Annotated in this window: 49 protein-coding genes and 2 tRNA genes (2 of these 51 only partly in view); 19 read left to right on the top strand and 32 right to left on the bottom strand. The window is 43.9% G+C overall.

Annotated features, from left to right (window positions below; translation table 11 throughout):
- Positions 1 to 346: the 3' end of a sodium/proline symporter PutP gene (putP, locus tag LP107_RS11910; RefSeq protein ID WP_078274069.1), read on the top strand. It extends 1,163 nt beyond the left edge of the window; 346 of the gene's 1,509 nt are visible here — the last part of the coding sequence; the start codon falls outside the window, past its left edge; the stop codon is at positions 344 to 346.
- 254 nt (positions 347 to 600) lie between these two features.
- Positions 601 to 1,311, top strand: coding sequence for an SPOR domain-containing protein (locus LP107_RS11905; protein ID WP_078274070.1), 711 nt, complete (start codon positions 601 to 603; stop codon positions 1,309 to 1,311).
- A gap of 61 nt (positions 1,312 to 1,372) precedes the next feature.
- On the opposite strand, the gene LP107_RS11900 is transcribed toward LP107_RS11905, so the two are convergent.
- From LP107_RS11900 to LP107_RS11890, 3 genes are all read right to left on the bottom strand, one after another.
- Entirely contained in the window at positions 1,373 to 1,753 is a 381-nt protein-coding gene (locus LP107_RS11900) for a hypothetical protein (RefSeq protein WP_078274071.1), read from the bottom strand.
- Positions 1,754 to 1,857: 104 nt separating this feature from the next.
- Positions 1,858 to 3,159 carry a homoserine dehydrogenase gene (locus LP107_RS11895; protein WP_078274072.1) on the bottom strand — a complete coding sequence of 434 codons (1,302 nt, stop codon included), beginning with the start codon at positions 3,157 to 3,159 and terminating at the stop codon, positions 1,858 to 1,860.
- 235 nt (positions 3,160 to 3,394) lie between these two features.
- On the bottom strand, positions 3,395 to 4,249 hold the full coding sequence (locus LP107_RS11890) for a DsbC family protein (protein WP_078274073.1): 855 nt from the start codon (positions 4,247 to 4,249) through the stop codon (positions 3,395 to 3,397).
- Between the two features lie 197 nt (positions 4,250 to 4,446).
- On the opposite strand from LP107_RS11890, the gene LP107_RS11885 reads away from it, so the two are divergent.
- The 9 genes from LP107_RS11885 to trpE all read left to right on the top strand — a co-directional run bounded on the left by LP107_RS11885 (position 4,447) and on the right by trpE (position 23,289).
- Positions 4,447 to 5,361 carry a DUF808 domain-containing protein gene (locus LP107_RS11885; protein ID WP_078274074.1) on the top strand — a complete coding sequence of 305 codons (915 nt, stop codon included), beginning with the start codon at positions 4,447 to 4,449 and terminating at the stop codon, positions 5,359 to 5,361.
- A gap of 502 nt (positions 5,362 to 5,863) precedes the next feature.
- Positions 5,864 to 6,808 carry an OmpA family protein gene (locus LP107_RS11880; protein WP_078274075.1) on the top strand — a complete coding sequence of 315 codons (945 nt, stop codon included), beginning with the start codon at positions 5,864 to 5,866 and terminating at the stop codon, positions 6,806 to 6,808.
- 77 nt (positions 6,809 to 6,885) lie between these two features.
- Positions 6,886 to 15,123: a Calx-beta domain-containing protein gene (locus tag LP107_RS11875; RefSeq protein ID WP_264676087.1), complete on the top strand. Its 8,238-nt coding sequence runs from the start codon at positions 6,886 to 6,888 to the stop codon at positions 15,121 to 15,123.
- Between the two features lie 217 nt (positions 15,124 to 15,340).
- Positions 15,341 to 15,556 carry a 30S ribosomal protein S21 gene (rpsU, locus tag LP107_RS11870; RefSeq protein WP_029104045.1) on the top strand — a complete coding sequence of 72 codons (216 nt, stop codon included), beginning with the start codon at positions 15,341 to 15,343 and terminating at the stop codon, positions 15,554 to 15,556.
- A gap of 235 nt (positions 15,557 to 15,791) precedes the next feature.
- Positions 15,792 to 16,094, top strand: coding sequence for a hypothetical protein (locus LP107_RS11865; protein ID WP_078274076.1), 303 nt, complete (start codon positions 15,792 to 15,794; stop codon positions 16,092 to 16,094).
- 111 nt (positions 16,095 to 16,205) lie between these two features.
- Positions 16,206 to 19,100 (top strand): DNA polymerase I, encoded by a 2,895-nt coding sequence (gene polA / locus LP107_RS11860; protein ID WP_078274077.1) that lies wholly within the window; start codon positions 16,206 to 16,208, stop codon positions 19,098 to 19,100.
- A gap of 6 nt (positions 19,101 to 19,106) precedes the next feature.
- A complete protein-coding gene (locus tag LP107_RS11855) occupies positions 19,107 to 20,828 on the top strand; it encodes a SulP family inorganic anion transporter (RefSeq protein ID WP_078274078.1) in 1,722 nt (573 codons plus the stop codon).
- A gap of 530 nt (positions 20,829 to 21,358) precedes the next feature.
- A complete protein-coding gene (locus tag LP107_RS11850) occupies positions 21,359 to 21,685 on the top strand; it encodes a protein tyrosine phosphatase family protein (protein WP_029104049.1) in 327 nt (108 codons plus the stop codon).
- A gap of 92 nt (positions 21,686 to 21,777) precedes the next feature.
- Positions 21,778 to 23,289 carry an anthranilate synthase component I gene (gene trpE / locus LP107_RS11845; RefSeq protein WP_078274079.1) on the top strand — a complete coding sequence of 504 codons (1,512 nt, stop codon included), beginning with the start codon at positions 21,778 to 21,780 and terminating at the stop codon, positions 23,287 to 23,289.
- Here the strand turns inward: trpE and LP107_RS11840 are convergent.
- The 5 genes from LP107_RS11840 to LP107_RS11820 all read right to left on the bottom strand — a co-directional run bounded on the left by LP107_RS11840 (position 23,284) and on the right by LP107_RS11820 (position 27,216).
- The gene (locus LP107_RS11840; protein WP_078274080.1) at positions 23,284 to 23,541 is read right to left on the bottom strand and encodes a YkgJ family cysteine cluster protein; all 258 of its coding nucleotides are present in this window, start codon (positions 23,539 to 23,541) and stop codon (positions 23,284 to 23,286) included. The two genes, trpE and LP107_RS11840, sit on opposite strands and share 6 nt — an antisense overlap.
- Positions 23,534 to 24,172 (bottom strand): hypothetical protein, encoded by a 639-nt coding sequence (locus LP107_RS11835; protein ID WP_208624050.1) that lies wholly within the window; start codon positions 24,170 to 24,172, stop codon positions 23,534 to 23,536. Before LP107_RS11835 ends, LP107_RS11840 begins: the two co-directional genes overlap by 8 nt.
- Positions 24,173 to 24,261: 89 nt before the next feature.
- Positions 24,262 to 25,170: a hypothetical protein gene (locus LP107_RS11830; protein ID WP_208624049.1), complete on the bottom strand. Its 909-nt coding sequence runs from the start codon at positions 25,168 to 25,170 to the stop codon at positions 24,262 to 24,264.
- Between the two features lie 61 nt (positions 25,171 to 25,231).
- Positions 25,232 to 26,290 (bottom strand): chemotaxis protein, encoded by a 1,059-nt coding sequence (locus LP107_RS11825; RefSeq protein ID WP_078274082.1) that lies wholly within the window; start codon positions 26,288 to 26,290, stop codon positions 25,232 to 25,234.
- Between the two features lie 50 nt (positions 26,291 to 26,340).
- Positions 26,341 to 27,216, bottom strand: coding sequence for a helix-turn-helix transcriptional regulator (locus LP107_RS11820; RefSeq protein WP_078274083.1), 876 nt, complete (start codon positions 27,214 to 27,216; stop codon positions 26,341 to 26,343).
- A 138-nt stretch (positions 27,217 to 27,354) separates the two neighbouring features.
- Between LP107_RS11820 and LP107_RS11815 the strand changes: the two genes are divergently transcribed.
- The gene (locus LP107_RS11815) at positions 27,355 to 27,594 is read left to right on the top strand and encodes a helix-turn-helix domain-containing protein (protein ID WP_078274084.1); all 240 of its coding nucleotides are present in this window, start codon (positions 27,355 to 27,357) and stop codon (positions 27,592 to 27,594) included.
- A gap of 291 nt (positions 27,595 to 27,885) precedes the next feature.
- Here the strand turns inward: LP107_RS11815 and LP107_RS11810 are convergent, their stop codons facing one another.
- The 8 genes from LP107_RS11810 to LP107_RS11775 form a co-directional block, all read right to left on the bottom strand.
- Positions 27,886 to 29,052, bottom strand: coding sequence for an AI-2E family transporter (locus tag LP107_RS11810; protein WP_078274085.1), 1,167 nt, complete (start codon positions 29,050 to 29,052; stop codon positions 27,886 to 27,888).
- A gap of 171 nt (positions 29,053 to 29,223) precedes the next feature.
- Complete coding sequence (locus tag LP107_RS11805; RefSeq protein ID WP_208624048.1) at positions 29,224 to 29,553, bottom strand: HNH endonuclease; 330 nt, start codon at positions 29,551 to 29,553, stop codon at positions 29,224 to 29,226.
- Positions 29,526 to 30,257 (bottom strand): hypothetical protein, encoded by a 732-nt coding sequence (locus LP107_RS11800; RefSeq protein ID WP_112742614.1) that lies wholly within the window; start codon positions 30,255 to 30,257, stop codon positions 29,526 to 29,528. Before LP107_RS11800 ends, LP107_RS11805 begins: the two co-directional genes overlap by 28 nt.
- 51 nt (positions 30,258 to 30,308) lie before the next feature.
- A complete protein-coding gene (locus tag LP107_RS11795) occupies positions 30,309 to 30,770 on the bottom strand; it encodes a YaiI/YqxD family protein (protein ID WP_078274087.1) in 462 nt (153 codons plus the stop codon).
- Positions 30,767 to 31,495, bottom strand: a complete 729-nt coding sequence (locus tag LP107_RS11790) for a Fic family protein (protein ID WP_078274088.1) — start codon at positions 31,493 to 31,495, stop codon at positions 30,767 to 30,769. The genes LP107_RS11795 and LP107_RS11790 overlap by 4 nt, the downstream gene beginning before the upstream one ends.
- Before the next feature lie 259 nt (positions 31,496 to 31,754).
- Positions 31,755 to 32,915: a 5-(carboxyamino)imidazole ribonucleotide synthase gene (locus tag LP107_RS11785; protein WP_078274090.1), complete on the bottom strand. Its 1,161-nt coding sequence runs from the start codon at positions 32,913 to 32,915 to the stop codon at positions 31,755 to 31,757.
- Between the two features lie 136 nt (positions 32,916 to 33,051).
- Positions 33,052 to 33,594 (bottom strand): 5-(carboxyamino)imidazole ribonucleotide mutase, encoded by a 543-nt coding sequence (gene purE, locus LP107_RS11780; RefSeq protein WP_078274091.1) that lies wholly within the window; start codon positions 33,592 to 33,594, stop codon positions 33,052 to 33,054.
- A gap of 234 nt (positions 33,595 to 33,828) precedes the next feature.
- Complete coding sequence (locus tag LP107_RS11775) at positions 33,829 to 34,752, bottom strand: metallophosphoesterase (protein WP_264676089.1); 924 nt, start codon at positions 34,750 to 34,752, stop codon at positions 33,829 to 33,831.
- A gap of 137 nt (positions 34,753 to 34,889) precedes the next feature.
- On the opposite strand from LP107_RS11775, the gene LP107_RS11770 reads away from it, so the two are divergent.
- Positions 34,890 to 35,348 carry a YcgN family cysteine cluster protein gene (locus LP107_RS11770; RefSeq protein WP_264676090.1) on the top strand — a complete coding sequence of 153 codons (459 nt, stop codon included), beginning with the start codon at positions 34,890 to 34,892 and terminating at the stop codon, positions 35,346 to 35,348.
- Here the strand turns inward: LP107_RS11770 and LP107_RS11765 are convergent.
- Complete coding sequence (locus LP107_RS11765; protein WP_264676091.1) at positions 35,345 to 36,415, bottom strand: hypothetical protein; 1,071 nt, start codon at positions 36,413 to 36,415, stop codon at positions 35,345 to 35,347. The genes LP107_RS11770 and LP107_RS11765 overlap by 4 nt on opposite strands.
- A gap of 152 nt (positions 36,416 to 36,567) precedes the next feature.
- Between LP107_RS11765 and LP107_RS11760 the strand changes: the two genes are divergently transcribed.
- Positions 36,568 to 37,431, top strand: coding sequence for a transporter associated domain-containing protein (locus LP107_RS11760; protein WP_029104063.1), 864 nt, complete (start codon positions 36,568 to 36,570; stop codon positions 37,429 to 37,431).
- A 129-nt stretch (positions 37,432 to 37,560) separates the two neighbouring features.
- On the opposite strand, the gene murJ is transcribed toward LP107_RS11760, so the two are convergent.
- From murJ to ampD, 4 genes are all read right to left on the bottom strand, one after another.
- On the bottom strand, positions 37,561 to 39,111 hold the full coding sequence (gene murJ / locus LP107_RS11755; protein ID WP_264676092.1) for a murein biosynthesis integral membrane protein MurJ: 1,551 nt from the start codon (positions 39,109 to 39,111) through the stop codon (positions 37,561 to 37,563).
- A gap of 444 nt (positions 39,112 to 39,555) precedes the next feature.
- Positions 39,556 to 39,900 (bottom strand): EamA family transporter, encoded by a 345-nt coding sequence (locus LP107_RS11750; RefSeq protein ID WP_181879525.1) that lies wholly within the window; start codon positions 39,898 to 39,900, stop codon positions 39,556 to 39,558.
- 169 nt (positions 39,901 to 40,069) lie between these two features.
- Positions 40,070 to 40,228, bottom strand: a complete 159-nt coding sequence (locus tag LP107_RS11745) for a hypothetical protein (RefSeq protein ID WP_264676093.1) — start codon at positions 40,226 to 40,228, stop codon at positions 40,070 to 40,072.
- Between the two features lie 93 nt (positions 40,229 to 40,321).
- Positions 40,322 to 40,909 (bottom strand): 1,6-anhydro-N-acetylmuramyl-L-alanine amidase AmpD, encoded by a 588-nt coding sequence (gene ampD / locus LP107_RS11740; RefSeq protein WP_264676094.1) that lies wholly within the window; start codon positions 40,907 to 40,909, stop codon positions 40,322 to 40,324.
- Between the two features lie 72 nt (positions 40,910 to 40,981).
- Here ampD and LP107_RS11735 point away from each other — a divergent pair, with 72 nt between their 5' ends.
- Complete coding sequence (locus tag LP107_RS11735; protein WP_264676095.1) at positions 40,982 to 42,805, top strand: Lnb N-terminal periplasmic domain-containing protein; 1,824 nt, start codon at positions 40,982 to 40,984, stop codon at positions 42,803 to 42,805.
- Positions 42,806 to 42,820: 15 nt separating this feature from the next.
- Here the strand turns inward: LP107_RS11735 and LP107_RS11730 are convergent, their stop codons facing one another.
- From LP107_RS11730 to LP107_RS11680, 11 genes are all read right to left on the bottom strand, one after another.
- Positions 42,821 to 43,609, bottom strand: a complete 789-nt coding sequence (locus LP107_RS11730; protein ID WP_078274100.1) for a TrmH family RNA methyltransferase — start codon at positions 43,607 to 43,609, stop codon at positions 42,821 to 42,823.
- Between the two features lie 20 nt (positions 43,610 to 43,629).
- Positions 43,630 to 44,058, bottom strand: coding sequence for a hypothetical protein (locus tag LP107_RS11725; RefSeq protein ID WP_143821681.1), 429 nt, complete (start codon positions 44,056 to 44,058; stop codon positions 43,630 to 43,632).
- Between the two features lie 68 nt (positions 44,059 to 44,126).
- Positions 44,127 to 45,140, bottom strand: a complete 1,014-nt coding sequence (locus tag LP107_RS11720) for a class 1 fructose-bisphosphatase (protein ID WP_078274102.1) — start codon at positions 45,138 to 45,140, stop codon at positions 44,127 to 44,129.
- Between the two features lie 1,041 nt (positions 45,141 to 46,181).
- Positions 46,182 to 47,129 carry a ribose-phosphate pyrophosphokinase gene (locus LP107_RS11715; protein WP_078274103.1) on the bottom strand — a complete coding sequence of 316 codons (948 nt, stop codon included), beginning with the start codon at positions 47,127 to 47,129 and terminating at the stop codon, positions 46,182 to 46,184.
- 160 nt (positions 47,130 to 47,289) lie between these two features.
- Positions 47,290 to 47,365: transfer RNA gene (locus LP107_RS11710), tRNA-Gln, on the bottom strand.
- 37 nt (positions 47,366 to 47,402) lie between these two features.
- A tRNA-Gln gene (locus LP107_RS11705) sits at positions 47,403 to 47,478 on the bottom strand.
- A 108-nt stretch (positions 47,479 to 47,586) separates the two neighbouring features.
- The gene (gene ispE, locus LP107_RS11700) at positions 47,587 to 48,456 is read right to left on the bottom strand and encodes a 4-(cytidine 5'-diphospho)-2-C-methyl-D-erythritol kinase (RefSeq protein WP_078274104.1); all 870 of its coding nucleotides are present in this window, start codon (positions 48,454 to 48,456) and stop codon (positions 47,587 to 47,589) included.
- Positions 48,457 to 48,460: 4 nt separating this feature from the next.
- Positions 48,461 to 49,036 (bottom strand): lipoprotein insertase outer membrane protein LolB, encoded by a 576-nt coding sequence (gene lolB, locus LP107_RS11695; RefSeq protein ID WP_029104075.1) that lies wholly within the window; start codon positions 49,034 to 49,036, stop codon positions 48,461 to 48,463.
- Positions 49,037 to 49,775: 739 nt separating this feature from the next.
- The gene (locus tag LP107_RS11690; RefSeq protein ID WP_112742599.1) at positions 49,776 to 51,803 is read right to left on the bottom strand and encodes a tetratricopeptide repeat protein; all 2,028 of its coding nucleotides are present in this window, start codon (positions 51,801 to 51,803) and stop codon (positions 49,776 to 49,778) included.
- 971 nt (positions 51,804 to 52,774) lie between these two features.
- Positions 52,775 to 54,070 carry a CapA family protein gene (locus tag LP107_RS11685; RefSeq protein ID WP_112742597.1) on the bottom strand — a complete coding sequence of 432 codons (1,296 nt, stop codon included), beginning with the start codon at positions 54,068 to 54,070 and terminating at the stop codon, positions 52,775 to 52,777.
- Positions 54,071 to 54,233: 163 nt separating this feature from the next.
- Complete coding sequence (locus tag LP107_RS11680) at positions 54,234 to 55,394, bottom strand: anhydro-N-acetylmuramic acid kinase (protein ID WP_228157855.1); 1,161 nt, start codon at positions 55,392 to 55,394, stop codon at positions 54,234 to 54,236.
- A 140-nt stretch (positions 55,395 to 55,534) separates the two neighbouring features.
- Between LP107_RS11680 and tyrS the strand changes: the two genes are divergently transcribed.
- The 4 genes in view from tyrS to LP107_RS11660 are tightly spaced (at most 14 nt apart) and all read left to right on the top strand, a layout consistent with a single transcriptional unit that may run on beyond the window.
- On the top strand, positions 55,535 to 56,740 hold the full coding sequence (gene tyrS, locus LP107_RS11675) for a tyrosine--tRNA ligase (protein WP_078274108.1): 1,206 nt from the start codon (positions 55,535 to 55,537) through the stop codon (positions 56,738 to 56,740).
- A gap of 14 nt (positions 56,741 to 56,754) precedes the next feature.
- On the top strand, positions 56,755 to 57,159 hold the full coding sequence (locus tag LP107_RS11670; RefSeq protein WP_143821683.1) for a hypothetical protein: 405 nt from the start codon (positions 56,755 to 56,757) through the stop codon (positions 57,157 to 57,159).
- Positions 57,160 to 57,164: 5 nt separating this feature from the next.
- On the top strand, positions 57,165 to 57,650 hold the full coding sequence (locus LP107_RS11665) for a PDDEXK family nuclease (RefSeq protein ID WP_078274110.1): 486 nt from the start codon (positions 57,165 to 57,167) through the stop codon (positions 57,648 to 57,650).
- Positions 57,643 to 57,671 carry the 5' end (the start) of a DUF1653 domain-containing protein gene (locus LP107_RS11660; RefSeq protein ID WP_078274111.1) on the top strand. It continues 199 nt past the right edge of the window, so the window shows 29 of its 228 coding nt (coding positions 1-29); it begins with the start codon at positions 57,643 to 57,645; its stop codon lies beyond the right edge, outside the window. The genes LP107_RS11665 and LP107_RS11660 overlap by 8 nt, the downstream gene beginning before the upstream one ends.

Below are 57,671 nucleotides of genomic sequence, written 5' to 3'. Positions count from 1 at the left end.
TATGCTGGCAGGGGACAAAGACAGCTCGGTGTTAAAGATGGTCTCGCACGCGTGGGCAGGTTTTGGGGCGGCGTTTGGTCCGTTGGTGCTACTCTCGCTTATGTGGAAACGCATGAACTACCAAGGGGCTTTGGCAGGCATGATTGTCGGGGCATTGACCGTCATCGTCTGGGTGTATGGGGGTATTACGATTGGCGGACAGCCTGCCAATGACGCCATTTATTCCATCATGCCTGGCTTTGTGCTGAGTACCATTGCGACCGTGGTTGTCTCACTTTTGACCCCACCGCCCAGTGCCAAGATTATGGGCGAATTTGATGAGATGGAACGCCAGTTAAAGGCTTAAAATAAAAATACCCTAATATTCTGTTGGGCATCTTGTGGTGTGATTTACCCAAAACCCAAAAAGTTTATCAGCTTTTGGGGTTTTGGGTATTTTTTGGCAAAATGGCAGGCGAGCTTAACAAGTTTTGTCCTTAGATGACATGCGTTAAAAAATGTTACAATATTTTTATAAAAATTTTTTAAAAAAATGATTATACTAAAAGTATTTACCAAAAAATAAATAGCCAACCACAAACAACCATAAAAAGGTATTCTATGCCCCAAAGACCTTATAACAAACCAATCAGTCGTGAACAAAAAGTTCGTACGTCATCAGGGCTTATCAGCCTGCTTTGGATGTTTGTGGGGGCGGTGATTGCGGTGATGATAGGATTTTTCTTATACTTATCGCCTTTGTTTGATAGTTTTAAGACAGAGGTAGAAGTCAATCCGCCTACCAAAGTTGAGCCATTGCCACAAAAAGAGCAAGCAAATAACTATGAGTTTTATGAAGTGCTACCAACACGGGAATTTCATACAGGGGAGAATGTGGCAGGGGGTGAGCCAGTGACAGATGAGGCGACCATAACTGAGCAACCTGAGGTTAAGCCTGATGCGGTGGTCATTTCTGACAGCCATCAAGAGAATGACAATGTAAGTGGTACTAACGAGACGGAAATAGCCATCACCGAAGAAGATGCTACCTATGAAGGTGAGTCAACTTCTGGCAACATTGAGATAACGGCTCATAAGAATACTTATATCTTACAAATTCGCAGTTATGACAACCCCGATGAAGCTGACCGCATGCGTGCTGAGGTCATGATGTCGGGTATAGATGCTCGGGTCATCAAGCGTGTGGATGACGGCATGGAGCTGTATCAAGTCATCTCCAATACCATGAACTCTAAGGAAGAAGCACTGTCTGCCAGCAGAAGATTGAGTAATAACGGCATTGATTCGCTTGTGGTGGAGCAAAGACGTTAAGTTTATAAGAGAATGCCATAAAGAAAATACCGCCTGCTTGTGACAGGCGGTATTTTTATGATTATTGTTTGGTTTCGGTGTCGGCAGGAGCGGTTTCTTTTGCTGTTGCTGTTTCAGCGGGGGCAGGAGCTTCGGCAACAGCCATGGTCTCTGCCATCTTTGTGCTTGCTGGCTTCGCCGTTTCTGTCGTCTCAGGAGTGGCTGTGGTGGTTTCTGCTACATCAGTAGCGGGGGCGACCGATGCATCTGACGCTCCACCAACACCACCCATTGTGGGCTGTCCGTGGTCGTCAAATTTCACTTCTTCGGCTTTTGGGGCGTTGGCTTTGGCATTTGCCTCGGCTTCTTCTAGTTTGTCCACGGCTTTTGGGTTGTTATGACCCCCGCAGGCACTAAGTAGTAGGCTTGTGCTGATGATGGCGGTAAATAATTTGGCTTTCATGAGAACTCCTAACGGATGACTATTCAAATAATGCTATTATGCCACAAATGGTAGGGAATTGACAATTTGCAATCTTGCACTCTGCCATTTGTGGTTTGGCTTTATTATTCTAAACTTTCTAGGCGGATACGCACCACAGGCTCGGTGACCGCCCCAAGGGTTTCTATCTCTTTGATGGCTTTGTTCATCTGTGATTCAAGTACGGGCAAGGTCAAGATGATGACAGGTACAAGCCCTGATTTGTGAGCGTCACGTTGCATGATGGCATCAATATTAATGCCGTTTTCACTCAGAATGCGAGTGGTGTCAGCCAGTACGCCCAGCTCATCTTTGACCGTCAAGCGCAGATAGTAGCCACAGGTCATCTCATCGCTAGATAGGATGCGAGTGTCGGACAGCTCTTCGGGGACGAACGCCAAATGTGGTACGTCGCTTGGGGTGTTGGCATTGATGACATAAATCAAATCCATGACATCCGCCATGACTGCCGATGCCGTCGCCCCCGCTCCTGCACCATCGCCATAATACAACGACTGCCCCAGCGGGTGAGCGTCTACCATGACGGCATTTTTTACGCCATTGACATTGGCAAGTAGGGTGCTGTTGGGGATGAGCGTGGGATGGACACGTAGCTCAAAGCCGTGTTCACGACGAAACGCAAAGCCGAGATGCTTGATGGTGTAGCCAAGCTCTTTGGCGTAGACCACGTCTTGCAAGTTAATTTTGGTGATGCCTTCACAGTACACTTTGTTAAACTGCAAAGGAATGCCAAAGGCAATCGATGCCAACAAGGACAGCTTATGAGCGGCGTCAATACCTTCAACGTCAAAGGTGGGGTCAGCTTCGGCATAGCCTAGGGCTTGGGCTTCTTTTAGTACGTCGCCAAAACGACGGTTTTTTTGTTGCATTTCAGTTAGGATAAAGTTGCCCGTGCCATTGATGATGCCTGCCACCCAGTCCACTTTGTTGGCGGCTAGGGCTTCACGGATGATTTTGATAATCGGAATGCCACCTGCCACCGCCGCTTCATAACGCACCTGTACGCCATGCTCTTCGGCAAGCCCAAAAATCTCATTGCCATGTTCGGCAAGTAAGGCTTTGTTGGCGGTGACGACGTGTTTTTTGTGTTCGATGGCGTGGATGATGACGTCTTTGGCGACGCTCTTACCGCCAATCACTTCGATGACGATGTCCACATCATCATCGGCGGCGATTGACATCAAATCATCGCTTTGTTTGATGGTAGGGTCAATGTCATCTCGCCGCCTCCTTGTGCCGACGTGAGTGATACAGATGTCATGACCGCTACGGCGAGACAGCTCAACGGCGTTGTCTTTTAGTAGGTTGACCACGCCTGTACCAACTGTTCCCAGACCCAAAACCGCAATGTTAATTTTATCTTTCATGAATGCCCCAACTGGTTATCTATAACAAAAATTGACGGTAAAACCGAATTGCTTAACTTATCATAAGTTCATGGCTTATGCTAGGGGTTTGTAAAAATTTTTATGGGTTTTGTCAAAATTTTTTGTAAAAATTGTAACAGGTGATGGGATTTGATGAGTGTGGTGATTTGTTTTTAAAATCTTATAAAAAAGGGCTAAAACCGAGCCCTTTTGTTTGTTATTTATAAATTAACCATCAACGGTTGGCAATAGCCTCTTTGGCAAGCTCAGCCGATGGCAGATAGCCCCCAAGCTGTTTTCCATTTTCGGCAAAGATGGCAGGCGTGCCTGACACGCCCAGCTTATGACCGAGTACCATGTGTTTTCGCACGGGGTTGTCACAGCTTGGAGCGGTGACGTCTTTGCCTTGTTTGGCATTGCTTAGGGCGGTTTGGCGGTCACTGCTACACCACACGCTCTCGGTCAGACCTATCATAGACTCGCCACGAGGCCATGCCAGATAGCGAACTTCGATACCAGCGGCATTGGTTTGGTCAATCTCTTTGTGTAGAAGTTGGCAATAATGACAAGTGGGGTCTGAGAAAACATAGATGGACGCTTTGGTCTCGCCTTTGGCAGGGAAGATAATCATTTCAGATTTGTCCACGGCTTGTAGCTCGGAGACGACCGCTTTTGACATCATGGCACCACTGATGTCCACAGGTCTGCCATCGCCCAGCTTCATGACCGCACCTTGAATGACGTACGTGCCAGTTTTATCAACAAAAAATGGCGAAACGCCATCCAAAGTCGCCCAGTACATCTCGGGCATGTCGGTTGGGACGACGGACTGAACCTGAGCGTTCAGACCTGATTTGTTTAGGTTGTTTTGTAGAGCAAGGGCGACATCGGGCTGATGGTTGGGGTCGTCATTTTGGGCAGGGGTGTTGTCCACTGGCTCGGTGCTTGTTTCTTGGGTTTGGTCAGTGGCAGTTGCCGTGCTGTCCGTTTTCTTGTTGTTCGTTTTGTTGTCTTGGTTGCACCCGACCAGCAGTAGGGCGGTCATGGCGACGGTTAAAGCGGTGTGTGATAGGGTGGGTTTGATGGTCATGATGATAAATGATAAAAGAAAAAAGGGTTATTATACCAAACTTTATCAATTTGCCTAATGATTTTATTGATTAAAAAAATCAAAATCAGTATTTTGTTTTGCCAGTCAAAAATGCCGCAAAACTACAAAATCACTAAGGAAAGTTTGGTGGCTTATGCTAAACTACGCTCTTTATTAAGACAGGCAATAGGGTAACTATGGCAGGCAGTTTGCTGATACTACTAGATGACATTGCAACCTTGCTAGATGACGTGTCAATATTAACAAAGGTCGCCGCCAAAAAGACGGCAGGTGTGTTGGGCGATGATTTGGCATTAAACGCCCAGCAAGTAACAGGCGTGCGTGCCGACCGTGAGCTTGCGGTGGTGTGGGCGGTGGCAAAGGGGTCATTTATCAATAAATGTATCCTTGTGCCAGCAGCTCTTGCCATCAGTGCGGTGGCGGCGTGGCTCATCACACCTTTACTTATGATTGGTGGGCTGTTTTTGTGCTATGAAGGCTCAGAGAAAGTCATTCATAAATTCGCCCCCAAGCTCTTACCCCATGACTTAGACGATGAAGACGCTCATCAGGCACGCCTAGAAGCCAACGCCAACGATGAAGATTTGGTGGCGTTGGAGCAGGACAAAATCAAAGGAGCGATTCGCACCGACTTTATTTTGTCGGCAGAGATTGTGGTTATCTCGCTTGGGGTAATGACAGCGACGACCTTTATGATCAAAGCCTTGGCACTATCTGCCATTGCCATTTTGATGACAGTGGGGGTGTACGGACTGGTGGCGATGATTGTCAAAATGGACGATGTGGGTATGCATTGGGCGGCACAACCTGACCCTGCCAAACAAAAAATGGGTAACCTGCTCCTTGCCTTTGCCCCCAAACTCATGAAATTCCTATCTATCGCAGGTACGCTTGCCATGTTCTTGGTTGGTGGCGGTATTTTGGTGCATGGCGTGGATATACTACATCATCAAGCCGAGCATTTGTCGCACTTTTCGGGCATGTTTGACGGTCTGACCGAGACCATCTATAATGGCGTGGTGGGCTTTATCGCAGGCTGTCTGGTTGTGGCGTTGGTGGTGATGCTTAAAAAAGTCAAAGGTGGGCATTGAACCGTTGGTTTGTTATTTTGTTTTGTGATGTAAGTAGTGTGTCTGTCTGATGGTGTCCTAAAGATATGATGAAAAGGTCAGATGTATCCTTTGCTATCATCATTACAAACACCAAAGTCAGGCATGCTTAGATGGTTGTTGATTTCATGAAGTCATTGCAGGCTAGTCGGTAATGACTTTTGTGTTTGCAATAATAGAAGTAGTTTTATTGCGAACTGGTAACATTTTCTTAATATTATATCTGTAGAATGTTACATAGATTGGCATGAATCTTGCGGTACTAATAAATACAATCGTTTTTTGACAGACAATTGTTTTATTTTGTTATTTTATATCAAAATAAAACACAAAAAATTACGATGACTGTACTTTTTTATGGTGTCAACATTAAGCCTGATTTGGTGGTTTGTGCTAAACTATAGGCAAGGTTTGTGTTATATCATCTTCAATCTTTTTATGACACCAGAAACAAGAATTGTTATTAATTCTCACAGGAGAGATTATGAAATTTACTAAAATTACCTTGTGTCTAGCCATGCTCGGTGCGATGTGTGGCACAACCACGGCTCATGCTGTTCGTATTATTGATAAGGAAAATACAAAAGCTGTCGGTCATGTTAAATGGCATAAAGAAGCGAGTGTGGATGCAGACAGTGTTATTAATGCCAATGTCCCAGACAATGCCACTAACTTGGTTTTTATTCGTCAAGCTGACCTTGATCCGCTACAAACCAGTACCAATATTGCTGTTAACGACCGTTTTCAGGTAAGTCTGCAACCAGGTAATCACAGTCAAGTTTACTCCTGTGCTGGCATTAACGTACTAAGCTCAGACATCACTGGTGTTAAACACAATGACTTATATATTAATAACCAGACGCACAACCTAGCCGGTGGTGCAACATACTATTTCTATCTAGAAGTGGATGAGCAGGGCAAATCTACTCTAAAACAGGTTGATAATGACAGTGCTAAAGCACTTCTAGAAAACACCAACCGTCAAGCACACCAAATCAGCCGTGTGGTACCAAACTGCCCAGCACCTGCCACGCCACCACCGCCAAAACCAGTTCCAGCTCCTATCGTTGAAGCTCCAGCGAAGCGAACGCTTGCCATCGAGCTCGAAGTGCTTTTTGATACCGACAAACACTTTGTCAAATCTAAGTATCACGAAGAGATTAAACGTGTTTCTGATTTTATGCAACAGCATCCACATGCTACTGTAGTCATCGAAGGTCATACCGACAGCCGTGCCAGTGAGGCTTATAACCAAGCTCTATCTGAGCGTCGTGCCAAGGCGGTTAAGGATGTATTGGTTAAGACCTATGGTGTTGACGAATCGGTTGTTACCACCGAAGGTCATGGAGAACTAAGACCACGTGCCACTAACGACACTGCTGAAGGTCGTCAGCTTAACCGTCGTGTGATGGCTGTGTTTACTTACTGATAACACCTTTCATTATATTCACTAAGGTTGGTGGTTAATAATACCTACCAACATAACTAGATAAAAAGAGAATAATTATGGTACCAGTTACTGCAAAAAATGTCACCATCAAAGTTCACAGCCATGTGGAGCAAATTAAAGAGTTGACCCTTGCCACACATGATGGTCAGCCTGATGTGATTAAAGCTGATAAAAATGTCAACTATGAGTTTTTTGACCACTCTATCGGACGTGCTCCCAACCATATCATTGCCAAGCGTAAAGGCAAAGACCTGCACGTTTCTTTTGAGCGTGAAGGGCAAAATGACGACCTTATCATCGAAGGGTTCTTTGAGGATGAAGATAAGGCTCTTATCGGTGTTGCCGAAGATGGTCACTACTACTACTATATTCCTGATACCGGTGAGGTGGCAGATTATGTCACTCAGCTTCAAGACGCTGACGTAGAAGGTCAGGCACTAGGTGGCGAGCATCACCTAACTCCACTATGGCTCATGTTGCCCACTGGTACTTTCCCATGGTGGCCACTACTTGGTTTGGGTGTGATTCCTTTTCTAGGTAAGGATGATGATAAACCTGCCCCGGCACCAGATAGTGTTATTTCTACCACTAACGATTCTGAAAGAGGCGATGGTGACAACCCCGTGCGTGTCAATGTACTGAAGAATGATGCGGATAATGCCGTGCCAGAGACGTTGAGACTAATCGATCCAGAAACTGGACGCCCGACAACTGAAAAAGTTGTTGTATCAGGTCAGGGCGCTTGGGAGCTTGACTCGAAAGAGCCAGGTGTGGTTATCTTTACCCCAGAGAAAGGGTATAATGGCAATCCAACACCTATTAACTACGTGGTCAAAAATAAAGAGAGTAAAGAGAGTCAGCCCACCCCAGTTTTTATTATTTATGATGCACAAACCACGCCCGACACCAAACCAGGTACTCCAGGACAACCTGTGACCCAAAATGTCACAAGCAACGACGGTGATGTAGACCCATCAACGGTAAAACTTGTTGATTCTAACAACCCACCTAGCAACGAAGTTAAAGTACCAGGTCAAGGCACTTGGACTGTCGGTCCTAAGCCAGGCGAAGTAACCTTTACTCCTGAAGATGGCTTTACTGGTGACCCAGACCCGATCAAATACGTGGTTAAAGATAAGGATGGTAAAGATTTGCCACCTACGAGCGTGGATGTCAGCTACCCACAGCTTACCAACCCTGACACCAAACCAGGTACTCCAGGACAACCTGTGACCCAAAATGTCACAAGCAACGACGGTGATGTGGATCCATCAACGGTAAAACTTGTTGACCCTAACAATCCTAACAACCCACCTAGCAACGAAGTTAAAGTACCAGGTAAAGGTACTTGGACTGTCGGTCCTAAGCCAGGCGAAGTAACCTTCACTCCTGAAGATGGCTTTACTGGTGACCCAGACCCGATCAAATACGTGGTTAAAGATAAGGATGGTAAAGATTTGCCACCTACGAGCGTGGATGTAACATATCCAGAACCAACACAGCCTACACCAACCAACCCCGACACCAAACCAGGTACTCCAGGACAACCTGTGACCCAAAATGTCACAAGCAACGACGGTGATGTGAATCCATCAACGGTAAAACTTGTTGATCCTAACAATCCTAACAACCCACCTAGCAACGAAGTTAAAGTACCAGGTCAAGGTACTTGGACTGTCGGTCCTAAGCCAGGCGAAGTAACCTTTACTCCTGAAGATGGCTTTACTGGTGACCCAGACCCGATCAAATACGTGGTCAAAGATAAAGGCGGTAACGACCTACCACCAACCGACGTGGATGTCAGCTACCCACAGCTTACCAACCCCGACACCAAACCAGGTGCTCCAGGACAACCTGTGACCCAAAATGTCACAAACAATGACGGTGATGTAGACCCATCAACGGTAAAACTTGTTGATCCTAAGACAGGTGAGCCAACCGACAAGATTGTTGTGCCAAATGAGGGCACTTGGACTGTCGGTCCTAAGCCAGGCGAAGTAACCTTTACTCCTGAAGATGGCTTTACTGGTAATCCAGGTCCAGTTAATTATTATATTAATGACAAAAGTGGTAACCAACTTCAGCCAACACCAGTTGCGGTAACATATCCATCCAAGCCAGTGGCGGATGTTAAGAAGGGCAAAATAGGTCAGCCTGTACCACAAAAGGTAACTGATAACGATGAGAATGTCGACCCGAGCACTGTCCGTTTGGTTGATCCTGTTAGCAAGGAGCCAGTGCCAGTGGGTACACCCATCAAGGTGCCAGGTCAAGGCACTTGGACTCAAGACCCTGACGATCCAAGCGTGGTAATTTTCAAGCCTAATCCAGGTTTTGAACAGAGTCCAACACCCATCAATTACATTGTCAAAAATAAGAGCGGTTTGGATTTGAAACCTACCCCAGTAGCGGTGACCTATCCAACAATCACCACGCCCGACACCAAACCAGGTACTCCAGGACAACCTGTGACCCAAAATGTCACAAGCAACGACGGTGATGTGGATCCATCAACGGTAAAACTTGTTGATCCTAACAACCCACCTAGCAACGAAGTTAAAGTACCAGGTCAAGGTACTTGGACTGTCGGTCCTAAGCCAGGCGAAGTAACCTTTACTCCTGAAGATGGCTTTACTGGTGACCCAGACCCAATCAAATACGTGGTTAAAGATAAGGATGGTAAAGATTTGCCACCTACGAGCGTGGATGTAACATATCCGCCAGTTGACCCTGCAAACCCAAATCCAATCGCTACCACTCCTGATAGTAAATCGGGCTATAAAGGCGAACCCGTCACCCAAAACGTAACTGGCAATGATAACAATGTTAAACCTGATACGGTTAAACTGGTTGATCCTATCACAGGTCATCCAACCGACAAGATTGTTGTGCCAAATGAAGGTACTTGGACTGTCGGCCCTAACCCAGGCGAAGTAACCTTTACTCCAGTACCTGAGCTTGGGGATAAAGACCCATCACCAATTAACTATATTGTTGAAAACGATAAAGAGCCAGGCACATTCTCTAAGCCAACACCAGTTAATATCACTTATCCTGAGATTGTCAAGCCCAAGGTTTCTATTACAGGTCTGACCAATGTTAATGAAGCAGTTGGCGAGGTTGAATACACCATCAGCCTAGACAAGCCTGCCAAAGAAGACATTACGGTTACTTATGTAACTAAAGCAGGTGCGAGCACCAATCCTGCCGAAGTTGCTGACCTAAAAGACGGCTTTGTTACCAAGACTGTTGTTATTAAAGCAGGCGAAACTTCTGCTACCGTTAAAGTGGGTATTGTCAACGATAATGAATATGAAGTTGCTGAGGATTACAACATTGCCATTACTAAAGTTGAGGGTAATGCAAGTATTGATACAGCTAAGGATAATGTAACTACCACCATTCATGATGATGGCAAAGGCACGCCTGATGGTCGCGATCCAAACAATCCGGACAACATCAGTCCAAACGTGCCAAGCGATCCTGCTAAACCACCATTTAACCCAGCAGATCCAGACAACCCAGACAACAATCCTGATCCACGTCTGCCACCAACCAACCCTGTGCCAGATGCGGATAATGATGGTCCTGCCAAGGTTTCTATTACAGGTCTGACCAATGTTAATGAAGCAGTTGGCGAGGTTGAATACACCATCAGCCTAGACAAGCCTGCCAAAGAAGACATTACGGTTACTTATGTAACTAAAGCAGGTGCGAGCACCAATCCTGCCGAAGTTGCTGACCTAAAAGACGGCTTTGTTACCAAGACTGTTGTTATTAAAGCAGGCGAAACTTCTGCTACCGTTAAAGTGGGTATTGTCAACGATAATGAATATGAAGTTGCTGAGGATTACAACATTGCCATTACTAAAGTTGAGGGTAATGCAAGTATTGATACAGCTAAGGATAATGTAACTACCACCATTCATGATGATGGCAAAGGCACGCCTGATGGTCGCGATCCAAACAATCCGGACAACATCAGTCCAAACGTGCCAAGCGATCCTGCTAAACCACCATTTAACCCAGCAGATCCAGACAACCCAGACAACAATCCTGATCCACGTCTGCCACCAACCAACCCTGTGCCAGATGCGGATAATGATGGTCCTGCCAAGGTTTCTATTACAGGTCTGACCAATGTTAATGAAGCAGTTGGCGAGGTTGAATACACCATCAGCCTAGACAAGCCTGCCAAAGAAGACATTACGGTTACTTATGTAACTAAAGCAGGTGCGAGCACCAATCCTGCCGAAGTTGCTGACCTAAAAGACGGCTTTGTTACCAAGACTGTTGTTATTAAAGCAGGCGAAACTTCTGCTACCGTTAAAGTGGGTATTGTCAACGATAATGAATATGAAGTTGCTGAGGATTACAACATTGCCATTACTAAAGTTGAGGGTAATGCAAGTATTGATACAGCTAAGGATAATGTAACTACCACCATTCATGATGATGGCAAAGGCACGCCTGATGGTCGCGATCCAAACAATCCGGACAACATCAGTCCAAACGTGCCAAGCGATCCTGCTAAACCACCATTTAACCCAGCAGATCCAGACAACCCAGACAACAATCCTGATCCACGTCTGCCACCAACCAACCCTGTGCCAGATGCGGATAATGATGGTCCTGCCAAGGTTTCTATTACAGGTCTGACCAATGTTAATGAAGCAGTTGGCGAGGTTGAATACACCATCAGCCTAGACAAGCCTGCCAAAGAAGACATTACGGTTACTTATGTAACTAAAGCAGGTGCGAGCACCAATCCTGCCGAAGTTGCTGACCTAAAAGACGGCTTTGTTACCAAGACTGTTGTTATTAAAGCAGGCGAAACTTCTGCTACCGTTAAAGTGGGTATTGTCAACGATAATGAATATGAAGTTGCTGAGGATTACAACATTGCCATTACTAAAGTTGAGGGTAATGCAAGTATTGATACAGCTAAGGATAATGTAACTACCACCATTCATGATGATGGCAAAGGCACGCCTGATGGTCGCGATCCAAACAATCCGGACAACATCAGTCCAAACGTGCCAAGCGATCCTGCTAAACCACCATTTAACCCAGCAGATCCAGACAACCCAGACAACAATCCTGATCCACGTCTGCCACCAACCAACCCTGTGCCAGATGCGGATAATGATGGTCCTGCCAAGGTTTCTATTACAGGTCTGACCAATGTTAATGAAGCAGTTGGCGAGGTTGAATACACCATCAGCCTAGACAAGCCTGCCAAAGAAGACATTACGGTTACTTATGTAACTAAAGCAGGTGCGAGCACCAATCCTGCCGAAGTTGCTGACCTAAAAGACGGCTTTGTTACCAAGACTGTTGTTATTAAAGCAGGCGAAACTTCTGCTACCGTTAAAGTGGGTATTGTCAACGATAATGAATATGAAGTTGCTGAGGATTACAACATTGCCATTACTAAAGTTGAGGGTAATGCAAGTATTGATACAGCTAAGGATAATGTAACTACCACCATTCATGATGATGGCAAAGGCACGCCTGATGGTCGCGATCCAAACAATCCGGACAACATCAGTCCAAACGTGCCAAGCGATCCTGCTAAACCACCATTTAACCCAGCAGATCCAGACAACCCAGACAACAATCCTGATCCACGTCTGCCACCAACCAACCCTGTGCCAGATGCGGATAATGATAAGCCGACTGTAAATTTGTCAGGTGTGAGAACTGTGTTAGAGAGTGCGGGCACTGCCAAATATACATTTACACTGGCTAATGGCAAAACTGCTGATAAAGACGTTGTTATTGAGTACCAGGTAACTGTTCCTGCTAATGCGGCAGGTATTAACCTAGCAGAGGCTGCTGACTTCGGGAATGGTACTTTTGGTGTCACTAAGACGGCGATTATCAAAGTGGGTACTAGTTCGGTAGATATTAATGTGCCAATCATAAATGATGAAGTCTATGAAGGTATCGAAACTTTTGTGGTTAATATGACTAGAGTATCAGATAACGCCAGTAAGGGCGTAGATACAGTTACCACTACCATTAATGACTTTAATGGAGAGGTCGGTGTTAACAAAGACAAACCAGTGATTAAATTGGATCCACCAGCACATGTATCCGAGGAAGGCTTACCGGGTGGTAATAAAGACAACGATCCTGTTGGTGTGGATAAGACGAATGCTACCACTTCTGATGGAGAGATTCGTATTACAAGCATTGATACAAGTCTATCCAAAAATGTAACATTGGCTTTAACCAAGCCTACTACAATTGTTACCAGTGGCAAGCAACCAGTCACTTGGACAACACCAGATGAGGGCTTGACATGGATAGGCAGAACTCCTGATGACAAACCTGTTCTTACTATCAAGCTCAAAGAGCAGATTGTAAAAGAAGGTAACACCATTGCTTATAAATACACCACAGAGCTACACGCACCTATTGATCATACGGAGGGTGATAACAAAGAAGATAATCTAGAAGTTAATTTTGGTATCGTGGTCAAAGATGGCAAAACTGAGATTGCACGTGACAATAAGATCGTTACGAGGGTGGAGGATGACTCGCCTGTATCAGGTGTTAGTATTCACAATATCGATGTACCTGTCGATGATGTTAGACTGATGGATATCGTCACAGGCTTTAGCAACCCTGATTCAAGTAATGAAACGGACAAACGATATTTTGTGTCTACCAATAATGATAAAGATGTTTATGCTGAGACTATCCAGTGGGGCAATCCAAGTAGGAATGTGCAACCTAGAGCAAGCTATGGCATCGCAGAAGATGTCAGTATGATCAATAAGAAGTTAGATGGTTTTAATATACCTTTTAGTTTAGGTACGTTTAACCATGACAACCAAGGTATTTATGTCAACAAAGGCTTGGAGTCTGTTAATATGCACGTTGATTTTGTGGTGAGTATTAACGGCGAAAAACAGACTGTTAAGACCATCTTTGATCTAAAGCATATCGAGACTCCTAATAAAGATTACGACAACAATGACTTGTTGGATAACTTAATCTATGGTATCACCCCTGATGATTTTGTTATTTTCAAGCCGCAGGAGACAACACTCCTCATTGGCGGTAAACGCTATACATTAAAGTTAAATCAGCCAGAAAAAGTCAGTGGCAATGGTGAGCTACGCGACAGTGTTGATAACTATGATCTGCTTGTTAAGATGGAGGAAAATTATAATACAAGAGGCGGCTCTGATGATATAAGAGGTGTTAACAGTTTGTACAATACAGGTGCTGCCAACTTGATTAAGACTCAGTTGGATGGTATTACTCGAGAGGATGTGGTCTCTGGAAAGGTGGTGATTATCAACACCAAAGAAAAAGCGAATAATGGTTTTAAATTATCTGCAACACTAATCCCACTTGACCCAAATCCAGATGCTAATAACGATCTTGAGCATGCAACCAACTTTAGAACAGGTGGTGATGTTGTGAGCGATGCCAGATTGTTAGATCCTAACGCACAAAAGGTTATTTGGACACTCAAAGACATTACAGATGCCAATAAAAACATTGTTGATAGCGATAATAATCCATCAACATTCACCTTTAAAACCAAATATGGCACATTTATCGGTAATATTAACGGTAGTTACGAGTTTAGAGGTGCTGATAATCTTGCTGAAGTGGTTGATTTGGGTGTCGAGGATCGGTTAGTGTTTGGCTATACTTATCAAGACAACGATGGTGATAGCATTCAAGACACTGTTGTTATCAATTTTAATGATTATGCCAAAGAAACCACAGGTCGTACCGTTAATGGCACTGATGACCATGACTACATTATCGGAACAACAGCTGCAGCTGCAGATATTATTTACGGCGGCAAAGGTGATGATACGTTGATTGGTGAATTGGGTGCTGATAAACTATATGGCGGCGAGGGTAACGATAAGATTGTTTATGATGCTGATGATCTTGTTATTGATGGTGGTGCAGGTATAGATACTCTGCTACTTGTTAGCAAGCCATATAAAGTCGGTGATGAAGTCAAGTTGGATGGAAATATTGACCTAACCAACACCATAGCAACTGGCTTTGAGGTATTGGACATGAATAATGGTACGGCACAAAACCTAACCATTACTGCCAAAGATGTACTCAGCATAAACCCTGAGGGTCGTTCCCTTGATGTTTTGGGTGATGGGCTGGATACGGTCACATTGGATGGCACCTTTACCAAGATTGATGAATCTACATCTGAGGTTAAGGTAGGATTTGATCAGTATATCTCAAATAATGGTGCCACCCTTTTCATTTCTGAGGAGATTAAGAATATTATTATGTAGTTTTTAAAACACCAAAAACGTCCCAGTTGGGGCGTTTTTTGTTTTGTTTAATGCGTCAAAACAACTTGCCTTATTTGGACTGTTTTGGTATAATCGGCAGGTTTTGTAAAAAACACCTTGTTCCAATTTGAGCTGATGCCTACGCCAAGACCGTACCAGCTAATTATAATATACAGCCAAATTGATGTCTTAGTTGTCTTGATAATCGGAGTAAACCATGCCCTTAGTAAAGGTCAAAGAAAACGAACCTGTTGATATTGCGATTCGTCGCTTCAAACGTGCTTGCGAAAAAGCAGGCGTTCTGGCTGACGTACGTAAAAAAGAATTTTATGAAAAACCAACCCAAGAGCGTAAGCGTAAAAAAGCCGCTGCGGTCAAGCGTTATAAGAAAAAAGTATGGCGTGAACAAGCACGCACTGTGCGTAAATACTAATCAGTATTTCGCCACGAAAAGCACTCATATTTGGGTGCTTTTTCTTTTGGCTTGCTATCTTATTTTAAAAAAATCTATTTGCACAGATTTCCTAATCATAGTCATTCATCAAACTTGATAGAAAATTTTACAATTTGTTACAAATTGCTTAAACTCATGACAGTTACGCCTTGTACAATACGAAATATTTGATTTACTTAATTATTGTGTTTTGTTTTTTTAATGGGAGTTCACCATGAAATCATTTTTTACCCCTGCTCTTATTTTATCCGCTTTAACTTTGTCCGCCTGTGTTGCGCCCATTGATACACCAAATACAGGGGCGGTTGTCGTGCCTGTACCTGTGGGCGTGCCTGTGCTTGTCAAAGAAAATAAAGACAGTGTTCATGTCTGCAAAGTCAAAGCCTTTACCGAAACTTACCGCGCCGAAAACACCAGTCGTGGCAAGACTCGCCTAGATGTACTCAAACAATGCCGAGCCGAGCACCATGAGATGTTTTGCCGTGATGAAGACGTGGAATGCACCGAATATGACTAAACGGTAAATCTAAGCCCTGAGCATCAGGGCTTTTTTATGGGAAAATTTTCCCTAATTTTCCTTTTTTGGGTATAATAGTTCAAATTTTATATCAAAAAAGTTATTAAAATCATGACCTACACCGACATCCCCAACCTTGCCACTTTTGACACGTCCGCCATTGATAAATCCAAACCACCTGTCATTCTCGTGGACGGCTCGTATTATCTATTTCGCTGTTTTCACGGTATGCCCCTACTATCCAACCAAGACGGCTTGCCCACCAATGCCACTCGTGGTGTGCTAAATGCCTTGGGCAAGCTCATCAAAAAATACAAGCCCACCCACATGGCGGTCGCTTTTGATACCAAAGCCCCCACCTTTCGCCACGAATTATCGGACGCTTATAAGGCTCACCGTCCGCCGATGGACGATGATTTGCGAGTGCAGATTCCGTATATTCATGATTTGATTGAAAAATTGGGCATTTCCCTCATCAAAATTGACGGTTTTGAAGCGGACGACATCATCGGCACGCTTGCTCACACCGCTTGCCAAAACGGCTATCCTGTCGTCATCTCCACAGGCGACAAGGACATGGCACAGCTGGTTAATGACTGTGTGATTTTGGAAGACAGTTTTAAGGACAAAATCACGGACTTACAGGGCGTATTTGACAAATTTGGCGTACACAACACCCAAATCGCCGATTATCTCACGCTCATGGGCGACTCATCGGACGGCATTGCAGGCATTCCTAAGGTTGGGGCGAAGACGGCAAGCAAGTTATTGACCGAATATGGCGATATTGACGGCATTTTGGCAAATCTTGCCAATATCAAAGGCATGGTTGGGCAAAAAATATACGAACATCAAGGCGAAATCCCCCTAAATCGCACCCTTGCCACGATTGTTACCAATCTAGAACTGCCCATTTCATTTGACGAATTAAGATTAGACAATGACAAACAGACACAAATAAAACGTGCCAAAGCGTTATATGAGTTATTTAAGACATTAGAATTTAAAAAAGAAATGGCGGAGCAGTTGGCATTATTAAAAATGGCGGAGTTGCCTGTTACTGATGATTTATTTAATAATGACAATGCCGATAATGAATTAAACAATCCTTTTGATGATAATTTGGCGGATAACAGCGATGAATTAACCGTTAAACCCTTACCCATTAAACAAGGTACTTATAAAACCATAAATAGCCTTGATGAATTTCATAAGCTTATTGATAAATTAAAGAGTGTGCCTTATTTTGCCATTGATACCGAGACGACTAGCATTGACTGGCAAAAGGCAGAGTTGGTTGGGGTATCTATCGCTACAACCAATTATGAAGGCTATTATATCCCTGTGGGACATACGGGCGATTTTGATATTTTGCTTGATAATCAATTAGATAGGGACTTTGTTTTAAATGAGTTAAAACCCATTTTAGAAAATCAGAGTATCGGCAAAATCGGACAGCATATTAAATACGACAGTCATGTTTTTAAAAAATATGGCATTGAGCTAAATAATTGGCATATGGATACCATGTTAACCAGTTATGTCATCAATGGCGTGGCGACACGGCATAACATGGACGATTTGGCACGACACTATCTGGGCGTAAATACCACCACCTTTGAAGACGTGGCAGGTAAAGGGGCAAAACAGCTTAGCTTTGATAAAGTGGACATGGACAAGGCAAGCGATTATGCGTGCGAAGATGCGGACATTACGTATCGCTTGTTTAGTGTGTTTGACGAGTATTTACAAAAAGATACTAATGCCAATAGCCTTTTGCACAAATTAGAAATCCCCACCGCCCAAATCTTAGCCCAAATGGAGCATGACGGCATTTTGATAAAGACCGAATTTTTGGGTAAATTATCGCTTGCTTTTGACAATCAAATCAGTCAATTAGAACAAAAAGCCTTTGAGCTGGCGGGCGAGAGCTTTAACGTGGCAAGCCCCAAACAGCTTGGCGAGATCTTGTTTGACAAATTAGGCATATCAGGCGGTAAAAAAACCAAAACAGGGCAATATTCCACATCGGAGGCGACCCTTGCCAAGATTGACCACCCGCTTGTGGACGTGGTGCTAGAACACAGAAGTCTGTCCAAGCTCAAAAGCACCTATACGGACGCTCTTGCCAAAGTCGCTGACAAACAGGGGCGAGTGCATACTAGCTATCACCAAGCCTTGACGAGTACAGGGCGACTGTCGTCATCAGACCCCAACCTACAAAATATCCCCATTCGCACCGACACAGGGCGACTCATTCGTGAAGCCTTTATCGCGCCGACAGGGCGTGTGATTATGGCGGCGGATTATTCGCAGATTGAGCTGCGGCTCATGGCTCATTTTAGTGGCGATGAGAGTTTGATTAATGCCTTTAAAAACAACCTAGACATTCACACCGCCACCGCTGCCGAGATTATGGGTAAGGAGCTATCAGACGTAACGCCAAACGAGAGACGTTCAGCAAAGGCGGTGAATTTTGGGCTACTATACGGCATGGGCGTGTTTGGGCTTGCCAAACAGCTTGGCGTAGAAAACGGCGTGGCAAAGGACTACATCAAGCGGTATTTTGCCCGTTATCCTGCCATACATGATTACATGGAAAATACCAAAAGTTACGCCAAATCAACAGGTTATGTTACCACCATTTTAGGACGTAAGCTCTACGCTCCCGACATCAACTCATCAAACGCCATGATAAGACAAGGGGCGGAGCGGGCAAGCATTAACGCCCCACTACAAGGCTCTGCCGCCGAAATCATCAAACTTGCCATGATAGCCGTGGATAAAATCCTACCCAAAGACCATGCCAAACTTTTGCTACAAGTGCATGATGAATTGGTATTTGAAGTCGATAGCGATAAGGCGGACGAGATAGGCGAGCTTATCAAAACCGCCATGCAAAACGTACTGACCGACACCGCCAAAAGCTTAGGCTGGGACGTCGATTTTGCCGTGCCACTTGTTGTGGAGATTGGCGTGGGGGAGAATTGGGAGAAGGCTCACTGATACGCCATGCCAAGACGACTACGTTCAATGCTCGCCTCCACATGGCTCTCCCCCTTATTGGCAGAGCCAAAGCGTGCCTTGCCTGAGCTTAGTACAGGGCTGATGATGGCGGTGCTGGTCATTCCTCAAAGTTTGGGCTATGCACTGCTGGCAGGGCTGCCGCCTGTCATGGGGCTATACAGTGCCATCGTGCCAACGATGGTGTATGCCTATGTTGGTTCAAGCTCGGTCAATGCCGTCGGGCCTGTTGCCATTACCGCCATTATGACATCAGGGGCGTTGTCGTCCTATGCGTTGGGGAGCTTGCAGTATCAGGCGATGGCGGTAACGCTTGCCCTGATGGTTGGCATGCTACTCATGCTCGCCCATGTGATACGTTTGGGCTGGATTATGCAGTTTGTCAGTCGTGGCGTGGCAAGTGGCTTTATCAGTGGGGCGTCTGTGCTGATTATCTTGGGGCAGTTAAAACATCTCATCGGCACGCCCTTATCAGGCGATGGACTCATTGACATGATGGGCAAGATGGCAGGGCAGGAGCGACTGTTTCATGCCCCGACTGCCATGTTGGGACTGGGGGCGTTGGGGCTACTCTTCATGAACCGCTACCGCCCCACACTCATGCACGGCGTGCTGTATCGCCTACTGCCTAAGTCCGCCCATGCTCACATCGCCCGTTTTTTTATCGTGGTACTCGTTGGTATCAGTATCATCATCGCTCGGCAGTATGACTTTGCCAATCTCGGCATTGCCACGCTCGCCCCCTTGCCGACACATCTGCCCCTGCCTGCCTTTCCTGTGGTTAGTCTAGACATCATCATCACACTACTGCCGTCTGCTCTGCTCATCGCACTCATCGCCTTTATATCCAGTGCCAGTGTGGCGGGCAATCTGGCACGCATTCGCCATGAGTCATTTGCTCCCAACCATGAGTTAAAAGGGCTGGGACTTGCCAACATCGCAAGTTCGCTCTTTGGCGGATTTGCCGTCTCAGGCGGTATCTCTCGCACCAGCATGAATGTCGCACTCGGAGCGAATACGCCCCTATCGTCCATGGTCTGTGCCATAGGCGTGCTGATTATTGCGTTATTTTTGGGGCAATTCATCACGGGGCTACCCTATGCGGTACTCTCTGCCATCATCATCACGTCCGCGATTGCCATGATTGATGTGGCAAGTTTTAGGGTTGCCCACGCCCAAGACAAAAGCGAAGCCTTAACCCTTGCCATGACTTTTGTGGCGTGCGTGGGCTTTGGGCTGAACATCGGGCTTATCACAGGGCTACTGGTCAGCTTTGCACTCATCATCTATCGCTCGCACCGTGTGCATATGGCGGTTGTGGGGCAGGTTGAGGGTAGCGAGCATTTTCGGAACATCCATCGCCATGACGTACAGACCTTTGATAACATGATACTCATTCGCATTGATGAGAGCCTGTATTTTGGCAATATCGCCACCGTCCGCACCGCCCTAGATGACATCTGCCGTGAGTATTCTACCGCTCGCCACATCGTCGTCATCATGACGGCGGTCAATCACGTGGATTTATCCGCCCAAGAAATGCTTGCCGACTTTAACCGCACACTCATCATGGATGACAAGCAATTACACTTTACCGAAATCAAAGGGCCCGTCATGGATGCTCTCATGCACACCCCTGTCATCACAGCACTAAGCGGTCAAGTGTTTTTAAGTACAGGTATGGCGGTAAACACCTTAAAAAATACTTGACAGCCTGCCAAATCCGCTGATAATCTTTTGAAAATTGAAAATTGAAAATTGAAAATTGAAAATTGAAAATTGAAAATTGAAAATTGAAAATTGAAAATTGAAAATTGAAAATTGAAAATTGAAAATTGAAAATTGAAAATTGAAAATTGAAAATTGAAAATTGAAAATTGAAAATTGAAAATTGAAAATTGAAAATTGAAAATTGAAAATTGAAAATTGAAAATTGAAAATTGAAAATTGAAAATTGAAAATTGAAAATTGAAAATTGAAAATTGAAAATTGAAAATTGAAAATTGAAAATTGAAAATTGAAAATTGAAAATTGAAAATTGAAAATTGAAAATTGAAAATTGAAAATTGAAAAATAGTCTGATTAAATTTTAATCAATTTTACACCCCTTATTCCAAAATTTTTAAAAATCCCCCAAATTTTAAAATTTTTTCATAAACTTATGCCAAATTGGCGTTGAACGTCCGTCTGTTTTTGGGTAAGATAAGTCCTATTATAAATCGCCAAGTATGGGGAATCACATGCACACAAACATCACATTGTATAAACAAATCTACCCTTGTCAATGCCAAGCCTTGTCCGAGCTGGGTTTTAAGAGTTTGATAAATTTGCGTTTTGATGATGAGATGGCAGGTCAGCCCAAGACTGCCGAGCTGTGCCAAAGTGCCGAGCAGGTTGGCTTGTCCTATCGTCATCTGCCCGTGGATGGCGAGAGTTTGCACTTGGAGACGGTGACGGCATTTGCCCATCTGTTGTCTGATTTGCCCAAGCCTGTCATGGTGTTTTGTGGGACGGGCAGCCGTGCCAAACGCCTGTATCAGTCGGCAGTGGTAAGTGGGCTGATTTGATGATGACCGCCAAGTGAGAGCTTAGGCGGTTTTTTTATTGTCTTTTGTCATGCGTTTTGGGTTATAATAATAAAAATTTTTTAGGACTTGTCATGCTATCTTTATCCAACTTTCACGCTCTTGCCGAGCAAGGCTACACCCACATTCCACTTATCAAAAAACGCTTAATGGACGATGCCACCCCTGTGTCGGTGTTTGCCAATTTGCGTAAATTTTTTGCGTCCGCCTATCTGTTTGAGTCGGTGGTGGGGGGCGAACGTTGGGCAAGATATTCCATGATTGGACTGGGTTCGGACATTACTATTGAGTATCATGACGACAAGGTGGTGGTAAAGGATGCTCGCAAGGACGAGACGACCACGCACGACACCGACCCCTTTGATTTTATCCGCACCTTTATGGCGGAGTACAAAACCCCAAGCCAAGATATCATGCCTGATTTGCCTGCATTTAGTGGCGGACTCGTGGGCTATTTTGGCTATGACATGATACGAGTGATTGAGCCGACTGTTGGCGTGTCAAACTCGCCCAATCCTTTGGCTCTGCCTGATATGTGGCTGACCCTATCATCGTCTGTCGTGGTATTTGACAACCTAGAACATACCCTATCTGTCGTGGTCTATGCGGACGTACAAGCCAAAGACGGCTACAAAAAGGCGGTCAAACAGCTTGATATTATTGAAAATCTACTCTCGCACAAGCCTGATTTGACCGTCAAAAAACAGCCCTTACCGCATTTTGTCTCGCAAACAGGGCAAAACAAATTCTGCACGGACGTAAACCGCATTAAGGAATACATCAAAGCAGGAGATGTCATGCAGGTGGTTCCCGCACAGCGACTGTCTGCTGAGTTTGAGGGAGATCCTTTGGCGGTGTATCGAGCCTTACGATACCTAAACCCTTCTCCATACTTATTTTTGATACAAGGCGAGCTTGCCAATGATGAGCCGTTTCACATCGTGGGGGCGTCGCCTGAGATTCTCTCTCGTATTGAGATGGTGGGTGATGAGCGTAAAGTTACCGTGCGACCTTTGGCAGGCACTCGCCGTCGTGGCGTGGATGCGGCAGAAGACTTGGCACTAGAAGCCGAGCTACTCTCCGACCAAAAAGAAATCGCTGAACATCTGATGCTCATTGACTTAGGGCGTAATGACATCGGCAAGGTGTGCGACATTGGCACGGTCAAGGTAACCAATAAAATGTTTATTGAACGCTACTCGCAGGTCATGCACATCGCCAGCAACGTAGAAGGTGTGGTGTCGGCTGATAAGGACGCTCTGGACGTGTTCTGTGCGACATTCCCAGCAGGCACGCTGTCAGGAGCTCCCAAAATCCGAGCCATGCAAATCATCGATGAGGTTGAGCCTGTTCGCCGTAGCGTGTTTGGTGGGGCGGTGGGCTATCTGGGCTGGTCGGGCAACATGGATACCGCCATTGCCATTCGCACCGCCGTGCTAAAAGACGGGCAAGTCCATATCCAAGCAGGGGCAGGCGTGGTGGCGGACTCCGACCCTGTGGCAGAGTGGGACGAAACCAACAAAAAAGCCCTCGCCATCGTCAAGGCAGTGGAGATGGCGTGCGGAGGACTTGTTGTTCAATCATAGTTTTTCGCAGATTTGCAGATTTAGCCGAACAAACTCGTCCCAGGCAATATGTTCGGCCAAGTGCTTTTTATAATAATTCTCTACCTGACAAATAAGTGGGCGGTCATCGTAAATCAAACACAGGTTGGTGTCATCATTAAAATGCTGACAAACACCATCGCCACGGTCTAAATAAGCAGTATGTTCACTTAGGTTGACATGGCGACAGCATTTGCCACAGGATGTGCATGGAAAAGGCGTGAGATTATCCATGGATCTTTTTGGCTTTGCTTTGTAGCCATGACATGGTGCTGTCGCCATCCCCCATTTCATAGGGTAATTCTATGCCACGCCTGTCTATTTCGGCTTGTAAGACTTGTCCTTTTTGGATTTCATTGCTGGCATGGCTAAGAGCGTTAGATAAATCCCTTAACTCTTGGGGGTTGAGATTAAACTCTATTTTGGCAAGATTGGTAACATAAGCATTTAGCTCAGCATTAATCTCTTTCATATGGTCTAAAAAGACATCATACTTATTTTTAAGACTGTTTAAAAACCCCCACACTTTTTTCATAGGGGAACTATAATCAATAAAATAAGCAGTGCCAACCATCAAAAGACCTGTAAATAATGCACTGATAAAAGCAGCAATCTCCGTGCCAAAAGGCATGGTTAAGACTGTCGCCAAATGCTGATTGAGCATAACGCCCAATATGGTAGAAACACTTGCAAAAATAGGTCGGGTAATCTCTCTCATCAAATCGCCAAATGCCAACTTTTGGGGATTTAATACCAACAGTTTGATGACTTGCACCAAGTTATTCCAGGATTCACGGATAAGTTTCCCCATTAATTTGGTACTGGTTAAGAAAATATTTAAAATGGTGTTGGTAATGCTAGACAAAACCCCAGCAATAAAGCTGTCTTTAAAGGTGTTTAGTACATCTTTAAATCTTAATTTTACCCTTTCAAAAATATTGTTTAAGGTATTTTTTAGTTCCCCCCCCAAAATATTTCAAGGCTAAAATTTATTTGACATTTCCTTAAAAGATTTGGCAGAGCTTCTTTTAATTCAAACCAAATTTCTGCCAATACCAAGCCTATCGCCTGTCTTGCTCCCATACGAAAGCCTTGGCTAGCAGCAGCCTTTGCGGTGTTTTTAAAAAATTTACTACTGGTGTAATAAGCCATACCAATTTCATGATTGTATTCAGCCCGTGCTTTCTTGTCAGTTTCAATCATGGCTTCTTTGTCAATATTTTGCAAAGCCTCCAAATCTTCCTTGGCTTGGCGTAAATTCTGTTTTAAATCCAAAACATCTTGACCGTGAGCATCTTTTGGAAGTTTTGCCAGTTGTTGCTCGTAGTTTTTAATTTTGGCTTCATAATTATTAATGCTTTTTGGTAAAACTTCATTCAAAAATTTTTCGGTAGAATGTTGTTTTTTGGCAATATTGATTTTGTCATAGGTGGATTGAAAGTTGCTATTTTGATTGGCAAGTTCTGAGCCGTCCAATCCTGCCAAAACTCTACCTGCATCATCATGAATTTCTTTGGCGGAGATAATATGGTCTAAATGACGTTTCTCGCCGTGTTTCATTGTGGTGTTACGGTAGGCATCATGCAATTTGCCCGATTGGTATTTTTGCTTATCTTCTCTGCCTTTGTTGATATAATTTTCATGCGAATGATAAGCGTGTGAATTGTAATCGCCACGATTTTCATAGGCAGAACGAGCTTCATCGGTTGCCCATATGCCTTGACGGGCATTGTGAATGGTATCTACATCACCGCCTTTTTTATCTTCAAATAATAAAAAGTCCAAACCGAAGGTTGTTACAAGGCTATGAGTAACAGTTTTGTTAAGCTCATTACGCCAATCAAAGTGTTGGGTGTTTGTCATTTGATTTCTCCAAGGGATAAGATGTCCTATGAGTTAGGACATCTTAAAGAGTAGCAAAGCGTTAATATTTTCTGGCATTGCTTGATGATGATTGCAGTTTATCGCTCATCTCTGCGGTATTTAGCACATTGCCATGCGGACCTTCTTCGAGTTGTGGTACATTATTTTCATCATATACAATTTCACCATTTTCTTTTTTTAATTTAAAAATTGGCGTTTGGATAATATCAGTCAAGATTGCCGCCAAAGCGTAACCATTATTGATTGATTGAATAATGGTATCTGTTTCCTTGATGGTATCCAATAAACCTTTTCTTATTAACTGTGCAGCCCGTTGCAAGTCTTTTAGATAATGTTTAAATTGGAGATAGATATTTTTGACGTTTAGGATAATGTTGAGAACATAAGCACGAGTATCGTTAAGATGTGCAATGGCAGCATCGGCATTGCTTTCATACTCAGCAACCTGCGTGCGAATTTCTTTGGCTTTTTCTAGGGCATCTTTGGCATGAGAGGCGAACGCCCAACCTGCTACAGCAATAACAGGGGCTGCTACTACACCGCTTAGAATCATCGCTCCACCAGCCATACCTAAGCCGCCTGCTGCCAGTGAGCCACCGCCAATAGCTGCCATTGTGGCGTTATAAGCTGCCGCACCTGACAGAGCAGCGATTGGTGTGCCTGTAGAGGCAGCGGCCAACGCCATGGTTCCGCCATAAACAGCATAGGCTGCTGCACCGCCGCCAATAGCAACCTTACTTGCATACGCAACCGAATTCATTGAAAGTGCTTTAATTTGATTTAATTTATATTTGGGCAAATTAATTTCTAAGTGCCTATTCGAGTGTTGGTTGAGCTTATTTGATAACTCATCAGCTAATTCTTCAAAGGTTTTAAAGTCCTGTCCAATCGTTAGATAAAGCTCGCCCAACTGATTAATTTTTCCTTCGGTTAATTCATTGGCTTCTTCTAACTCTGATTTTTTAAGGTCATATCTGTATTTGGCATTTTCTACAATATCATCGGCTTCACTTTTGTCTTGATAGCCGTCATAGGCTTTTTTAGCACCAGTAGCTGCGGTGGCAATGGCGATACCGCCTAGGATAAATGGTAATGGCATGGTTAGTTTCCTTATAAAAATGCTGATATTCAGCGGGGTTAAAATAAATTCTAATCTAAATATGACCTTAGTTCACTCTCCAACCTATCCTGCCAGTCTTTTGGCTCGATAATGGTCAAATGCGGTATCCAACACCGTATAATGGGCGATAATTCATCATAATGCCAAACCGTGCTTTGTATAAGCCAGTCGCCATTGGCTTGTTTGGCGATAATGGATTGTTTGGGTAAAATCTGTCTTTGCTGAAAATAGGATATGACCTTTTGACTGACATTGATAAGAACGGTCATCTCTTGTTGCCCAAGCCAAATGCTGTCATCGTTATTGATGAGCGTATCAATTTTATCATTGCTATCAAAGCATTCTTTTCTGATGATCAAATCAACAATTTTACTTAACCGATAACTTTTTAGTTGGTCATTTTCCACACCTGCCAAATACCAAAATCCTTCTTTAAAAATTAGTTTGTAAGGATAAATGGTACGCTCTTTATTATCATAACGGCAGTGTATGATTTGGCGATTATTGATAGCACTGTCTAACTGCTTCATCATTTCATCAAATGCTTGACTGTTTTCATAGGCATAATGATGAATATGATATGAGCTGTCCGACTTTTGTTTAATTAGCTCCCTTAAAAAACCAATATCCATATTTGGCAACAAATGATGAATACCGATGAGTTTAATCAGCTCGCCAAATTCTTTGTGGGTTAAATCAAATCGTCGGCTATTATCCAAAGACACGACCCCACGGTCACGCACCAACGGCAGATAGCACTCCATGCGATTCAAATCACGGCGAATGGTTTTGTCGCACACGCCATATTCGTCCGCCAGAGCCTTGGTGTTTAGGCGTTCGTTGCTGTTTAGACGGATAAAGATGTCGGCAAATCTGTCCGCCAGTCGTTCATGCTTGTTGCTCATGAGCTGTCAAATAAATTCCTTGTGGTGCGTTATCACTTTATGCCAAGAGCAATGAGCGAATAAACGTATTGTACCTATTTTGGATAAATTCGTCAATATGGTGTAAATAGGTCTATTATTTTCCATGAGTTCATGGTAATGACCAGAAGTATTCACACCGCCCAGATGATAGCCTTGCGAGCGTGGCTGTATGACGCACGCACCGCCCAAAACTTACCCATGCGGACGCTTGCCGAGCGACTTGACCGCCCGCATTCGTTCGTCCAGCGGGTGGAGAATGGCGACCGCCGTCTTGATGTGGTGGAATTTATCCAGTATTGTCAAGCACTAGGTATTGACCCAAAGGTGGGGTTTGACCTAGTGTTGCGGACAGAATAAGTCATGACATGGACAGGTTGTGTCCTTATTGATGGCAGATGTGTGATTTGTGATGTATTTTTGGGTATAAAATCCCCAAAAACATCTGGATTTTGGGGTACGGTTAATAAATGCTTTTTGGCATAGATGTGCAAAAATAGCCGGTCTATATATCTAAAACTGGTTCTGGTTCAAAAAGTATGCTACAAAGAAAACCGTTCGTGGTGAGATAAGTTGAACCATAACGGTTTTCCTACCCGCAGGCAAGCTCAGGGCGAACGGAAAACTGGTTTTTTAGGAAGTTTAATTTATCTAATTTTCCAATTTCTCTGTATCCAAGACAGGCTTGGGCGTTGGGGTGTCGGCAAGTAAGGCTTTGCCGTCCGCCACAGGGACAATGCTGTCTTTGGGGGTAAAAATCTCATTTTTGTGCTGACTTATCCACTCTCGCCACACCGCCAAGCCAATCGCCAGCACCACAGGCCCGATGAACAGCCCCACAAACCCAAATGCCGTCAATCCTCCAAGCACGCCGATAAAGATGATGATAAAGGGAATTTTGGTCGCCCCACTAATCACAATCGGACGAATAAGATTATCCACCCAACTAATGACAAGCGTCCCCCACAGGGCAAGCCCAATGCCTTCTGCTGTATGCCCCTGAGTGAGTAGCCACACCGCCACACCGCCCCACGCAAAGGGCGTGCCAAAGGGGATGAGTGCCACAACAAAGGTAAGAAGTGTGAGCAAAATGGGGTTTGGGGCGTTGGCAAAAGCATAGCCCACCCCTGCCAAAATCGCCTGAGCCAGTGCCGTCAATCCAATGCCATACACCACCGCTTGCGTGGTCGCCCCCACCGAGTCGATGTAGTCGTCAATGCGGTCGCCGATGATGTTTTTCATGGCTTGACGGATTTGGTGAACTAGACTTTTGCCGTCCCGATAAAAGAAAAACAGGGTCATCAGAGCCATACCAAGTTTGGCAAGGTTTTTTAGCACCGCATCAAACGCCATTTTGCCATAATACAAATGCGACTGCATCCACGTTCGCACCGTCTCCATGGTCGCCTCAGGGTTTTTGTTAATCTCCCAAAGCGTGTCCTTAATCGTCTGCCCGATGACAGGTAAGTTCTTGATTTGACTAGGTAAATCCAAATAGCCTGCTTGCAGTCGGCGAATTACCGTACCAACAAAACTTACCACTTCATGTTGCAAATAAAACACGCCCACAATCAGTGGAATGCCAATCATGAGCGAGATACAAAAAGTCATCAAAAACGCACTAAAACTAGGGCTTAGGCGGACCTTGGTGTGAAAAAAAGTATAAACAGGAAAAGTAACATACGCCAAAATCCCTGCCCACAACGCTGGCACGATAAAAAATTGCACCACTTTAAAGCACAGCACAATCAAGATAACAAGCAAAGTCAAGGCGAGCAGGCGTTGTAAGACGAGTTCTTTATTCCATTGTTCAATCATAGTTTTGGCGTAAAAATGCGTAAAAAGTGTTATGAATGGGGGATATTATGCCAAAATTTTGACAAAAACGCATGGGAATTTTGTGGTGTTTGCGTGTTTATGTTGCTGAATTTTGATGACTCAACCAAAACAATTTAAATGCACACTTAAAATCACCACACCAATCTAGCATCATGAACTCTTTCTCAAATCCGCATCATTCTTATTGCTTTTGCCGATATTGCAAATATGGCAAAGTGTTTGGTAGTTTTCATAAGTATCCGTCCCGCCAATCGAGCGTGGAATAATGTGGTCAATATGCAAAATCACATCATCATGAACCGTGCGACCACACGAAACGCATTTCCAATTATCTCTTTGAAAAACCCGCCAACGAATAGAAGGCATAACTTTAAAATGTTGTTCTGCATTTTGAATTAAAACAGTCTGATTGATAATTGGTTTTTGACAACTTGTTTGTATGGTATTATCTGTCAGTAGCCATTGATTGAGTTTTTCCAATAAATCATTAAAACGAATTTTATTGCCCTTAGCAATTTGTATATAACTGTCATAAATGAGGTAAAATATAAAAAATTTCTAATAAGTGTATATATTGTATTTTCTTGAATGGGATAATGAATATTTTGACCAATAAAACTCATATCAATAATATCATTATTTTTTACAAAGGACAAATGTTCGGGTATGGTTAATAAAGGATTTTGATTATCAATATAATCCAGTTGCATACCTGACAACAACAATAAAGAAGTGATTTTTTCTTGATGATTGAAATGAAATTTTAGTAATTTATCAAAAGAGTTTTTATTAAGATTTTTTAACCAACCGTTTTCTAATAATAATTGAATGCCATTTTCCGTTGCAATAAATCCCAAACGAAATGGTAAAACCATAATAGATTTGCTATTTTTATTAGCAAACCCATTCCATTTATCTGCACGCTGTCCGCCAATGCCAGCAAACACCTGCATATAATCAATATCAAAATCATTCATTCTTTGATTGCGAAAGTTTGGATATTTGTTAATGATTGAATCTTGAAAGACATTAATATCATAAACTTCATTGATTTTGGTAGTACAATGTTGAATAAGAGCTTGTAATCTTGGTAATAAGGAATTTTTTAAGGCGTTGGCTTTTAAAAATAAATCATCAACCAAAAATAAATTGGCATCATCATTATTAAAATTAAATATTTTCAATATCGGTTAAAATCATATAAAATCACCAATCATTTTAATTAAATTTTACTTTTATTTGTTGGTTGGTTTGACCAGCCGATTTAACCCATTGGCAAAGGCTTGTTTGTCCTTATCGCCATAGGGTTTTTGTCCGCCCATATCGGTAGGGTCTAAGACACCAGTGCCACGCAAGGATTCCATAAAATCACGCACGTTTAATTTGGGTTTGATGTTATTGGGGGTAAGCTCTTCGCCTTGTGATGTCAAAACTTTTGCTCCTTTGGTCAGCACTTTATCGGCAAGGGGAATATCTGATGTAATCACCAAATCACCCACGCCCACATTATCTACAATAAAATTATCCGCCATATCAAAACCTTGACTGACCACCACCGACTTTAAATAAGGTGATGGCGGTAATTTGACATAAGCATTTGCCACAAAAATCGCCTGCACCTGTGTGCGACCCGCGGTTTTGATAATCAGCTCTTTGGCGATGGTGGGAATGGCGTCTGCGTCTATGTAAATAATCATACTATCCCCAACTTTTGATAAACCCCAAACCCCTCCATCATACAGTCGTGAATTAGGGTCAAAAATTTATGGCGGTTGCCTGTGGTTGCCCAGTCATCAATCGCCTCATAATAGGCAAGGCGTTTGTCCACTGTGATAACACAAGGCGGGTAGCCGTGTTTGATAAGTTCAAGATTTAACAAAAGCCGAGCAGTCCGCCCATTGCCATCAATAAAGGGGTGAATAATCACAAAATCCGTATGGAGCTGGCACGCCTTTTCTATAGGGTGTAAATTTGTCTTGGTCTCATACCACGCCATAAGCCCGCCCATTCGTTCATTTAACAAAAAATGCTCAGGCGGTGTGTGGCTTGCCCCTGTGATGATGACATTGGCACACCGATACCGCCCTGCATTGTCTGGGTCAATGTTTTTTAGTACCAAGCCGTGTAGGTTTTTGATGTGCCATTCGCTTAGGGGTTCATTTTTATCACAAAGTTCATAGACATAATCAATCGCCTCTTTGTGATTAATCGCCTCAAAATGCTCACGCAATGCCTTACCGCCCACCGTAATGCCTTCTAGCACGACTTTGGTTTCAAGCAAAGTCAGCGTATTGCCCTCAATGGCATTGCTGTGGTAAGTCCAGCGAATTGTCAAATCTTCTGCCAAACTTTTGACCAAATGAGATGGCAAGGGGCGGTTATTATCAAGGGCGGATTTTAGGCGGTCAATGTCGGTAAACATATCATCTCATGATTTTAAATTTTTAAAAAACTCTCTTAAACTTTTGTTTAAAAATTTGGTAGTATCTATAAAATTGAGAGTAAACATTATTGCAATTGAGACAAAAAGAAGTTTATTTACCATTTCAGAAAAATGCTGACCAAAATTAACCAAAATTAAAAATAAAATAAGACCAATCCAAAATGGATATCGTTGCATTATTACCCTCCAATTGGTCTATCAATAAAATCAATAAACCAATTATTTTCAATAATGTAAATCACATTCCAAGCTTATTCGGCAACAGCCCCACCACCTTTTCCACCGTCTCGGTAAGTTTCTCGCTGTCGGTTGGCATTATGGTAATGTGGGCGATTTTGCGTCCGTGTCGTTCTTCTTTGTCATAGCCGTGATAATGCACGCCGTCAAGGGTAAGCACTTCGCTGATATTGGGATATTCGCCAATAACATTGAGCATTACAGACGGCCCCGCAATGCTGGTATCGCCCAAGGGCAAACCTGCCACCGCCCGCATATGGTTTTCAAATTGGCTACACACCGCCCCCTCAATGCTCCAATGCCCAGAATTATGTACACGGGGAGCGATTTCGTTGGCAATCAGCCCTTTGTCCGTAACAAACAATTCTAAGGTCAAAACACCGACATAATTTAAATGTTCCAAGAGTTTTTTGATATTACTTTGGGCTTGTTCGGTCAAATTCTCTACATTGGGGGCAGGGGCTTCTGTTTTGGCAAGAATGCCATTGTGATGGACATTTTCCACCAAAGGATAATAGCGGATTTCGCCTTGCTTTGAGCGAACGGCGATGATGGAAACTTCACGGCTAAAATTGATAAACCCTTCGGCAATTAAGGGGGTAGTTTCACACGCCTTGCCCAGCTCGTCCCAAGCGGTTTTGATGTCGGTTTCACTTCTAATGACAAATTGCCCTTTGCCGTCATAACCACCCCGAGTGGTTTTTAACACAAGGGGCAAGCCTAATTTGTCGCACGCATTTTGTAATTCATCAAACGAATTGACCGCCAAAAATGGCACGGTGTCAATGGCGAGCGTATTAAACAAATTCTTTTCATTTAAGCGGTCTTGGGCGATAAATAGGGCGTGAGCAGGCGGAAACAGTCCGACCGTTTGCTCCAAAACTTTGGCACTGTTTAAGGGCGTATTTTCAAATTCTAAGGTATAAGTGTCGCAGGCTTTGGCAAATTCATCAAACTGCTGACTGCTATACACCTTACCCAAAAGGCGAGCAGGACAGTTGGGAGCGTCTTCTAGGAACACACAGCGAATGCCAAGTGGCAAGGCACTTTGGGCAAGCATTAAGCCTAGTTGCCCACCGCCTAGAATGCCGATGGTTTTGACGGGGTGTTTGGAGTGATTGACGCTATAAAAATTGGCGATGGAGATGGGGGTGTTTGGCATAGGGGTTCTCAATTTGGTTTTTGGTGTTTTAGAGTTAATACAGAATAAGGGCGGTTTGTAAGGTGCGTACCACGCACCATTAAAGTCCAAATCCCAAAAGGTGCATCATACACACCTGACGGTTTCTTTGACGAATTTAACCAATAATCCCCGGAACAGGATTATCCAAAATACTTTGTGTTTGTTTGGCACGAAATTCAGAGACTTTTTGCCCTAATTTGTCATCAGAAATGGCAAGCATTTGCACCGCCAAAAGCCCTGCATTGTACGCCCCTGCCGTACCGATGGCAAGCGTTCCCACCGCCACGCCTTTGGGCATTTGTACGATGGACAAAAGACTGTCCCAACCGCTTAACATGCTTGATTTGACAGGCACGCCAAGCACAGGCAAATCTGTCTGGCTGGCACACATTCCCGGCAGGTGAGCCGCCCCGCCTGCCCCTGCGATGATGACGGACAAGCCACGAGATTTGGCGGTTTTGGCATAATCAAAGAGTTTGTCAGGCGTGCGGTGGGCAGAGACCACTTCGCATTCAAAGGGGACGCCAAAATCCGCCAAAATCTGTGCCGTCTCACACATGGTCGCCCAATCGGACTGACTGCCCATGATGATACCGACTTTTGGGGTGCCGTCTGGCGATGAAATGGGGGCAGGGTTTGGGGCGTGGGCGTTTGACATGATAATCCTTAAAATGGCTAAAATGGTTGAAAAAAGTATTATAGCAAATATTGGGGCGAATGCTAAGGGTGTGGGGAAATTTAATCTTTAAAAAATTTGGTATGGTTAATCTAAATAAAATTGTTAAAGTAAATTATAGATTTTGGGGTGAATAAATCATTATTGTATGTCTGTATTCTAAAATAAACCCATTAAAATTATTAGGATAATTTTAAACAAAATTCCCCAGATCATTTACCCCACAAATTGCACAAAATTATCATCATCTAATATCGGATTATTGGTATCAAATTGATAAGCGGTTAAATGACCACCCCTGCCTGCCGAATAATCAATACACACGATTTTATCGGATAAAATCGTGGGCTTACCATGTAACCAATAATGCCCGATAAATATTGGTTTGTTGGTTGTAACGCTAAATGCCAATAATTCATCAGACAAATCATTAAGATAAATCTCAGGCAAATCATTGGCAAATAGCGTTTTGTCAATGGATTTATTTTGCCAATCGTCTATCCACCATTTGACACGATCATTTGTGCGGACAATGCCTGTTTTGTCGGTCATGGTTAAGCCAGTCGGCAGGGGGCTTTCTATGCCTTTTAATAAATGTTTTATGGCATAATAAGGCTTGGTGTTTCTTTTGCCTGTGAGCTGTAAGGCATTGGGGGTTAGTTTATTATTATGAAGTAGGGGTGTTAATATCTGTATGCTATATTTGTCATAGCAGGCGTGAATGCAAATGAAGTCGTCTAATTCTATCCATAATGGCAATTCATAAAACCGCTGTATCCAATATCTATGCAACTCGCTATCAAATCCTACTTCATCAATAAAGGCTTTGTGCTGAAAGTTATTATTGTCGGTATGCGGACGTAGATATTTGCCATTGTCATTTTGGGTAGCGTAGCATATGGCATTGTATTCGTGATTGCCCATGACGGCAAGAGCCTCATTATTATCAATCATATCAAAAACGATTTGGAGTGTGGCTAATTGCTGATTACCCCTATCAATAAAATCACCCATAAAAATCGCTTGATGACCGTGCGGGGCGATATAACTTGTGCCATTATGAGTATAGCCCAATTTATCAAGCAATCCTGTTAATTTGTCGGCGTGTCCGTGAATGTCGCCAATGATGTCGTAAATCATAAATTTGCCCTACACCAAAATTTTGCAAAAGTTAAAAACCAATTTTTAAACCCACCGATGATTATAACAAAAATTTTTGGCAAATTTGCCACCAAAAACCGCCAAATTTGTTACAATAAATATTTTTGGAAAATGCCGTGTCCGATTTACGCCCTAACTTTTGGCAAAATTATCCCCTATCCGCCTTAACCGATGACGAATGGGAAGCCTTGTGCGATGGCTGTGGGGTGTGTTGTTTGGTCAAATACCTAGACGATGATGACGTGCGACAGACTGAATATACAGACGTGGCGTGCAAACTCCTTGACACTGCCACAGGGCATTGCTCGGATTATCCCAACCGCAAACGCTTTGTGCCTGACTGCATTCGCTTGACGGTGGATATGCTCCCAAATATGATGTGGCTACCCCGTCATTGCGCCTACAAACGCCTATATCTAGGGCAGGGCTTACCGCATTGGCATTATCTAAAAGCAGGGCAAGACAGGCACAATAAAGAGATGAAAAAATTAAGTGTGGCGGGGCGATGTCATTCGGAGCTAAACTTTCGTGATGACGAGATAGAAGAGCGGGTGATAAGATGGGTGAAGATTTAATCCCCTTTGGTAAATTTCCCACCATGACAAACTTTATTAATTTCATCAAAGGAAATTCGTATCATTCCCAAAGTATCTATAATATTGACTTTACCATCTGAATTGATATTGGTTTGATTTTCTTGGCATTCTATTTCAAGGGGTTTTTGGTTAAAATTGGTTTGCCATTTGCCACCCTTAAAATCAAAATCCACCAAATGCGATCGCCCCACAAAAGGCGATAAAAATAACATCACACTAAATATAAATACCGTTGTTATGGGCACAAACAAAACAAGCGATACCGCCCCTTGCCATTCTTTATTTTCATGATAAACATAATAAAGCCCCATAATGCCAACCAATACCGCCACGCCCATAAAAATAGATGACATATTGCCAAAATCTAGGGTAATAAATTTATCAAAATAAAATAACACCCCCATTATGATAAATAAGAAAAATGACGAGTAAGCCAAATACCCCGAACGCTTGCCAAGTTCTTGTAATTGTGGTACATTGTCTTTAATGTAAGTTTGGTTGTCAATGGCGGTGGGTGTATGTCCATATTTAGCAAAAACTATCAAGAGTTCATCAAAATTATCAATTTCCCACATATGATGGCTAATCATAAACTTTTGGCTGATTTTGCCAAAGCGTTCTTTTTTGCTGGCGTGAATGATTAGGGTTTTATTAAAGTCTTTTAAATAGGGGTCGCCTTTTGATAAAAATTTGCCCGTCATTTCTTGGATTAAATTTTCGGCGTAGTCTATCCTATCAATGTCTTTGAATAAAATGGGCGTGGAATTGGGTAGTTTATTTAAAAAATTGCTGTTGGTTCTAATGCCTTTATCGTCAATGATTAAGGCAATGCCATACATTTTGGGTTTAAAATACGCACGCACCAAAAAATAAAACACAAGCCCAATACTTGTAGCAATGATAAAATTTTGCCAATAAGAAAGAGCATTGTCTTTTAGAAAAAAAGTCAGCACAAAAGTTGGCACAATGTACAAAATGGGCATGGAGAGTACCATCAGATAGCCTTGTGCTTGTTTGGGGCGGATTGGGTAGTGTTTGGCACGCATTTTTTAATCCTTAAAAATGGGGTGATGAAGCATTATGGATATTTTTATTTTGAAAGTCAAGGACTTAAAATTTTACAAAAAATGATTGAATATTCACCCAAAATCCGCTAAATTAAGCACATATTTTTAAACAACAAAGGAAAGTATTTCCCATGTCTGATGACCACAGTTGGCGACGTGGCTTAAAACGCTGGCTCTCCACCGCCCCCGAAACCCGTGATGACCTGCTTAACCTTGTCCAAGACTCTCGGCGGTTCTTGGATTCGGACATGGTAGATATGCTTGAGGGCGTGCTTGATTTGCCTGCCATGGCGGTCAAGGAGATTATGACCCCACGCCCTGATGTGAGAGCCATTACCAGTAGTGATGACATTGAGACGGTGCTTGCCACCATTTTTGAGTCCAACCATTCTCGCTATCCGGTCATCGATGAGGCGGACGACAATGCGGTCATGGGCATTTTGCTGGTCAAAGACCTAATTCCTTATCTTGCCCAAAAATCGGCAGGGCAAAACCCTCCATTTTTGCTCAAAGACCTAGTACGAAAGCCCCTATACATCTCGGAGACGGCACGCTCGGATACCCTGCTACGCTCACTGCAACGGGCTCAGGTGCATATGGCGGTCGTGGTTGATGAGTTCGGTTCGGTGTCGGGCGTGGCGACGTTGGAGGATTTGTTGGAGGAGATTGTTGGCGACATCGTTGATGAGCATGATGACATCGATGAGGACAGCACCATTAACAACATCATCACCCACCCCGAAAAAGACGGCGTGTGGCTCGTGCAAGCGTCCACACTCATCGGCGACTGTAACGAGGTGCTGGGGACGAGCTTTGATGATACGGACGTGGATACCATGGGCGGTCTGGTCATGCAGGCGTTGGGGGCGGTGAGCAACTTAGAGGGGCAGAGCGTGTCTATCAATGACTGGCAAATCACGGTGGTGGACGTAGAAGGGCGGTATATTCATTTATTGGAATTAACCTTAGTGCCACAATTAAATGATGAAAATTAAGAAAAGTTAAAAAGGGCGAGCAATCGCTCTTTTTGTTGGGGAATGTGTGGTTTTGTAAGGCGTGTACCGCACACCAATATATTTTGATTTTAAAAGATGAGTATTGCACATTCCCCTTTTCTTTCAATCTCACCCATGCCGTAACTGTCTTGGCCTAAACCCACTGGCAAGTAGCACTACGCCATACACCACCGCACCTAGCACACAGATAGCGATTAGCACGGCAAGTTTTGCCCATGCCGAGCCGTCTTGGGGGTAGTAGGGTAGCACCGCATACAGACTTATCATCATGGCAAGCGTGGCGATGACAAACTGCGTGCCCATTTTGTACCAATGTTTGCCAAAGTGCCAAATATCCCGTTTTTGCAAAAAGTAATACAAAAGCCCTGCATTGACAAAGCTCGCCCCTGTCGTAGCTAGGGCAAGACCGCCATGCAAGGGCAATTTGGCAAGATAAAAAATCCCAATAAACACCACGCTAAACAGCATATTGGCAAACACTGAGACGATACCGATTTTGACAGGGGTTTTGGTGTCTTGCCCTGCAAAAAACGCAGGGGCGAACACCTTAATAAGCATAAAGCCCAAAATCCCGCCCGACAGACAGCGTAGAGCAAGAGAAGCCATGTCGCCGTCTGTGGCGCTAAATTCGCCACGCACAAACAGGGCATTCATCAGCACGTCCGACAGCACAAACATCGCCACGGATGCAGGCAGACCGATAAGGACAATAAGACGCATTGCCCAGTCTAGGGTTTTGCCAAATTCTGTCATGTCCGCTTTGGCGCGGCTTGCCGACAGGCTGGGCAAAATGACCGTGCCGATTGCCACGCCAATAAGACCGAGTGGCAACTCGCTTAGCCGCTCGGCAGAGTAGAGCCACGAGACCGAGCCGTTTGCCATTTTGGATGCAAAAATGGTGTTGAGTAGCAGGTTAATTTGCGTTACCGACACCCCAAAAATGGCAGGGAGCATGAGCGTCAAGATGCGTCTGACCCCTTCATGTTTAAAGTCAATGCTTGGGGCGACCAGCAATTTTTTGCGATATAAATCAGGCAGTTGAATGATAAGCTGTAATACACCTGCCACCGCCACCGCATAGCCTAGTGCCATGATAGATTTGTCAAGCATGGGAGCGATAAGCCACGCCCCGACTATCATCGAGATATTGAGTAAGACAGGGGCGAAGGCAGGCGGGGCAAATTTACCATAGCTTTGTAAAATACTGCCAAAAAATGCCGTCATGGAAATAAAAAACAAATAAGGAAAGGTTAGGTACAAAAGCTCGGTTGCCGTGTTAAATTTGGCAGGGTCATCCACAAACCCAGGGGCAAAAAGCTGTATCACAAAGGGGGCAAGGGCAAGCACCGCCACCGTGAGTGCCAGCAATATCACCCCAAGCACGCCCGAGACACGGCTGATGAGTAGCTGAATTTCGTTAAAGGTTTTTTGTTCTTTATATTCGGTCAAGACAGGCACAAAGGCTTGCGAGAACGCCCCTTCGGCAAAAAGACGGCGTAAAAAGTTGGGGATTTTGAAGGCGACCAAAAATGCGTCCATAAGACCGCCTGCCCCAAACACGCCCATAAGGACGACATCACGCACCAAGCCCAAAATGCGTGAGAGCATGGTCATGGAGCTAACAACAAGGGTGGAACTAAGCAGACGAGATTTTGCCATGATAAATTGCCAACAAAAATTTGTGCGTATTATAAAGGATTTGAGCGATGAGTGGATGAATTTTTGTGAATTTGTGGGGTGTGGGCGGATTTGTTAAATCAAAATTGGGGCTGTTTAAATTAAAAATAATAAAAAGAGTGAATGATTTTTTAAAAATATTGTAACTTAAAAATAAAGATTGTAGCAACTGTATCCCACGCATCTTTTAATTTATATAAAAAATGATTTTCATCAATTTTATTTTTAAAAATATGTTAATTTAAAAAATACAAATTTTAATTGGATAAAAATTTTGGATAAATTGTAGGGGAAAACTGAATTAACCCTGTGATAAATATTAATTTTGGGAGAATTTCAATTTTCCCCCACACATCAAATTTTAAAAAGTATTTTATTGAACATACCATATTTTAAAATAATGCCATTCAAATAAATAAACCATTTTTAAAACTTCTTATCAAACCACCGACCACCCAACAAATGCACCCCAAGCCCAAACAATACCGTCAAAATCCCCACATAATGCCACAAAATAAGACGCTCTTTTAACGCCACATAGCCCACGACCAACGCAATGACAGGCACAAGCATGATAAAGGGCGTAACCTTGCTTGCCGAATGCCGAGCCAGCAAATACCCCCAGCCTGTATAGCCGACAAAGCTCGCCACATACGCCAAAAACATGACAGCAAGCACCCCTGACAGGCTAAAATTTGCCAAATGGCTCATCACACCGCCCACGCCATACGCCACGAGCGAGCCTAGCGTAAAGGTGATGAGTTGCCCCAAATGACGAGTGATAAGGGATTGACTTGTCCGATTTTTTTGACGATGACATTGCCAATCGCCTAGCTGAACGCCACACCCAGCACAGGGAACATACCGATGAGCGAAAATCCGCCTTGATATTGCCCTACGCCGATGAGCCCTAAGCCCACACCAGTCATCATCATGCCAATCAGATGATTGGGTTTGATGGATTCTTTAAAATCAATAAAAAACGCACCATGCCTAATATCAAAGGCGGTACATCATTTAAGCCGATTTTTATTGCCAAAAAATTGACACTCCAAATCAAAACCACGCTAAATAAGATTAAATAATATTTGGTGTGCATATTGGTTCCTTTTAAAAATTAGTAATAAATTTGGGGTATTTTTTAATTAAATTTTTAATAAGTCTCCTAAAAACTTTTAAAAAATTAAATCCATTATTTTTTGCATAAATCATCGACCATTTTTCTTAATTTTTGCCAATCAAAAAATTCGCCAGGGTCGGTTTTGCGAGCAGGAGCAATATCGCTATGTCCCATAAGATGTCTCTTTGTGGCAGGATAGGCGGTATAAATGGCGTGGATAATATGAGCAAGGGCAGTATATTGTATCTTAGTAAAGGGAGAGTAATCATCGCCTTCTAATTCTATGCCAATGGTAAAATCATTGCAATTTGACCGCCCAAGATAAGCGGACTTCCCTGCGTGCCATGCCCTGTCATTAAAATTGACAAATTGACTAACAGACCCGTCTCGCTCAATAAATAAATGAGCCGACACTTCTAAATCGGCAATGGTTTTAAAATAGTCGTGGTCATTGGCATTTAGGTTATTTTGAAAAAAGGCTTTGACAAAATGCGTGCCAGTCTTATCCGTTTTGCCAAATTCGCTTGGGGGCAGGCTGATATTATGAATGACAATGCCCGTAATGGGGCAGTCGGGGCGGGCATTAAAATTGGGGGACGGCACAAAGTCCGCTCCGTGTAATATGCCGTCTTTGATAAAAAAAGTGGTGAATTTTGTCATGATGATTTATACTTGTCAAAAGTCTATTCTATCAATTTTTATTTAAATTTAACACTTGATTTAACACTTGCTATGAAAAATTTTTACCAATCCACCCCCACACTACTAGCCCTTAGCCTAACCGCCTTGATGAGCGTGCCAGTGTATGCCGTCTCATCTGGCAATGCCCTAACGGACGGCACCAACGTGGCGTATCGAGACAGTCGTGTGGTTTTTGATGAGATTCAGCATTCATTTTTAACAGATAATTCCCAACCTAGCACCGCCCCAACCGCCAGCCAATCTGGGTCTTTGGCAGACGTGGCAAGCTCCCCTGCATGGCGAAAATTGTTACTGCTTGACAAAAAAGGCAAACCCACTGCCAAAGACCCTCATTTTTTACTGGCAGGGGGTGACACCAGAGCCGAGCTTGACGCTATCATCAAGGCGATAGATGAACGTGATGATAAGGTGCTGTGTGCCTTTCCTGCTCGCACGCACTATGTGGCAGAGCAGTTGGGCTTGGCGTTAGATGACAGCGGTTGTGATGAATTTCATGCGTGGGCGAAACAGTATGACGCTCGGGCGTTGTCGCTGACCTTTGCCGATGAACACCCCAATTCGCTCGGCTCGGCGTTCGCTCATGTGATGATAAAGGCGGACACCGAGCAAAGTCTGGCAAGTGGTCGTGATGATGACGCTTTTGCCATTAACTACACCGTTGCCCGAGATAAGGCGGACGGCGAAGCCGAAGCCAGTGCCCGCTCGCTGGTGGGCGGTTATGCAGGGATCATGGAGTTTTATGATTATGATGAAAAGCGAGATGTGTACTTGCTTGATGATGAGCGAGACATTTGGGAATATCGCTTAAATCTCACCACTGCCGAAGTCGCCCAAATCATGCGACACGTGTGGGAGATTAAAGACTTAAAACGTCCGTATTTTTTTACTCATGACAACTGTGCCAGTGAGATATTACGCCTGATTGATGTCGTGCGTGGCAGTGAGTTGCGTGAAGCGGTTGGCAAAGTCGTTATTCCTAACGAAGTGGCACGCGTGCTGACCGATAAGGGACTGGTGCGTGATACCAAATACCTGCCGTCAAAGATCAGTACCGCGCAAGCGGTGCAAAACGGCACACAGGGTGTGGTTACAAGCCCTAGCAACCCCGCCCATGCCAGTCCCACGCACCGCATTGGCTTATCGGTCGGCTATGATGACAGTTATCATGGTACACGCACGGGTGATAATGACGGCACAACTTTTGGACTGTCGTTACGCTCGGCATATCATGATGTGCTAGATAGACCTGTGGGCGTACGCCAGTATCTTGATGTCGAAATGCTCTCGCTCGATGTACGATATGATGATAGGCTAAAAGTGGATAAGGCAACGGTATTTAGCACACGCAGTTATAACCCAACCAACACCGCCAAAGCCCATAACGGCATGGCATGGGGTCAGCACGCACGGCTCATGCAGGTCATGGATGGCTCGGATAGGGATAATGATGACCATATGGTCTTTGATGTTCGCCTAGAAAAGGGCAAATCATGGACACTTGGGCAGGGCGAGCTAGGTACGGGCAGGCTTGCCGATACGCTCTGCTATGTGTTTGGCGGTTATGGCGGACAAGTGGGGCATATCAATAAGGGCTATCGTGTGGGGGCAGGCGTGAATGTCGGCTGTATTCATCATGCCAGTGATAAGGTGCGTGTCATGGGCGAGCTTGCCCTGCCAGTGTGGTATCATCACAATCAAGGCGAGACTCGCTCGACATACGTTCAGCCTGCTCTTAATGTCGGCGTGCAGTACGACATCAGCCCCACATACGCCCTACGCTTGACAGGTAAGGCGGAGCGTGGGCGTGATGACACGCACGAGCAAGTGGCGTTGGCGGTATTGCGGTATTTTTAGATTTCAAGTTTGTGCCTAGCGAATGCTGTGGGTGTTTTTAAACCTTCTCTGCCTTAAAATCTCATACAAACACACGCTCCCCGCCACACCGACATTTAGGCTTTCTTGTCCGTATTGGGGTAGGGTTAGGGGCGTGCATTCTTTTAATAAAATCTTATCCACGCCTTGCCCTTCGTGTCCCATAATCAGGGCAAGCGGTTTGGTCAAATCCTTATGATAAATCAAGCCATCAGCGTGCGAAGTTGTGGCAAACATGGGCACTTTAACGAAGTCAAAAATCTCATCAATCCCCACATTTTCATAAATATGTAAACTAAAATTTGCCCCCATGCCAGCACGCATTGTTTTGGGATTATAGGCGTGAGCCGTGCCTGTGGTGCAAATCACCGTTTCAAATCCTGTGGCACTGGCGGTGCGAAGTAGCGTTCCCAAATTGCCCGTATCTTGAATGCCATTGATAATTAAGCAGTCGTTTTCAATGGCTTGATTTAAAATCAAACTTGGCATCTCAATGATTGCCATTATGGGCAAACTTTCGCCAAGCGTGCGAATGGCTTTATATAAAGTATCACTGATGATAATGGGATTTTTATTTAACTTGGCAAGTAAACTTTGAATTTCAGTATTTGTCATTCCACTTTCGCTGACAATGGTTGTGATTGGCATTTTACCTGCTTTTAAATAAGCGTCCAATAAATGCGTGCCTTCAATGACCGTTTGCCCAAGTTTCTTTCTTTTTTTAGGGTCGGTTAGTAAGGCGTGGGCGGTTTTAATTAGGGGGTTGTCTTTGGAGGTGATAATCATATGAAGTTTTTTAAATGGGTTTATAAAATTAATTTTTTGCCACTATATTTTATCGCATATTCATTAAAAACTTTTTGAATATCGACATTCTCATTATTTTCAAAATATTGCATATCTATTTTGTGTTTGTTTGTTTTTGTATGAATAATCAATGTTGGTATATTAAACATAAAACTAATATCAACCGATTGAATGTCTTGCCACTCTAATTCAAAACCGTGTTTTGGGTGATTAAACACCATGCCAATTTCATCAAAGATAAACATTGGCATGGGTTTTTGATTGTCTTTGTCATGCAACTTGTTAGGCATGATTGCCTTATAAATCATAAATAAAGGCACGGCGACAATAATCAAATCTTTAATGATTGAAAAATTGTCTTTATTGGGATTGAGTAAATTTAAATATAAGACACAGAGCAAAATGGCACATACCAAAATGCCAAACACCAAAAGTCCCCATAAAAAATAATTGACGGATTCTGAAAGCGTTTTTGGTTGATAATAAAACTCTTGTCTCATTCGCTCGACTTATCCCCATTCGCCAAAATCCCTGCCGTCTCGTGCAACGCCTTGACATAGTTCACTTCTTCTTTTGCTCCTAGCACCACAGGGATACGCTGATGAATGGCGGTCGGGATAATATCCATAATACGCACCACGCCGTCCGTACTTGCCCCGTCCGCTTGTTCAATGATAAAACTCATCGGATTGGCTTCGTACATCAGGCGAAGTTTGCCCGCCTTACCTGCAATTTTGGTATCATACGGATACATAAACACCCCACCACGAATCAAAATACGATGCACATCGGCAATCATCGCCGCCACCCAGCGTGTGTTGTAGTCTTTTTGGCGTATGCCTGTGTCGCCTTGCACCAACTCTTCAATGTACTGCTGGATTGGTGGTAGCCAATAACGGCGGTTGGAGGCATTAATCGCATACTCGGCAGTCTGCTCGCTGATACGCACATTGTCGTTAATCAAAATATAAGTTTGGGTCATCGGGTCAAAGCTAAACATGGCAACGCCTGCCCCAAAAGTTACCGCCAGCATGGTGGACGTGCCATAGATAAAATAACCTGCCCCAAGCTGATTTTCGCCTTTTTGCAAAAAGTCGCTCTCACACGCCTTTTGTCCTTGATTGCGATAAGGCAAAATAGAAAAAATCGTCCCCACCGTCATATTAATGTCAATGTTGGACGAGCCGTCAAGCGGGTCAAAGGTAACGAGCAGGGTGCCGTCATCGTTGGCAGGGCTAATCTCATCAAGCTCTTCCGATGCCACCCCTGCACAGTTGGGGTTGTGGATTAGGGCGTTTAGTAGCAGGTTGTTGGAAATCACGTCCAGCTTTTTTTGGGCTTCGCCTTGCACATTTTGTCCGCCTGCTTCGCCGTGAATGCCTGCCAATGCCCCTTTATCTAGTAAATGACTAATAGCAACGCTCGCTGTGGCAAGCGTGGTCATGGTGCTGGCAAGCTCTGGCGTGGCGTGGGATTCTAGGTATTGGGCGAGCGTGGTTTGTGCGGTCATGGCAAATCCTTAAAGTCATAAATGCCCTTATTTTATCATGAAATGGGTAAGATGTCAGAGATATTTTATTTTTTGATGATGGGATAAACTCATAAAATACTGAGAGTAAAAAATGAATGATGAGTAAATATTCATCCTTAAAACTATTTTTTATAGGCATGCTATAACGGGCTGTTTTGTCAGCCCATGGGGATTTTGATGGAATTAACCAAATTTATTGATGAATTACTTAACGTCAATCAGATAAAAAAATCTCATTAAAATTTTTCATGTATTTTTTATCATCTCTTTTATTTTATGTTCTTTAACCGCTTATATTTTTGGTGGTGTTGTTGAGATGGTTTTATTTGTTTTATTTTTCTAATAGAATACTTGTTTATATAAATTAGAATAAAAAAATGCAAAAGAAAACAAAGAAGTAATTATAGAAGACTTAAAATTATGGTAGTAGTCTAAAAAGTATGCTGAACTAGGTTTTCCGTTCGCCCTGAGCCTGCCTGCGGGTAGGAAAACCGTTAGGTTTCCCAAGCTCGCCACGAACGGTTTTCTCTGTAGCATACTTTTTGAACCAGAGCCAAAATTATATTTATTATCTCTCCCACATCAATCATTGTACTGATAGTAATTTTTAATTTTTTTGCAATTTCCTTATTATATGATAGATTTTAATAAGGATAAAAAGAATGAAATACCATAACTGGGGTGGTTTCTTCGTCACTTATGGGTGGTAACCATAAAAAACTGAAAAATATTTTGTTGTAAATAATCATAAATCAAAAAAACTAGCTAATGACCAAGCCTCTCAATTAAATTATCCATATTATAAATTTATGAATAAAAAGATAGAGCTACCAATGGTTGAAAGTATTGAAGTTGTTTATCACACTTATAACAGCCCATTTGATGGTAGGCTGACAACGTTTTAAAAACGTGTGATTTTCCTATTTTTGAAAACACAAAAGGGGCAGGCTTGATGGATAAAGTCATCACGCCTGCCCACGTCAGTTAAAGTAACGATAAGTGATTGCTTTTTGATGTCAATCAATAATCAAACATCGCACTGATGGATTCTTCGTTGTTGATACGACGCAGGCTCTCAGCAATCATTGATGCGATGGTCACTTGACGGATTTTTGAGCAGGCTTTGGCTTCGTCCGTCAAAGGAATGGTGTCAGTAACTACAATCTCATCTAGGGCGGAGCTTGAGATGTTGTCTAGTGCCTTGCCCGAGAGTACAGGGTGCGTGATGTAGCCGACCACACGTTTTGCCCCTTTGTTTTTTAGGGCTTGGGCGGCTTTGCACAGTGTGCCTGCGGTATCTACGATGTCATCGACAATGATGCAGTCACGTCCTGACACGTCGCCGATGATGTGCATGACTTCGGATTCATTGGCTTTGGCACGGCGTTTGTCGATGATGGCAAGGTCAACATCACCCAGTGATTTGGCGACGGCTCTGGCTCGCACCACGCCACCGACATCAGGGGAAACGACCATGATGTTCTCATAATTTTTTTGTTTTAGGTCGCTAAGTAGCACGGGCGTGGCGTATAGGTTGTCCACGGGTACGTCAAAGAAACCTTGGATTTGGTCAGCGTGCAAATCCACCACCATCACACGGTCAATGCCAGCGATGGACAGCATGTCTGCCACCACACGAGCCGAGATAGGCACACGAGCCGAACGGGGGCGACGGTCTTGGCGAGCATAGCCAAAATAAGGAATCACGGCAGTGATACGTCCTGCACTAGAACGGCGTAGAGCGTCCGCCAGTAGCACCACTTCCATCAGATGGTCGTTGGTCGGGGCACAGGTCGGTTGGAGGATAAAAACGTCTTTACCACGCACGTTCTCTTTAATCTCAACGGCAATCTCGCCATCAGAGAAACGGGTAATATCAGACTTACTTAGGGGGATGTGAAGATGGTTGGCGACGGTTTGAGCAAGTTCAGGATTGGCACTTCCTGAAAAGACGGCCATATATGACATGAAAAAATCCTATGGTTGGGACAGTGGGGTTAGCAAGATTATTTTACCATTTTTTACCATCATTGCAAAGACTCAAACGCGGTAAAATAGCAATGTGTAAACAACAAACGTAAAAAAACCAGTCTTTCAACTGGCTTTTTTACTCTTCTCAACCAAAAAATGGCAGAGGCGGCTGGACTCGAACCAACGGATGTCAGGATCAAAACCTGATGCCTTACCAACTTGGCGACGCCCCTATAAAGTGTGATAAATTTTTTAAAAATTTACAAAAAATGGCAGAGGCGGCTGGACTCGAACCAACGGATGTCAGGATCAAAACCTGATGCCTTACCAACTTGGCGACGCCCCTATATAGGCGGACAATTATACCGAAAAATTAAAATTATGCAAGGGCTAATTTTTAAAATTTTAAAATAAATTGCTAAGTATTTGAAATTTATCAATTTAAAATGCCCATTTAGTAAAGTCCCCGAGCAAAGAGTGCAGGACAGGGGGCATTGTCTATCAAGCGGTTGATGGCGGTGTCAATGAGCTTATAGGGAATGGGCAAAAACACCGCCGAACCTGTGCCACTCATGCGCACCTTGGTGCCAATCTTGTGCTCTAAGTCACACAGATAGCCAAACGCATGGGCGACTTTGGCAGAGCGTGCCAGCACCAGCGGGGTAAAGACGTTGGTAAATAAGGCATTATCGCCAAAGAAGTTGGCATCCGATAGGGCGTGATGGCTATACACAGGGCAGTCCCGTTTGAGCTCATCACAGCCGAACAGCGTGGCGGTGCTGACGTGTTCATCAGGCAGTAACACCAGATAGCCACAGTCGGGTAAGTCAATGGCACTTAGTATCTCGCCAATGCCCGTGGCGATGGCGGAGGTTCTGTGAAAATGGGCAAAAATAAAAAACGGCACGTCCGCCCCAAGGCTCGCCCCAATCTTGATAAGCTCATCGGCAGAGAGCCGAAGTCCCCACAGCTCGTTGATGGCGATGAGCGTGGTCGCGCAGTTGGAGGAACCCCCGCCCAGTCCTGCCCCTGTGGGGATGTGCTTTTCTAGGACGATTTGGACGGATGAGGCATAAGCAGGGTAGCGTTTGGCTAAGGTCTCGACCGCCTTGACGATAAGGTTATCATTGATGTCGTCGGTCAGTTCATCCGCTCCTATCAAGGTCACAAGCTTCTGGCTTGTGGACGTGCGAAAAGAGAGCGTGTCACCAAAATCAATGGCGGTAAAGACGCTTTGCAGATGATGATAACCGTTGTCCGCCCTGCCAGTGATGTGCAAAAACAAGTTGAGTTTGGCAGGCGAGAATAAAGTAAGCTGACTCATGATATCAATTCGGATAAACGATGGTCATCACCACACGATGTCCGTCGGTGTGATTGATGATAAGACGGCTGGGACGTGGGCTGTTTTTGGGGTATTCAAAACTGGCTGTCCACTCATCATTGGTGCTTTGGGTGAGCCTGCCTTGCTCGTCCTGCTGACTGTCGGTGTCGCCTTGGGCGGTTTTGCCGACAATCCAGTGGGGCAGATGACTGATGGGGGCGTGCCATCCTGTGGCTTTTTGGAGCAACTCTTCGGGGCTGTCCGCCTGTATCTCGCCCTTGTCGTTGGTGAGTGTGGCTTGCTGTCCGTCATAGCGGATTTGGGTTGCCCCCATGCCAAACGCCCCTGTTAGGTCAATAGCAAACCGCTCATCTTCTTGTCCCCAGTTATAAAAAGCACTGCCTGCCTGTTTGCCGTTGGCGGTGTTTGTGGTAATACCGATTTTACCCGTGATGGCAAAGCGTAAGACATCATCATGAACCTGCTCGCTGATGACAGGGGTGGTCTTGGGCAGGGTTTGGCAGGCGGTGAGCGAGCCTGTGGCGACTAGGGTAAGGATAAGGGGGCGGATAAATTTCATAAGCTTTTTGATGATTAAATGGTAAATAATGATGAGTAAAGAATTAGGGTGTGTTGAATATTGGTATTTGCCATGAAAAATGAGAAAAATCGCACGTTTTTCAAGGAAAAAACTTGAGGTTGATAGTTATTCTATCAAGCCAAGTTTTTGACGCAGAAAAACAAGATTTAGCCATTTTTCATGCAAAAATAGATTGAAACGTTAAATTTTCATCTTATTTTATAAAAATGTTATCAATGTTCAACACGCCCTAATGAATAATGAGTGTTAAAGAGTTTTTAAAAGTTATTTAAAACAAAGATTGGGCTAAATACAAGATGTTACTTAATTCTCCACTTAAAATGGTAACTTATTGATTGTTCCATAATTATTTTTTTCGGTAGTAGTCTAAAAAGTATGCTGAACTAGTTTTTCCGCTCTCCTTGAGCCTGCCTGCGGGTAGGAAAACCGTTAGGTTTCCCAAGCTCGCCACGAACGGTTTTCTTTGTAGCATACTTTTTGAACCAGAGCCTTTTTTCGATTGTAGGGGTGAATCGTTCGCCCTTGATAAATCAATCATTTATATAAAGTTGAGAATGGGGTATAAGTTGTCTTTTGCTTAAATGATGGTTAAAAAGATTTTTTAAAGTTGTTTAACAGTTGTTTAAGGGTTAATTTAATAAGGCATTGTCAAATAAAAATACATGTTAAAATTTGGATATATAGGGCAAATCATTTATCCAAAAATCATTCCCAAACCCTAATATTCTTGCACTTCCTGTCCTGTCCGATTTTGTCCAAAGGCAAAGCGGTTTTGTAGGTCGGCAAGCAGGCGATCGACCTTATCAGACTCGCCAAGCCCTTGGTAGGCATGCAGTAGGGTTATGCCTGCGTTTAGGTCGGGGGCGACTTCATAGGGCATTTCTAGGTAGTCCAGCACCGCCCGATAGTTGCCCTGTGATAGGGCGTGATTGCCAAGTACGATAAGAGCTTCAAGCTGTAACTGTGGGTCGTAATTGGGGTCGTCCGAGCTGATTTGGGCAAGGCTCATCGCCCCTTCGAGTGCTGATAGGTCGTTGGGGTTTTGGCTTAGGCGAAGTTTGATGTCGGCTAGGCGATATGCAGGGTTCATACGGTCAAGCTCCAAGAGCTTATCGATGGCAAAGCGTTTGTCATCATCGCTAAGCTCATTTTGCAAAAGCTGAAAACTGGCAAAGAGCAGGCGGTCATCATCGGGATATTCACGATTGGCGACGGTAAGCAGGTTTTGGGCTTCGGTTTTTTTGTCTTGACGTAGCAAAATCTCGGCATGAAGCAGATAGCTGTCAATGGCATAAATCTCAAAGTCATCACGCAGTCGCACCAAAGTGGCAATCGCTTTGTCCACGTCATCTTTGGCAAGATAGTAGCCGACCACTTTGGTGCGGGCGTCTAGCACATGCTCGTAGTCTTTGACCTTTTCATAATGCTCTTTGGCAAGGGTAAGGTTGCCCGAGCGTTCGTAGCTGATGGCAAGGTAGTAATTGGCACGGCTATTAAAGGCAGGCACGTCAAGTAAGGGGGTTAAGACCGTACGGGCATTTTCATATTTGCCGATGTCTAGCCCGACCAAGGCGGTCAGCAGGGCAACATCGGGGTCTTTGGTTTGACGGTTTGCCACTTGTAGTAAATCCCACGCCCGTCCAAGCTGACCCATGTCTATTTCATGGCGAATCTCGTACAGGTGTAGCTCTTTGATGGTGGGCAACTCCTTGACTTTTTGGCGGATAAACGCCCACATGGCGGACTCTTGTCCGCTCTCTTTTAGGATGTCGATTTTTAGGGTAATAAAGGCAAGGTTATCGGGTTCGTCTTCTAGGGCTTTGTTGATGTAAGCCAAAGCAGGGGCGTAGTCTTGTAGGCGTAGCAAAAGACCTGCTCGCAGTACTGACAGCGATGGGTTGTCGTCTTCCATGGTTTGCAAGGCGGTAAAAAGCTGTCGCTGTTCGTCAGGGTTTTGTGGAAAAATCCCTGTCAAAATCCCCGTCAAATCTGCTTTTTCATCATAATCCAAAATCATCGCCAGCATGGTACTGGCTTCATGATAGTCGCCTGCTTTTAGAGCCAGATGGGCGACATAGAACCACGCAGGGATATGCTCAGGGTTTTGGCGTTGCCACGCCCGAGCAAAGGCAAGCGACTGTTCGGGGGTCTCGTACTCGATGGACAGTGCCAATGCACGCTCAAAGACGGCTGTGGCATTGGCGGTAAAGCTCTCAGCTTTATAAATGGTCAAAGACTCACCAATCTGCCCCCTGTCCACGCCAAACTCCGCCGACAGCAGGGCGTACAAATCAGGATAGCCAAGCATGGGCGTGCTGTCGTGGGCGTTTAGGATGTCATCAAAGATGATGTCGGGGATGTCTACCGTGTCGGCATTGGGCAGGTAATCATCATCGGTGCCGTCATCGATATACTCGCCCATGTCAGGCTCATCAAGCTTGTTGGGGGTGCTTAGTTCGGGCTGAGATGGGGCGACAGGCATAAAAGCAGGCTCTGCCGTCTGTGGCGTGCCTTCATCGTTGTCTTTATTGGTGTCTTGGGGTGAGTTATCGCCAAGACTGCGGTCACCATCATAAAAGGGCAGGAGAATTTTTAGCAATGAGTCAAAAACCCCTGCCTGTGCCGTGGACATGGTTTTCTCGGCAAGGGGCAGAAGTGCCAACACGCACAGCACTAGGATGAGGCGTTTTTTATAAGTGGGCTTAGTTCTCTGATGAGACCGCTCAATATTTGGCGTTGCACTCATGATAAAAATCGATGGATAAAGTGCCTTATTATAAGACGAAATGCCAAAAAGTTGCAATGTTTTGAAACAATTTTAATGTAAAAATTACCAAAAAACATTGGCACAAATTAAGTGTAGTATAGCAATAGAATAAATCTGTACAATAATTCATCAATTTTATATGCAGGCAAAAAAAGACCCACTGAAGGAGGGGCAGTGGGTTGAGGAAAGGGGTTATGGTTATTATTGTTATATTATTCTAAATGGGGATGGGGTGGATTTTTTCAAGGATAAAAGAAGGAAAAAATGATAATTTTTAAAAAACTCATCATGTCAAAACCCATCATGTCCAAACCTAGGATTTGACGAGCATCATCACTTGGGGTAATCCAAGTATCAGGGTGGGTTGCCCTCCCATATTTGGCAAGGATGGTACTGTCTTTTTTATCGGTCTTTTGTCTGACCCCCCCCTAAGCCATCAGCATGGTGTTTGATAAAAGCAGGATTGATGAGGCTGACTTTAAAGTCCAAATCGTGCAAGTGATAGGTCAAAGGTTCGTGATACACGTCTGTGGCTTGTAAAATGAGATGAATGTCGTTAACGTTGACCTCATCACCAAGATTGGTGTTAAGTCAATTAGTCAGGCATACAAAGTCATCTGGTTTGTTATTAAAGTTTTTGGTTTTAACTTTCATTGAAGTTAAGTCTTTTAACTAAGCCACATCAAGTTTGTGTTTGCTGACATCTACGCCAATATAACACACTCTACAAAATGAAAAAGTACCACGGTTTTCTGTTCGTGGTGAGCTAAGTCGAACCATGACGGAAACCGACCCGCAGGCATAGCTCAGGGCGAACGGTTTGTGTAGTAAAATCAATTTTGTTAGCTGTACAATAAAACGTTACATTATCAAGGACGTGCTCAGCACGTCCCACCAAAACCTGTGGCGAATATTAAGCCTGTTAGGGTCATGATATGATTAATCACGCCTTATTTTGATGAGCGGGTAATCTTATTATCACGAAATACCAAACCGCTATTAGGAAAATCAAGCTCGGTTAAGCGTTTTAATTCACCAAAGGCACGATTTTGTTTGTCAATTCTAAGTCCATGTTCTTTGGTTTGATAAATCGAAACAACATCAGCCGAAACAAATTTACCATCTTTTTGCATGGTGACATTGACAATGGGAGCAATGCCGTTAAGACCACGCACATTAAATGCCCCATAAGTATTAAAATTACCCAAACTATACGCGATAAATCGGTCTTGATAAACTTCCACCGCTCGGGTAATATGAGGGCCATGCCCGATGACAATATCCGCCCCCACATCAATCAAACTGTGCGAGAATTTATAAACATCGCCACGATTTTCATTTAGATACATCTCAGTTGTTTTGGGTACTCGGGTATGCTCTGCTCCCTCTGCTCCGCCATGAAAAGAGACGATGACAATATCCACTTTTTTATCCAATTCCCTAACATAGCGTTTGGCGGTTTCTAAGTCATTGATAGAGAGCGTACCGATGTTTGGGGCAAAGGCGACCATGCCGTATTTTACGCCATTTTTGGTAAAGGTGGTGGTGGGTTTGGATAAAAGACCTGCATAATAAATACCAGCATCGGCAAGCGTGGTTTTTGTGCTGTTACGCCCCACATCGCCAAAGTCGCCTGTGTGGTTATTGGCAAGACTTAACATATTAAACCCAGCATCCTTGATGATTTTGGCATAGCGGGTTGGCATACGAAAGGCATAGCAGGTCATGGCTTTGGGCTGACCTGTCTCAGGGTCGATGGCAGGCGTGTTGGGGCATTTGGTGGAGTTACCATTATCTAGCAGCACCCCTTCTAAGTTGCCAAAGACCACATCGCCTTTTAGGTAGGGCTTGACATATTTAAAACTATCACGACCATCATTGGGCGGTAAAAAGCCCGCATTGGGAAAGGACGACCCTATCATGATGTCGCCCACTGCCACGATGTTGATGAGTCCGTCCTTGTTTGGGGTGATGGTGTCATCGCCATGACCAAATAACAAATAATCATCGCTGATGATTATCTCATCACTGACGATGGTGCCACTGCTTTGATTGGGGTTGTATTCAAAGTCATCAACTTTGCGGGCGACATAGTTCACCACGTTATTTTTATAAGTTGTGGCGGTATAAGTCACCGTATCGCCAAAGTCGGCGATTTTTTGTGAAAAGTGCGTTTGGGTCTCGGCACTGCATGATTGGCATAAGATACCTACTGTCACAAAACACAGCAATGATAATCTTGTCATAAAAATTCTCCTTAATGTCTACTTCAATCTCAACCTAAAGTTACAAATTATTGATTTTCCAGTGACTATTTTTCGGGCTGTAGGGCAAATTGCAATTTGCCCTTTGGTAAATCCATCACTTATACAAAGTTGAGAACAGAGTTAATATCTATAAAATACCATATCACCCAAAACACACCACGCCCAATACCACGCCTTTTTTTGCCCCTGTTACGGCAGGTAGGTTGCCCGTTTGCATGAGCATATTTTGGCGAGCCAGCCACGCAAAGGCGACTGCTTCCACCCAAGCGGGACTGATACCGACCTTATCAGTAGTGTGTATGGTAAAGTTTGGCAGATGATAGCCAAGTCGTGTGAGCAGATGAGCGTTATACGCACCGCCACCACAGACATAGAGCGTGTTGTGGGTTTTGGCAAATTTGGCAATCTCACGGCCTGCCGATAGAGCGGTAAATTCGCACAAAGTCGCTTGCACGTCCACAGGCTCCACATCGGTATCTGCCAACATCTCATCAAGCCACGCCATGTTAAAGGCTTCTCGCCCTGTGGATTTGGGGGCGGATTGCATTAAAAAGGGGTGAGTCATGAGCCTATCAAGCAAGGCAGAATCCACCGCCCCTGATTTGGCCCAGTCGCCATGTTTGTCATAGCCGACCCCCTGATGACGGTATATCCAGCCGTCCATAAGCAGGTTTGCCACGCCTGTGTCATAGCCTATTACATCATCACCCAATACGGTAATGTTGGCAATCCCACCCAAATTTAAAATCACGGTTTGGCTGTTATCGGTTATCTCATCTTGCTCAAAAATGGCTTGATGAAAAGCAGGCACCAAGGGAGCCCCTTGACCGCCCACCGCCATGTCTCGTCTACGAAAGTCCGACACCACCGCAATGCCTGTGCGTTCGGCTAGGATATTGGGGTCAAGCAGTTGTAGGCTAAAACGCCACTCGGGGCGATGTCGCACCGTTTGCCCATGGCAGCCAATGGCGGTGATGTCATCGCTTGTTAGGTCTGTTTTGGCAAGCAGTTCATTGACAATCTCGCTGGCAAACTCACCATACAGACGGCTTGCCAAGCCCCAAAAATCAAGCTCGCTAAATCGGTCAAACTCCCCCACCGCAAGGGGTGCCGTGCCATTGGGTGTGCATAAGGCAAGCAAAATCGCCCGCAATTCGGCAGGAAAGGGCTTACTGTGCGTGGCGATAAGGCGAGGCTTGTCGTCATCAAAATTGCACAACACCGCATCCAACGCATCAAGACTTGTGCCACTCATCATACCGATGTAGTAGTTGTCTGCCAACATCATCGGTTCAGTCGTCATCAGCTCATCTAATTGTTCTAATTGCATATCATCTCTTGGGGTTAAAATGCCAAATATCAGGCTATTATAACGTAAAATCACCCCAAATTTTTGCGATATGCTATAATAATGCTATTTTTCTTTATATAAAAAGGTGTCTTATGTCAAATTTTTTGCCCCCTGCCGAACAACTTGAACTTCTAAAACGTGGCGTGGTTGAGATTTATTCCGAAGAAGATTTGTTAAAAAAACTCGCCCTAGGTCGCCCTTTGCGTATCAAGCTTGGTATGGACCCCACCGCCCCTGATTTGCATTTTGGACATACAGTTGTTCTTAACAAATTGCGTGCCTTTCAAGAATTGGGGCATGAAGTGCTGTTTCTTATCGGCGACTACACCGCTCGCATTGGCGACCCGTCTGGCAAAAACGCAACTCGTCCGCCCCTATCCGAAGAGCAGGTCAAGGCAAATGCCGAAACTTACGCCAAGCAAGTCTTTAAAATCCTAGACAAAGACAAAACCACCATTATGTTTAACTCTGATTGGTTTTCCAAAATGAGTGCAGGCGACATGATACAGCTAGCCAGTCAGCTTACTGTGTCTCGAATGCTTGAACGTGATGACTTTTCTAAGCGTTATAACAGCCAAACCCCAATCGCCATTCACGAATTTTTGTACCCCCTTGTGCAAGGCTATGACAGCATTGCCATGGAAGCCGATGTGGAGATTGGCGGAACTGACCAAACCTTTAATGTGCTTATGGGGCGTACCCTACAAGGTCGCTATGGCAAAGAGCCACAGGTGTGTCTGACCATGCCTCTTTTGGAAGGCTTGGACGGTGTACAAAAAATGTCCAAATCGCTTGGCAACTACATCGGCATTGACGAACCTGCGGGCATGATGTACCAAAAAATCCTATCCATGCCCGACACGCTCATCGCTCGCTATTTTGAGCTTTTGAGCTTTAAGCCGATGAGTGAAGTGAATGCCTTACTTGATGACATGGCAAACGGTCGCAATCCGCAAGAAATCAAAAAAATCCTAGCCCATGAGCTGATTGAGCGTTTTCACGATAAAGAAAGTGCGGAGAATGCCCATAAATCAGCAGGGAATCGCTTGGCGGACGGAGAATTACCGATTGATTTGCCAGAAGTTACGCTAAGCGTTGATGGGGATAAACTGTTTATCGCTCAGCTATTAAATCAAGCAGGATTGGTAAAAAATTCGGCACAAGCCAAAGACGCTCTAAAAAACGGCTCGGTCAAAGTAGATGGTGCTGTCGTTGGAGCAGATTTTGCCGTAGAAAAAGGACAAACGGTGGTGGTACAGGCAGGGAAGAAAGCGTTTGCTAGGGTGAGTGTAGCTTGATTAAGGATAAAAAAGTGAAAGTTATTTCTCTAAAAACAGGTCAAGAGATTTATGGGGTTATTTATAAAAATAACCCTAGCCAAATCCAAGAGATTTTAAACAAGCCAAAAGTTTTGCAAGGTGGACATGCTACAGCTAAAGAAGCTCAGAAGTACGCCCAGCCACTTTTAATTACTTTTAATCTCTGCTATTTTCAAAAAAGCGATATGGACAATGATGAGAATTCTTATTTATTTAATAAAGTACCAAGCAATCATTGTATAGTGGGGGTATTTAATGAAATAGGTGATAAAAATCACATTTACATACTAAGAAATAACAACAATGATATCATTGCTTTGAATAAGAATATTTTGGAAGGTGAAATTAGAAATATCACTGTGAGAAATTTTATTGAGAATTTTTTGTTAATTAACTAAAAAGTATGAAGTCATCAGAAATTATAGATTTGTTATTGCAAGCACAATCTTATGCTGAAAAAAGTCATGGGATTTCAAATATTTTGCAGCCAGGTATTATAAAAGAATTGATCATGGCTGAAATATTAGGTCATCAGCTTATACCGCAAAAAGATCTTCCTGACGCCAAAGATGAGAGTGGTAATTTTTATGAATATTTGGCTAGTATCAGAAGGGTTAATACAAAAACAAATAAGGGTTGCAGTTTTCAAATGGATAGAATTACAAAAAGCAATCTATCAAGAATAACTAGAAATCGTGCATTTTATTTTGGTATTTTTAAGAATCATTTGGAGATTGAGCAAATATGGATTGTTGAAATACCATTAGTATTATCCGAAGTTGAAAGACAGTTAAAAAGATGCAAAAATGATATAGCTCATGTAAATTTTCTATTAAAATGGCTTGAGACTAATGGCAAATTAATCTATCAAGTGCAGAATTATGAATGATGTAAATTTAAAAACAGGCAT

It is taken from the genome of Moraxella bovis, assembly GCF_025985205.1.
GTDB classification, from domain to species: domain Bacteria; phylum Pseudomonadota; class Gammaproteobacteria; order Pseudomonadales; family Moraxellaceae; genus Moraxella; species Moraxella bovis.
The sequence above is the reverse complement of the archived record's forward strand: the minus strand, read 5'-3'. Positions and strand labels throughout refer to the sequence as shown.

Bases quoted from the DNA above. Each gene is read 5' to 3' on its own strand.
- LP107_RS11815 (WP_078274084.1), top strand. From the start codon at position 27,355: ATGACCAGAAGTATTCACACCGCCCAGATGATAGCCTTGCGAGCGTGG.
- LP107_RS11665 (WP_078274110.1), top strand. From the start codon at position 57,165: ATGAAGTCATCAGAAATTATAGATTTGTTATTGCAAGCACAATCTTAT.
- LP107_RS11850 (WP_029104049.1), top strand. From the start codon at position 21,359: ATGCACACAAACATCACATTGTATAAACAAATCTACCCTTGTCAATGC.
- LP107_RS11785 (WP_078274090.1), bottom strand. From the start codon at position 32,915: ATGCCAAACACCCCCATCTCCATCGCCAATTTTTATAGCGTCAATCAC.
- LP107_RS11820 (WP_078274083.1), bottom strand. From the start codon at position 27,216: ATGAGCAACAAGCATGAACGACTGGCGGACAGATTTGCCGACATCTTT.
- LP107_RS11735 (WP_264676095.1), top strand. From the start codon at position 40,982: ATGAAAAATTTTTACCAATCCACCCCCACACTACTAGCCCTTAGCCTA.
- LP107_RS11875 (WP_264676087.1), top strand. From the start codon at position 6,886: ATGGTACCAGTTACTGCAAAAAATGTCACCATCAAAGTTCACAGCCAT.
- LP107_RS11680 (WP_228157855.1), bottom strand. From the start codon at position 55,394: ATGACGACTGAACCGATGATGTTGGCAGACAACTACTACATCGGTATG.
- LP107_RS11880 (WP_078274075.1), top strand. From the start codon at position 5,864: ATGAAATTTACTAAAATTACCTTGTGTCTAGCCATGCTCGGTGCGATG.
- ampD (WP_264676094.1), bottom strand. From the start codon at position 40,909: ATGACAAAATTCACCACTTTTTTTATCAAAGACGGCATATTACACGGA.
- trpE (WP_078274079.1), top strand. From the start codon at position 21,778: ATGCTATCTTTATCCAACTTTCACGCTCTTGCCGAGCAAGGCTACACC.
- purE (WP_078274091.1), bottom strand. From the start codon at position 33,594: ATGTCAAACGCCCACGCCCCAAACCCTGCCCCCATTTCATCGCCAGAC.
- polA (WP_078274077.1), top strand. From the start codon at position 16,206: ATGACCTACACCGACATCCCCAACCTTGCCACTTTTGACACGTCCGCC.
- LP107_RS11865 (WP_078274076.1), top strand. From the start codon at position 15,792: ATGAAATCATTTTTTACCCCTGCTCTTATTTTATCCGCTTTAACTTTG.
- LP107_RS11825 (WP_078274082.1), bottom strand. From the start codon at position 26,290: ATGCCATTACCATTTATCCTAGGCGGTATCGCCATTGCCACCGCAGCT.
- LP107_RS11855 (WP_078274078.1), top strand. From the start codon at position 19,107: ATGCCAAGACGACTACGTTCAATGCTCGCCTCCACATGGCTCTCCCCC.
- ispE (WP_078274104.1), bottom strand. From the start codon at position 48,456: ATGAGTCAGCTTACTTTATTCTCGCCTGCCAAACTCAACTTGTTTTTG.
- LP107_RS11905 (WP_078274070.1), top strand. From the start codon at position 601: ATGCCCCAAAGACCTTATAACAAACCAATCAGTCGTGAACAAAAAGTT.
- LP107_RS11790 (WP_078274088.1), bottom strand. From the start codon at position 31,495: ATGTTTACCGACATTGACCGCCTAAAATCCGCCCTTGATAATAACCGC.
- LP107_RS11715 (WP_078274103.1), bottom strand. From the start codon at position 47,129: ATGTCATATATGGCCGTCTTTTCAGGAAGTGCCAATCCTGAACTTGCT.
- LP107_RS11720 (WP_078274102.1), bottom strand. From the start codon at position 45,140: ATGACCGCACAAACCACGCTCGCCCAATACCTAGAATCCCACGCCACG.
- LP107_RS11775 (WP_264676089.1), bottom strand. From the start codon at position 34,752: ATGATTTACGACATCATTGGCGACATTCACGGACACGCCGACAAATTA.
- murJ (WP_264676092.1), bottom strand. From the start codon at position 39,111: ATGGCAAAATCTCGTCTGCTTAGTTCCACCCTTGTTGTTAGCTCCATG.
- lolB (WP_029104075.1), bottom strand. From the start codon at position 49,036: ATGAAATTTATCCGCCCCCTTATCCTTACCCTAGTCGCCACAGGCTCG.
- rpsU (WP_029104045.1), top strand. From the start codon at position 15,341: ATGCCCTTAGTAAAGGTCAAAGAAAACGAACCTGTTGATATTGCGATT.
- LP107_RS11810 (WP_078274085.1), bottom strand. From the start codon at position 29,052: ATGATTGAACAATGGAATAAAGAACTCGTCTTACAACGCCTGCTCGCC.
- LP107_RS11840 (WP_078274080.1), bottom strand. From the start codon at position 23,541: ATGGATAATCTCACGCCTTTTCCATGCACATCCTGTGGCAAATGCTGT.
- LP107_RS11765 (WP_264676091.1), bottom strand. From the start codon at position 36,415: ATGCGTGCCAAACACTACCCAATCCGCCCCAAACAAGCACAAGGCTAT.
- LP107_RS11685 (WP_112742597.1), bottom strand. From the start codon at position 54,070: ATGACAAGATTATCATTGCTGTGTTTTGTGACAGTAGGTATCTTATGC.
- LP107_RS11900 (WP_078274071.1), bottom strand. From the start codon at position 1,753: ATGAAAGCCAAATTATTTACCGCCATCATCAGCACAAGCCTACTACTT.
- LP107_RS11830 (WP_208624049.1), bottom strand. From the start codon at position 25,170: ATGACAAACACCCAACACTTTGATTGGCGTAATGAGCTTAACAAAACT.
- LP107_RS11690 (WP_112742599.1), bottom strand. From the start codon at position 51,803: ATGAGTGCAACGCCAAATATTGAGCGGTCTCATCAGAGAACTAAGCCC.
- LP107_RS11885 (WP_078274074.1), top strand. From the start codon at position 4,447: ATGGCAGGCAGTTTGCTGATACTACTAGATGACATTGCAACCTTGCTA.
- LP107_RS11795 (WP_078274087.1), bottom strand. From the start codon at position 30,770: ATGATTATTTACATAGACGCAGACGCCATTCCCACCATCGCCAAAGAG.
- LP107_RS11760 (WP_029104063.1), top strand. From the start codon at position 36,568: ATGTCTGATGACCACAGTTGGCGACGTGGCTTAAAACGCTGGCTCTCC.
- LP107_RS11730 (WP_078274100.1), bottom strand. From the start codon at position 43,609: ATGATTATCACCTCCAAAGACAACCCCCTAATTAAAACCGCCCACGCC.
- tyrS (WP_078274108.1), top strand. From the start codon at position 55,535: ATGTCAAATTTTTTGCCCCCTGCCGAACAACTTGAACTTCTAAAACGT.
- LP107_RS11745 (WP_264676093.1), bottom strand. From the start codon at position 40,228: ATGCACACCAAATATTATTTAATCTTATTTAGCGTGGTTTTGATTTGG.
- LP107_RS11890 (WP_078274073.1), bottom strand. From the start codon at position 4,249: ATGACCATCAAACCCACCCTATCACACACCGCTTTAACCGTCGCCATG.
- LP107_RS11895 (WP_078274072.1), bottom strand. From the start codon at position 3,159: ATGAAAGATAAAATTAACATTGCGGTTTTGGGTCTGGGAACAGTTGGT.